At 40.0% G+C, this 57,671-nt stretch carries 51 protein-coding genes and 2 pseudogenes (1 of these 53 running past the window's edge); 29 read left to right on the top strand and 24 right to left on the bottom strand.

The genetic code is table 11. The features are described from left to right. Positions 1-129, bottom strand: the 5' end (the start) of a protein-coding gene (locus U3A58_RS16790; protein ID WP_323825360.1) for a TolB-like translocation protein. 750 nt of this gene lie to the left of the window's left edge; 129 of the gene's 879 nt are visible here — the first part of the coding sequence; its start codon is at positions 127-129; its stop codon lies off the left edge, out of view. Between the two features lie 245 nt (positions 130-374). Here U3A58_RS16790 and U3A58_RS16785 point away from each other — a divergent pair, with 245 nt between their 5' ends. Both U3A58_RS16785 and U3A58_RS16780 read left to right on the top strand, forming a co-directional pair. Then, positions 375-680 carry a DUF2752 domain-containing protein gene (locus tag U3A58_RS16785; protein ID WP_323825358.1) on the top strand — a complete coding sequence of 102 codons (306 nt, stop codon included), beginning with the start codon at positions 375-377 and terminating at the stop codon, positions 678-680. Then, positions 673-1,053 (top strand): TM2 domain-containing protein, encoded by a 381-nt coding sequence (locus U3A58_RS16780; RefSeq protein ID WP_323825356.1) that lies wholly within the window; start codon positions 673-675, stop codon positions 1,051-1,053. The genes U3A58_RS16785 and U3A58_RS16780 overlap by 8 nt, the downstream gene beginning before the upstream one ends. A gap of 138 nt (positions 1,054-1,191) precedes the next feature. Here the strand turns inward: U3A58_RS16780 and U3A58_RS16775 are convergent, their stop codons facing one another. The 3 genes from U3A58_RS16775 to U3A58_RS16765 form a co-directional block, all read right to left on the bottom strand. Then, positions 1,192-2,037: an alpha/beta hydrolase gene (locus U3A58_RS16775; protein WP_323825354.1), complete on the bottom strand. Its 846-nt coding sequence runs from the start codon at positions 2,035-2,037 to the stop codon at positions 1,192-1,194. Between the two features lie 179 nt (positions 2,038-2,216). Next, positions 2,217-2,672: a GNAT family N-acetyltransferase gene (locus tag U3A58_RS16770; RefSeq protein ID WP_323825352.1), complete on the bottom strand. Its 456-nt coding sequence runs from the start codon at positions 2,670-2,672 to the stop codon at positions 2,217-2,219. A 128-nt stretch (positions 2,673-2,800) separates the two neighbouring features. Beyond that, positions 2,801-3,511, bottom strand: a complete 711-nt coding sequence (locus U3A58_RS16765) for a hypothetical protein (RefSeq protein ID WP_323825351.1) — start codon at positions 3,509-3,511, stop codon at positions 2,801-2,803. 48 nt (positions 3,512-3,559) lie between these two features. Between U3A58_RS16765 and U3A58_RS16760 the strand changes: the two genes are divergently transcribed. Together U3A58_RS16760 and U3A58_RS16755 are read left to right on the top strand one after the other, a co-directional pair. After that, the gene (locus U3A58_RS16760) at positions 3,560-4,087 is read left to right on the top strand and encodes a HEAT repeat domain-containing protein (protein ID WP_323825349.1); all 528 of its coding nucleotides are present in this window, start codon (positions 3,560-3,562) and stop codon (positions 4,085-4,087) included. A 53-nt stretch (positions 4,088-4,140) separates the two neighbouring features. Next, positions 4,141-4,782 carry a hypothetical protein gene (locus tag U3A58_RS16755; RefSeq protein WP_323825347.1) on the top strand — a complete coding sequence of 214 codons (642 nt, stop codon included), beginning with the start codon at positions 4,141-4,143 and terminating at the stop codon, positions 4,780-4,782. Here U3A58_RS16755 and hrpB read toward each other — a convergent pair. From hrpB to U3A58_RS16725, 6 genes are all read right to left on the bottom strand, one after another. Further along, positions 4,779-7,265, bottom strand: coding sequence for an ATP-dependent helicase HrpB (gene hrpB / locus U3A58_RS16750; RefSeq protein ID WP_323825345.1), 2,487 nt, complete (start codon positions 7,263-7,265; stop codon positions 4,779-4,781). The two genes, U3A58_RS16755 and hrpB, sit on opposite strands and share 4 nt — an antisense overlap. Positions 7,266-7,408: 143 nt before the next feature. Then, a complete protein-coding gene (locus U3A58_RS16745; protein ID WP_323825343.1) occupies positions 7,409-10,141 on the bottom strand; it encodes a DUF7133 domain-containing protein in 2,733 nt (910 codons plus the stop codon). A 141-nt stretch (positions 10,142-10,282) separates the two neighbouring features. Beyond that, positions 10,283-10,669 carry a response regulator gene (locus U3A58_RS16740; protein WP_323825341.1) on the bottom strand — a complete coding sequence of 129 codons (387 nt, stop codon included), beginning with the start codon at positions 10,667-10,669 and terminating at the stop codon, positions 10,283-10,285. Beyond that, on the bottom strand, positions 10,662-11,675 hold the full coding sequence (locus U3A58_RS16735) for a response regulator (protein ID WP_323825339.1): 1,014 nt from the start codon (positions 11,673-11,675) through the stop codon (positions 10,662-10,664). Before U3A58_RS16735 ends, U3A58_RS16740 begins: the two co-directional genes overlap by 8 nt. Before the next feature lie 10 nt (positions 11,676-11,685). Continuing rightward, entirely contained in the window at positions 11,686-12,111 is a 426-nt protein-coding gene (locus U3A58_RS16730) for a response regulator (RefSeq protein WP_323825337.1), read from the bottom strand. Between the two features lie 7 nt (positions 12,112-12,118). Then, positions 12,119-17,023 carry a PAS domain S-box protein gene (locus U3A58_RS16725; RefSeq protein WP_323825335.1) on the bottom strand — a complete coding sequence of 1,635 codons (4,905 nt, stop codon included), beginning with the start codon at positions 17,021-17,023 and terminating at the stop codon, positions 12,119-12,121. Between the two features lie 525 nt (positions 17,024-17,548). Here U3A58_RS16725 and U3A58_RS16720 point away from each other — a divergent pair. The 10 genes and pseudogenes from U3A58_RS16720 to U3A58_RS16675 all read left to right on the top strand — a co-directional run bounded on the left by U3A58_RS16720 (position 17,549) and on the right by U3A58_RS16675 (position 27,528). Beyond that, complete coding sequence (locus U3A58_RS16720) at positions 17,549-19,516, top strand: GAF domain-containing sensor histidine kinase (RefSeq protein ID WP_323825333.1); 1,968 nt, start codon at positions 17,549-17,551, stop codon at positions 19,514-19,516. Further along, a complete protein-coding gene (locus U3A58_RS16715) occupies positions 19,506-19,922 on the top strand; it encodes a response regulator (protein ID WP_323825331.1) in 417 nt (138 codons plus the stop codon). Before U3A58_RS16720 ends, U3A58_RS16715 begins: the two co-directional genes overlap by 11 nt. Positions 19,923-20,119: 197 nt before the next feature. Next, the gene (locus U3A58_RS16710; protein ID WP_323825329.1) at positions 20,120-21,217 is read left to right on the top strand and encodes a nickel-binding protein; all 1,098 of its coding nucleotides are present in this window, start codon (positions 20,120-20,122) and stop codon (positions 21,215-21,217) included. A gap of 276 nt (positions 21,218-21,493) precedes the next feature. After that, positions 21,494-21,895, top strand: a complete 402-nt coding sequence (locus U3A58_RS16705) for a group I truncated hemoglobin (protein ID WP_323825327.1) — start codon at positions 21,494-21,496, stop codon at positions 21,893-21,895. A 25-nt stretch (positions 21,896-21,920) separates the two neighbouring features. Beyond that, positions 21,921-23,312, top strand: coding sequence for an FAD-binding oxidoreductase (locus U3A58_RS16700; protein WP_323825325.1), 1,392 nt, complete (start codon positions 21,921-21,923; stop codon positions 23,310-23,312). A gap of 115 nt (positions 23,313-23,427) precedes the next feature. Next, positions 23,428-23,814, top strand: a complete 387-nt coding sequence (locus U3A58_RS16695; protein WP_323825322.1) for a cupin domain-containing protein — start codon at positions 23,428-23,430, stop codon at positions 23,812-23,814. A gap of 437 nt (positions 23,815-24,251) precedes the next feature. Then, positions 24,252-25,169, top strand: a pseudogene (locus U3A58_RS16690) (alpha/beta hydrolase). 48 nt (positions 25,170-25,217) lie between these two features. Further along, positions 25,218-26,237 (top strand): zinc-binding alcohol dehydrogenase family protein, encoded by a 1,020-nt coding sequence (locus tag U3A58_RS16685; protein WP_323825320.1) that lies wholly within the window; start codon positions 25,218-25,220, stop codon positions 26,235-26,237. A 542-nt stretch (positions 26,238-26,779) separates the two neighbouring features. Continuing rightward, complete coding sequence (locus U3A58_RS16680; protein ID WP_323825318.1) at positions 26,780-27,016, top strand: hypothetical protein; 237 nt, start codon at positions 26,780-26,782, stop codon at positions 27,014-27,016. A gap of 164 nt (positions 27,017-27,180) precedes the next feature. Further along, positions 27,181-27,528, top strand: a complete 348-nt coding sequence (locus U3A58_RS16675) for a hypothetical protein (RefSeq protein WP_323825316.1) — start codon at positions 27,181-27,183, stop codon at positions 27,526-27,528. A gap of 468 nt (positions 27,529-27,996) precedes the next feature. Here U3A58_RS16675 and U3A58_RS16670 read toward each other — a convergent pair. The 12 genes and pseudogenes from U3A58_RS16670 to U3A58_RS16615 form a co-directional block, all read right to left on the bottom strand. Continuing rightward, positions 27,997-29,184: pseudogene (locus U3A58_RS16670) on the bottom strand (cation:proton antiporter). A 1,760-nt stretch (positions 29,185-30,944) separates the two neighbouring features. After that, a complete protein-coding gene (locus U3A58_RS16665) occupies positions 30,945-31,088 on the bottom strand; it encodes a transposase domain-containing protein (protein ID WP_323825406.1) in 144 nt (47 codons plus the stop codon). Continuing rightward, the gene (locus tag U3A58_RS16660) at positions 31,057-31,407 is read right to left on the bottom strand and encodes a hypothetical protein (RefSeq protein ID WP_323825412.1); all 351 of its coding nucleotides are present in this window, start codon (positions 31,405-31,407) and stop codon (positions 31,057-31,059) included. The genes U3A58_RS16665 and U3A58_RS16660 overlap by 32 nt, the downstream gene beginning before the upstream one ends. 114 nt (positions 31,408-31,521) lie before the next feature. After that, positions 31,522-32,103: an IS66 family transposase gene (locus tag U3A58_RS16655; RefSeq protein ID WP_323825314.1), complete on the bottom strand. Its 582-nt coding sequence runs from the start codon at positions 32,101-32,103 to the stop codon at positions 31,522-31,524. A gap of 41 nt (positions 32,104-32,144) precedes the next feature. Then, positions 32,145-33,527: a tRNA uridine-5-carboxymethylaminomethyl(34) synthesis GTPase MnmE gene (gene mnmE, locus U3A58_RS16650; protein WP_323825312.1), complete on the bottom strand. Its 1,383-nt coding sequence runs from the start codon at positions 33,525-33,527 to the stop codon at positions 32,145-32,147. Further along, entirely contained in the window at positions 33,524-33,976 is a 453-nt protein-coding gene (locus U3A58_RS16645; protein ID WP_323825310.1) for a thioredoxin family protein, read from the bottom strand. The genes mnmE and U3A58_RS16645 overlap by 4 nt, the downstream gene beginning before the upstream one ends. 89 nt (positions 33,977-34,065) lie before the next feature. Continuing rightward, entirely contained in the window at positions 34,066-34,962 is an 897-nt protein-coding gene (locus U3A58_RS16640) for a metal ABC transporter permease (protein ID WP_323825308.1), read from the bottom strand. Further along, positions 34,952-36,244, bottom strand: a complete 1,293-nt coding sequence (locus U3A58_RS16635; protein WP_323825306.1) for a metal ABC transporter permease — start codon at positions 36,242-36,244, stop codon at positions 34,952-34,954. The genes U3A58_RS16640 and U3A58_RS16635 overlap by 11 nt, the downstream gene beginning before the upstream one ends. Position 36,245: 1 nt before the next feature. Next, entirely contained in the window at positions 36,246-37,034 is a 789-nt protein-coding gene (locus U3A58_RS16630; protein ID WP_323825304.1) for a metal ABC transporter ATP-binding protein, read from the bottom strand. Then, positions 37,031-37,945 (bottom strand): metal ABC transporter solute-binding protein, Zn/Mn family, encoded by a 915-nt coding sequence (locus U3A58_RS16625; protein WP_323825302.1) that lies wholly within the window; start codon positions 37,943-37,945, stop codon positions 37,031-37,033. Before U3A58_RS16625 ends, U3A58_RS16630 begins: the two co-directional genes overlap by 4 nt. Next, positions 37,942-38,607: a metal-dependent transcriptional regulator gene (locus U3A58_RS16620; protein ID WP_323825404.1), complete on the bottom strand. Its 666-nt coding sequence runs from the start codon at positions 38,605-38,607 to the stop codon at positions 37,942-37,944. Before U3A58_RS16620 ends, U3A58_RS16625 begins: the two co-directional genes overlap by 4 nt. A 311-nt stretch (positions 38,608-38,918) precedes the next feature. Further along, a complete protein-coding gene (locus U3A58_RS16615; RefSeq protein ID WP_323825300.1) occupies positions 38,919-40,040 on the bottom strand; it encodes a glycosyltransferase family protein in 1,122 nt (373 codons plus the stop codon). A gap of 21 nt (positions 40,041-40,061) precedes the next feature. On the opposite strand from U3A58_RS16615, the gene U3A58_RS16610 reads away from it, so the two are divergent. Both U3A58_RS16610 and U3A58_RS16605 read left to right on the top strand, forming a co-directional pair. Further along, positions 40,062-40,877 (top strand): 2,3,4,5-tetrahydropyridine-2,6-dicarboxylate N-succinyltransferase, encoded by an 816-nt coding sequence (locus U3A58_RS16610; protein ID WP_323825298.1) that lies wholly within the window; start codon positions 40,062-40,064, stop codon positions 40,875-40,877. Positions 40,878-40,887: 10 nt separating this feature from the next. Then, positions 40,888-41,490, top strand: coding sequence for a tetratricopeptide repeat protein (locus U3A58_RS16605; RefSeq protein ID WP_323825296.1), 603 nt, complete (start codon positions 40,888-40,890; stop codon positions 41,488-41,490). A 188-nt stretch (positions 41,491-41,678) separates the two neighbouring features. On the opposite strand, the gene U3A58_RS16600 is transcribed toward U3A58_RS16605, so the two are convergent. Continuing rightward, a complete protein-coding gene (locus tag U3A58_RS16600; protein WP_323825294.1) occupies positions 41,679-42,272 on the bottom strand; it encodes a tetratricopeptide repeat protein in 594 nt (197 codons plus the stop codon). Between the two features lie 327 nt (positions 42,273-42,599). On the opposite strand from U3A58_RS16600, the gene U3A58_RS16595 reads away from it, so the two are divergent. The 5 genes from U3A58_RS16595 to U3A58_RS16575 all read left to right on the top strand — a co-directional run bounded on the left by U3A58_RS16595 (position 42,600) and on the right by U3A58_RS16575 (position 48,129). Next, a complete protein-coding gene (locus U3A58_RS16595; RefSeq protein WP_323825292.1) occupies positions 42,600-43,007 on the top strand; it encodes a DUF4332 domain-containing protein in 408 nt (135 codons plus the stop codon). Positions 43,008-43,107: 100 nt separating this feature from the next. After that, positions 43,108-44,646: a helicase HerA-like domain-containing protein gene (locus U3A58_RS16590; RefSeq protein WP_323825290.1), complete on the top strand. Its 1,539-nt coding sequence runs from the start codon at positions 43,108-43,110 to the stop codon at positions 44,644-44,646. Positions 44,647-44,683: 37 nt separating this feature from the next. Beyond that, positions 44,684-45,889 (top strand): BaiN/RdsA family NAD(P)/FAD-dependent oxidoreductase, encoded by a 1,206-nt coding sequence (locus U3A58_RS16585; protein ID WP_323825288.1) that lies wholly within the window; start codon positions 44,684-44,686, stop codon positions 45,887-45,889. Between the two features lie 5 nt (positions 45,890-45,894). Beyond that, positions 45,895-46,245: a hypothetical protein gene (locus tag U3A58_RS16580; protein WP_323825286.1), complete on the top strand. Its 351-nt coding sequence runs from the start codon at positions 45,895-45,897 to the stop codon at positions 46,243-46,245. A gap of 366 nt (positions 46,246-46,611) precedes the next feature. Further along, positions 46,612-48,129: an FMN-binding glutamate synthase family protein gene (locus U3A58_RS16575; protein WP_323825284.1), complete on the top strand. Its 1,518-nt coding sequence runs from the start codon at positions 46,612-46,614 to the stop codon at positions 48,127-48,129. A gap of 123 nt (positions 48,130-48,252) precedes the next feature. Here the strand turns inward: U3A58_RS16575 and lhgO are convergent, their stop codons facing one another. Beyond that, entirely contained in the window at positions 48,253-49,461 is a 1,209-nt protein-coding gene (gene lhgO / locus U3A58_RS16570; protein WP_323825282.1) for an L-2-hydroxyglutarate oxidase, read from the bottom strand. A 119-nt stretch (positions 49,462-49,580) separates the two neighbouring features. On the opposite strand from lhgO, the gene U3A58_RS16565 reads away from it, so the two are divergent. The 8 genes from U3A58_RS16565 (at position 49,581) to rplT (ending at position 57,526) form a co-directional block, all read left to right on the top strand. Continuing rightward, positions 49,581-52,103 carry a DUF5686 and carboxypeptidase-like regulatory domain-containing protein gene (locus tag U3A58_RS16565; RefSeq protein ID WP_323825280.1) on the top strand — a complete coding sequence of 841 codons (2,523 nt, stop codon included), beginning with the start codon at positions 49,581-49,583 and terminating at the stop codon, positions 52,101-52,103. A 145-nt stretch (positions 52,104-52,248) separates the two neighbouring features. Next, entirely contained in the window at positions 52,249-53,463 is a 1,215-nt protein-coding gene (locus U3A58_RS16560) for a 6-bladed beta-propeller (protein WP_323825278.1), read from the top strand. Between the two features lie 34 nt (positions 53,464-53,497). Next, positions 53,498-53,788, top strand: a complete 291-nt coding sequence (locus U3A58_RS16555; RefSeq protein WP_323825276.1) for a hypothetical protein — start codon at positions 53,498-53,500, stop codon at positions 53,786-53,788. 27 nt (positions 53,789-53,815) lie between these two features. Then, on the top strand, positions 53,816-54,064 hold the full coding sequence (locus tag U3A58_RS16550) for a hypothetical protein (protein ID WP_323825274.1): 249 nt from the start codon (positions 53,816-53,818) through the stop codon (positions 54,062-54,064). A gap of 197 nt (positions 54,065-54,261) precedes the next feature. Beyond that, positions 54,262-56,208 (top strand): threonine--tRNA ligase, encoded by a 1,947-nt coding sequence (thrS, locus tag U3A58_RS16545; RefSeq protein ID WP_323825272.1) that lies wholly within the window; start codon positions 54,262-54,264, stop codon positions 56,206-56,208. 87 nt (positions 56,209-56,295) lie between these two features. Next, entirely contained in the window at positions 56,296-56,850 is a 555-nt protein-coding gene (gene infC, locus U3A58_RS16540) for a translation initiation factor IF-3 (protein ID WP_323825270.1), read from the top strand. A 25-nt stretch (positions 56,851-56,875) separates the two neighbouring features. Continuing rightward, positions 56,876-57,070 (top strand): 50S ribosomal protein L35, encoded by a 195-nt coding sequence (gene rpmI, locus U3A58_RS16535; RefSeq protein WP_087941465.1) that lies wholly within the window; start codon positions 56,876-56,878, stop codon positions 57,068-57,070. A gap of 111 nt (positions 57,071-57,181) precedes the next feature. Beyond that, positions 57,182-57,526, top strand: coding sequence for a 50S ribosomal protein L20 (rplT, locus tag U3A58_RS16530; protein WP_091691840.1), 345 nt, complete (start codon positions 57,182-57,184; stop codon positions 57,524-57,526). The last annotated feature ends 145 nt before the right edge of the window (positions 57,527-57,671 follow it).

Below are 57,671 nucleotides of genomic sequence, written 5' to 3'. Positions count from 1 at the left end.
GGTATGCAATTTCAGATTACCAGCCTTGCCACTTGTATTTATTACCCAAAGGTCTGTTTGAGCTTGCGCCTGAAGTGATAAAGTACCAGCTAAGAATAAAATGTAGCAAGTAGGGAGGCAGTATTTCATTTTTTACTTAAAATTGAAATGCCAAAATACAAAATGAAGATGAAATACAAGGACTCAATTGGGACGGAAAGAATTTTTAATGAACTGGTGTTTTTAGCTTGGGTTATTAGTTAAAGTAGAAATATTCTGTTCATTTCCGTACACATTGTTGTTCGATTACTTGGCAGAAGAATAGCAATACCTTCGAAATTCACCGTTTTAGGCTATGTTTGGGGTATGGCATCTTTTTCGTATTCAAACAGAACATGAAGGTAATAAACCAATGGATATCAAACCTGCCGGTAGAGCTGATCTTTTGGATCGGAAGCTTAGCTGCAGTTCTCCTCTTGGATCCTCATGGGGGGAGTCATTTAAGTCTCTGCCCATTGAGTCAACTGGGATTTGAATGGTGTCCGGGCTGTGGCCTTGGAAGATCAATGAGTCTTCTCGCAAGAGGGGAATTTCAAGCTTCCTGGGACATGCATCCGCTGGCTTTGCTGGCGTATGGGGTAATTAGCTCTCGAATCTGGCAACTTATTAAAAACTTAAAAACAACACACAATTATGGCTAATGTATTAAGACATCTTCCCGAACTGGAAGGAATGGAACTGGGTTATATCCAGGGTTTGATGAAAAACATGGATGAAGATCAGGCATCTCTTTTTGCACAGGTTTATCGTGCCAGAAGAAAAGATGCTCAGATGATATTGATATTGACCTTGCTGGGTTTCTTTGGTTTTGCTGGACTACATCGATTTATTCTGGGACAAATAGGCTTGGGAATTCTATATATTTTGACCCTTGGACTTTGCTTTATTGGTACCATAGTCGATTTGGTAAATTACAAAAGCTTGGCCTACGAGTACAATATCAAAGTAGCGCATGAAACTATGAATATGCTGAATGCGAACTACCCTGGAGATGTGACGAACACAAGTACCTGAGTATAATATTCACTAATGAGAGAGCCGGAAGAAATTCCGGCTTTTTTGTTTGGCTACCTAGTCGGATAATACAATTTTACTTTTGTGTCATTGCTTGCAACATGCACCTCATAAAGGATGAGATTTTGGTATAAAACCCTATTCAATCTTCACTTCGGGTTCTTTTTGCAAATATCCCAAGGATAGGAGGAAATCATCTGTTGCTTCTACAGTCTTTTTATAATTTTCAATTTGGGAGTAATTGAAAAAACCGTGGGTTTGGTCTTCGTAAAGTATCAAATCACATCTACTTCCCACTTTTTCCATGACCATCTGAAAGTATTGAGCTGTCACGATAGGAACAAGTGCATCTTTGGTACCCAATAAAAAAAGGGTAGGAGGTGCTCCAGCTTTGATGTTGTGTAGTGGAGAAAAGTCTTTGAATCGATCACTAATTCTTTCGAATCCATAACCCCCAGGACCATTATCTATAACAGGATTAAAAAGCACTAAAGCATTGGGGGCGGAACTGATGTTCAAATCATCCGTGCTTTCGTTAAATTTATCAATCAACCCTGTGGAAGCAGCTAAATGTGCGCCTGCAGAACCACCTGCTGCTATGATTTTATCTGGATCAATATTAAATTCATCTGCATTATTCCTTATATATCTCATGGCTGATTTAGCATCTTTCAGAGACTCAAATGGACTGGTTTGATGGTGATTTCGAGTTCGATAATCAACCAAATAACAAACCAATCCTCTTCTGGCAAAGTAATTTGCCTGATGCTCAAATTGCGCTCTGCTTCCAGAAACCCAACCTCCTCCAAAAAAGAAAACCAATGCAGGAGATTTTTCTGCAGGATTGATTTGCTCTGGATAATACACCTCCATATAAAGTTGGGTAGTATCCACTGTTTTGTACAGGATTAGCTCTTGAGCAAAAGAAAAAGAAGTGGGTACTAAAAAAATTGAAAAGTAAATTAGGCTGTAAATAGGTTTCATTATTATGAGATTTCAATATGTTCTTTCATATATGGTTTTACGGGAGCAATACTGTATCTAGGAGGTTCCGTTCTTGTTGCGTATTGGCTTTACTACCTTCTTTAAATAGATGGATGGCTTTTGGGTTTCAATTTTCAATGCCTTCACGTGTATTAAACCTCGCTCATAAGGAGTACCACTCAGTTCCAAATCTCAGCTGTCATTTCCACATGCTCTATACCGTCTTCCAAGTAATTCGCCCCAGCTACTTCAAATCCTAGGGATCTATAAAAGGAAAGGAGGTAAGATTGGGCGCCAATGCGAATTTTGCATGAACCAAACTCACCAGCTATAAACGAAAGGGAATCTTGCATCAGTTTTCTCCCTGCACCAGTTCCTCTGGCACTTTTGCCGCTCGCTACACGACCAATCGAAACTTCAGCAAATGAGATCCCAGCAGGCAATATTCTAGCGTATGCTACCAGTAGATCATCCTCCTTGATGATCACATGAAAAGCTAACGGGTCTTTATTGTCAGCATCTTGATAAATGCAATTCTGCTCTACCACAAAGACCTCATTGCGAAATCTAAGGATAGCATAAAGCTCTTCTATGCTGAGTTCTGCGAAAGGCTTGATTATCGTTACCCGGTCCATTGATTAACTTCTTAATTGAACTGTCCAATTTATAACATGATTTTCTGACATTAAAACAGTCGCCTAGAAATAGTGATTTTTAAGCTTGATCATTGAATTTGAACATTGAACATTTCTTTTTAGCATTCTCACCAGTTTTCCTCCTCATTTTCCCCAGGTAATTGTGAGCCGTCTAGTTGGTCAAAAAATGCTTGTCCCTTTTCAGACAGTGTCAAATGAATCACATTCAATTTTTCGTGAATGGATTGTAGTGTTTCAAAATCGGGCTGCTGCACATGGAAAGGAATACTGAGCAGGTTTTCCGATTTTTTGGGAAAAGGTGGTGGAGTTCCGCTACCGAAAAAGTAAGGCCAGAGGGTTTTGCTACAGCTGATACCCCAGGTAGAGATAGGATAATCAGCATTATATTGCTGCAATCTCTCATTGATTTCTTCAAAGAAGCGGTCACTTTCACCCAATCTTAACCGTGATCCCGCACGGGATTTTCCTTTAGTTTTGAGGTATTTGATCTGGCTTTTCCCCTGTTTTTGCCTCACCATATAGGCACGAAAAACTTTATGATCTAGCATTACGCCATTGTGAAAGTATCCCGTGACAGCTATGCCTGCACGGATCATCACTAAGGCAAGATGGAAATCATCTTTCGTGGTCAGAACTCCCGAAGCAGTTGGGGTGGTATTCCAGGGAAGGTTTACTCGGGCAAGCCAGGATTCATCATCTGAGATTACCCACTGCTGCTTTGCCATATCAAAGGCACCTTCTACTCCCATCTTTTCGCTGACCTCCAGAATTAGCTGGTACTTTTCGGGACTAATTAACTTAGGGTTGCCAGAAATCATAATGGGGGAGGCTTTTCGATTATCTTTGCACAAATAAACCTAAAAATCATGGACGAAGAAATCCAAAGCTTGATCAAGCGAATGAGCGATCCAAACGAAAAGGAAGCGTATTATTTTGCAGATAAACTGGGGAAAATTCTGGATGAAAGCGGAAGAGACACAGTCATAGAGTTGGTGAAAGGGGATAATTGGGAGATTTCCTACCTAGCTTGTAGAGCACTTTCCAAATCTTCTTTCAATGAAGAATCCCTCGATGCGACTTTTGAAGCGATTAGTGACAAGAAGAATCGAGCTCACCAAGGTGCGTTTGTTCAGATCTTAGAAGATTTTGATTTAAGTCTGCGCTTTGTAGATATTTTTAGGGTATTTCTATTCGGTAATTTCAAAGCTCAAACCCTAGCAAAAATGTACTTGGATGAGGTGGAATTTGACATGACGCCTCGTACCCTTCGGAAAGCCGAGAAGCACTGGAATCACTACCTTCACAACCCAGAGGATGAAGAAAGTTTACAATTGAAAAAACTGGAAGTAGAGCCCATCTTGCTGGAAATCAGAGAATTATTTTCTGAAGAATAAGCAACAATCGCCTGATTTTTGTGTTTGTATCATAGAGCATAAATGAGATTGTTATGAGAAAATTGGACGTTGTTTGCCTGCACGATGAGTTTTTTACGGATCATGGATTTGTATTTAACCAATCTCAATTGTTTTTTGAAAGGGAATTTGCACATGGAAAGCAAGTTGTGTTCGTACATTATGTAGAAGGATCGAAGGGAAATTACCTGGCATATCACGTGGCTATTCGCATCAATGCTGTTGAGGAATTGATACAAAAATACCTTCCAGCACCAGTTAGTTATGCGGAGCAATCGATCACGCTTACCCAAACACCGCATAATTTGGGGAATATATACCCACAAAGAATGATCATATCGGATGAAAATGAGTTGTCTGAAGTAATTCATTCAGCCGAAGACTTCTTTTTAAAGTCTGGTTTTCACTGGTTGGATCAGATGATTGATCCTGTCAGCCTTGAGCAGGAATTCCTTCATCAAAAGGAGAATTTTTTTGAACCTTTTAATTTAGTGGAATCGGCTTTTCGATCTACTGCATTAAGTAGGCTCTATAATGCTAAAGATTATCCCGTCCTCCGTCAATTCTTCTTAGAAAAAATCAACAGCCAAGAAATGACGCCTTATAGCATAGCATCATTTCTAAAATTCTTGAATTACTTGGATAATCTGGATAACCCTGTGTCTGCAGCGGCTTAAGACCGTCTCTTCACACCTCGAACGGCAGCGGCTGAGATAGGATCTTCCGGCCATTCATGCTTGGGATAGCGTCTTTTCAGTTCTTTCTTCACTTCGAAATAACCATTCTTCCAAAAGCTTTTCAGATCCTGAGTCAGCTGCACTGGCTTGTATCCTGGAGAAAGCATCTCAATTAAGACGTTTATTTTTCCATTGTTGACCGTAGGAGTTTCCAACAACCCAAACAATTCCTGAAGTCTCACCGCAAGTAGCGGGATATCCTCTTTTCTATATTCCAATTTGATCTTACTTCCTGAAGGGACTTCTATGCATTGTGGAGCAAGCCGTTCCAATGTATTTTGCTGCTCAAAAGCAAGGGATTGCATGAGTATTTGACTGATGTTTAACTTTCTGAAATCATCATTTTTCTGGATTCCTTCACAGTACGGTGCTATCCAAGTTTCTGGTTTTTCACAAAGTGACGCGATAGACCAATCAGGCCAATTCTGTTTTGGATCCCACTGTTTTAAGGATTGCACTCGCAAAATTAATTGTTCCACTTCTTCATTGAAATCCAATAAATACTCGCCATCCTCACGGATGGCTTCCATTATCGCCTCTGTTACATCACCAGATTGATATTTTGCCAAAGGCCGGGTGCCAAGGATAATAGATCCTATCCTAATCTCAGAATGAGCCTGAAGTCCGCCTTTTTTTCTATCCCATTTCAATACTTCTTTGGTCTTCAGCATGGGAGCCAAATCTTTTGGGTTGATGGGAGCAGCCATCCAGATTTTCCCCATTCCTTCCCGAGCATCCACGTGGGCCACGGCAAGCCATGATTCATGTGCCAGCTCATCCTTGTGACCAATCTGAGCAATTTTACCATTGGCCAACTGGAACTGGGCATTATTGCCTGGTCTGGCTGCTGCTATCCGCTCAGGATATGCATAGGCGAGTAGCAAACCTGTCTGCCATGGATCAACCGGGCCATTATCAGGCTGTATAGAAAACATCCTACGATAGGATGCAGCCATCTTTTCTATTTTCTTGATTCTAGGGATGCTCACATTATGTTTGCGAAATCTCCGTAGGGCTTCGATTCTCAAATTCAAATCTACACCCGCATCAGGCCCCAATGGATCACGTTCATCCAAAATAGCCGCTATATCGGTAGCCAAACCCAGTTGGTCGATTGCCTCTGCATTGATCAGCATGTGGCCAATACGCGGATGGGTAGGCAACTTATGAACTTCCTTACCGTGTGGTGTCAGTTCTCCATCCACTATAGCTTCTATGGATTCCAATGTCTTTTCTGCCAATGCCAAGGTGCCTGCGGGGGGAGGCGTAAGCCAAGTCATAGCGCGAATGTCCTGCTTGCCCCAGGCTTTCATGTCCAGCACTAAACCTGTCAGGTCGGCTTCCATCAATTCAGGCGTACGGTAATCATTGAGTTGATTTTGAATGGCTTTAGTCCAAAGTCTATAGCTATGACCCGCGGTCAATCGACCTGCTCTACCACTTCGCTGCTCTGCCGAATCCTTGCTGATTCTATGCAACACCAGTCTGGAAAGTCCGGACCTGGGATCAAACTTGGATGATTTGGCAAAGCCTGAATCAACCACCACCGTTACCCCCTCGATGGTTAGGGAAGTTTCTGCAATATCTGTGGCAAGTACAATCTTTCTTTTCCCCGAAGGATGGGGCATGATGGCCCTATTCTGATCTCCGGATGATAATTGCCCATAAAGAGGCAGCACCAGATCATCCGGTAATGCCTTTCTCAAAATCTCCAGGGCTTTTCGAATCTCTCCTTGCCCAGGTAGGAAAACCAAAAAATCACCGATATGAACTTTAGTCAATGGAATAATCTGCCTAGCTGCATCTTCCCCAATCGCATATTCATCTACCTCTTTCATGTAATTCACTTCCACGGGATACTGCCGACCCTTGCTCTCGATCACGGTGGACGTAAGCATTCCTGAAAGCATCTTGGCATCTATCGTTGCGGACATCAGCAAGATCCGCAGCTCAGGCCTTAGGACTTGCTGCACCTCACGACAGAGAGCCAGCGCCACTTCAGAATGAAGATTTCGCTCGTGAAACTCATCAAAAATTACCAGTCCCACATCTTCCAGTGCATTGTCCGAATGAAGCATGCGGGTTAAAATCCCCTCCGTGATTACCTCTAGTCTAGTATTAGCAGAAATAGCTGATTCAAAACGAATCCTATAACCAATAAGATCCCCCAACTTGGTATCCGTCATGGATGCCATACGCTGGGCGATGGTCTTGGTGGCTAATCGCCGGGGTTCCAGCATAATAATCTTCTTTCCAGCCAGCCAAGGCTCATTCAGTAAAGTCAGCGGTAGCAAGGTGCTTTTTCCCGCACCGGGAGGAGCCTGGACAATCAAAGAATTAGCTTTGGAAAGCTGGGATTGTACTTGTGGAATAATCTCCGCTACAGGGAGGTCAAAGGAAAGTGGATCGAAATCTTGAAGCATGGGCGGCAAAAATAGGATTTCTTGGGTAGAAAGGGAATTGTAGGCGTTAGTAGTGTGTGGTAAATTGTGAGAAACAATGACATCTTTAAAAGAAAGTTTGCCCTATCAAGGTTTTAACCTATTAAGAATTATAGTAAATCAACTCACCTCGCAAATAGTGTCAGTTGCTTCATAGCCCATGCCTCATCGCCATTTTCAGTTACTTCTATTTTCAGAAATCTTGCATTTTCGCCGGACTTCCACTGGATAGTATTCATCCCTGCTTCTCTGGATCCATCGGCTACTTTAATCCAGTTTTTGCCATCAGAAGAAATTGAAACGCTGTATTTTCTTGGAAACTCTTTTTCGCCAGCGTTAAACTGAAGCTCCGTTAAGTTTCTTTCTTTGGGAAGCTCGATCTGGAACCACATGCCGGATTTCTGGGGACCATCTGTTTGCCAACCCTTGAAACTGAAAGCATAAGAAGGATCTTTGGTGGAGCCAACTCCCTGCAATGCTGTGCTGCTGGCTGTGATTTTCCAATTATCCTGTAGAGTAAGTGCCTTTGGGATTTCTTCTATAAGCTCATCAAACTGGTAAGTTCCATCCCTTCCTTCTGTTTCTTTTCTTAGTTGAGCTACAAATTCCGGACTCACAAAGCTTCCAGAATTGCCGAAATCATTTCGTATGTAGGATACCACAGAAGCGATATACTCGTCATCGTTGCTTTCCATGGCAATCATTACACCTTCATATTCCTTACCTTCGAGCGCACCTGTGAGCCCATGGAGAAGGGTTTTAACAGCATACTCCGGATGGCTCATCAATCTAGGAGATCCTGAGAAAGCTGGAGCAATCAACTCTCCTCCGCCTGTAGGTGTTCCGAGTCCCTTTACACCATGGCAGGTAGAGCAGTAGCTATCAAAAATGCTTTTACCCTTAGTGAATAATGCCAATTCCTGTGGTGCATATTGCGTAGCTGCTAATTCTTTCTCTTTTGCCATTCGCTCCAAAAGCTGGGTTCCAACAATTTGAATCCCTTCGGATTGATTCTCTTTTAGGATAGTATTGATCAACGCTTCTACTTGGTCAATATTCAATACATAGGCACTAAGTAATGCTTGCAGTGCAACATCTGTGGATGAGTCTTTGATCATTTCCCTGTAATCCGCTGCCAAACTCTTCTCCCCATATTTATAGAGACTTTCACTTGCTCTGAGTGCCTGAATGCGAATCTGAGGACTGGAATCTTTCATCAGCTTTTTGACCATAGAAAGTTCAAGGGAATTTAATCCCTCAAGAGTCCATAATGCATGAATGCGGGTCAGTTCGTTTTCAGAAGTGTTTAACAAATTTTCCAAATCTTTCACCACTGATTTATCCTGATTGAGGATGATTAGCTGCTGGGCCTGATCTCTCCACCAGCCATTTGGATTGCTAAGATGGCGAACTAGTTCGGCAGAAGTCTCTTCGTACATTCTTGGCTTCTCCTTGTTTCTTTCCATTCCCTCATAAGTCAATCTCCAGATTCGGCCATTGCCAGCGATGTCATCCATTTGGTACTGTTGGATTTTGGTACGCAAGTAGCTTCCATCCTGGGTCCAGTTGCCCTGTTGTATGATTCCACGATACATATCTACGATATACATAGTGCCATCGGGAGCCGTAGCGATATCCACTGGTCTGAAAAGTGGATCTGCAGATTGGATAAACTCGGATTGAGCCTCTCTGTAGGGATTTTGGAGGTAAGAAAGACCTTCTGACTTTTCTACCTTAACTTGACGGACAATGCGTCCTACTGGCTCACCATAGAAGTATTGATTTTGAATTTCCTTAGGAAGTCGATCTCCACGAAATACATCATTTCCTGCAGATCCAGTCACATTACTAAGCGAACCATCAGGTTTGGTTTCACGCATTCCAGGTTGGAAATCCGCTAATTTAATCAAGCTAAATGGTTCTCTAAAACCATCTTTGTACTGCCCTTTTACCCCAAAATTGCCATAGACAAGTGGGAATTGAAAGTTTTGAGGCACTCCGCCAGCTCCGTCCTGAAACCAAGTCTGTCCATAATTATCTTGAGTTACTCCCCATTGACCGTATGGATTTCCAGCGGATTCTTGGATTACTCCGTCAGGAGTCCAGCGGATTCTTCGGGAGTTATAGGTGCTATACATCCAGTTGTCCATGGTCCAAGTCAGGAAGCTGGTCTGATGCTCTACGTTGCCTGATCTTCCCAGCCCTGAGGCGAAGAGCTCTTTTTTGTCAGCCTTCCCATCACCGTCTGTATCGGTGTATTTATAGACATTGTCCTCATTTGACTCCATGGATAAAATGGTGTTTTTCCCAAAAGGAACTACATATCGAGGAAATACAAGGCTGTCTAAGAAAATGACACTTGTTTCGTAAACGCCATCATTGTCCTGGTCTTCCCATCTGGAAATTCTTGAAGTAGGCATCAGCTCTCCATTGGCGTCGATGTCCTGCATGTAGGTTCTTAGTTCCAGTACATACATGCGCCCATTTCCGTCAAACTGAATAGCTGCAGGTTCCCTGATCTGAGGTTCGGAAAGGATAGGCTCTAGTTTATAGCCCGGCTGAAGGATAAAGGTTTTCAGTTCCTCATTGGCAGAGAGAGGTATTACTGGCGGTTGAGGACTTAGATCTATGCCCTTCCAAACTGGAGATTCCATATCTGCATCTTCAGGTATACTGATGGCAGGGTAGGGAGCTTCCATTCGTTTTGGATCCATGGAGTCAGCCGGAGAAACATCAAAAGGGGATTTTTCTGGCGTGCAACCGGAAAAAAAAGCCAGTGATACGCCACAGGAAAGTATTAACTTATTAGAAATTCGCATTAGAGAAATAAGAATAGGTTGATCAAAGTTTGCCTTCATTTTCACAAGGATTGACAAAATATGTGATTATTGGGGAAATGGCTGTACCGAAAAAATAAATATGGGTTTTTTTCTACTGCAACTTTTGATTGGCGTAGGATTTTTGCGAAACTCTAGCGCAAATGAGTCTCGATTATTATCTCATTTAAATGGTTGGTTCAGTATCTCTTCGTAATCCTTATTTTTAATGGGCTTGGAAATAAATTTAGCCACATTAGTATAGGTGCTGGCTTTGAGTAAATCTTCTTCATCCGTGGAGGATGATACTATGTAAATTTTAATTTTAGCACAAAACGATACCTGGGCCAACTCATCAAGAAATTCCCAGCCATTCATGACAGGCATATTAATATCTAATAAAACAATAAATGAATCTAAGGCATTAAATTCCTTCGTCAGAAACTCAAGAGCTACCTTTCCATTTAAATGAGTAGAAATAGTAATATCTGTTTCAAATTTCCTAATCAATTTAGATGCAATTAATTGGGAAATAGGATCGTCATCGACTAATAAAATATTTTTATTCATTTTTTGAATTTATGGTTTTAGATTCCTTTACCATTTTACATATAATTTCATCCAATTCATTTGCAGATAATTTAAGCTGCTCGAATAAAAATTTCACGTCTTTATTAGGGACTGAATCAATTTCCAGCAGATTTACCAAACCCATCAGCCGTGCTAATGGAGCTCGGGTTTCATGTGATTGTGTCCAAGCTATTTTTCTTAACTTATCATTTTGACTTTCAATCACGTTCATGTGATGTAGTTTTTCTGTTATATCATTGGCAAGCACTAGCGTGGCTTTACTAGAGTTATATTCAAAGAATCTGCTGTAAATTTCTACTTGTATTTTTTCGCCGGATTTAAGCAAATGAACAAATATTCCACTAAAGAATGTGTTTTTGATAATACTTCTTTCGGCTAAACTCTGATTCAGAAATATATTTTCGCTTGTTGGACGAATATCTTTAATTGTCATCTTGAGAAATTCATCTCTGGAATAACCATATTTTTCAATAGTAGCTTCATTTACATCCAAAAATAGCAGCGATTCATTATCAAATAGCCACATGGGTTGTGGAGTGAAATCAAACAAATTTTGATAGGTATTTTTGGAATTTTCAAGACCTATAATGAAGTTTTCTCTTTCTATCGCATAAACAACTGTTTTATAAAGTATCTCAGGGTTAATTTCATCCTTCAATAAAAAGTCAGAAACTCCCTTAGCGAGTAAAGCTCTTGCTAGGTTTAAATCTGTATATCCGGTAAGAACAATTATTGGTGTGTTTTTGAAAGTTTTTTGCACGTTATCTACTAATTTTTCTCTTTGCAGATCTTGAAGAATTAAGTCCAATAAAATTACAGAGAATTTTACATTCTCATGTAATAGTTTTTTACCATCAGAGAAGCTTTTACAATGCGTTATTTTTATGGCAGTAAACTTTTCTAAAAGGAAATCTTCTACTAGCAAATAATCTCCCGGATTATCTTCTATAACGAGCACTTGTATTAATTGACCAGTATCACTCATTGAATTTAATTTATTTAGCTAAAGTGGTAAGTTGGATCCAGAATTCCTCAATTTTCAAGACCGCCTTCAAAAAGTCTTCCAGCTCAATAGGTTTTACTATATAGCTATTAGCATGATTTTGATAGGCCATATTTATATCTTTTTCATTTGATGAGGTCGTTAACACTATCACAGGTATTTTTTTTAGTTTTGTGTCAGTTTTGACTTCCTTTAATACATCTAGTCCTGTGATAATGGGGATATTGATGTCCAATAATATTAGATCCGGTTTCTCTGCCTTTTCATATTTTCCTCTATTATAAAGGTAATCCAGCGCATCTTGTCCGTTCTTAACTACACTAATTTTGGTTTTTATTTTGCCTTCCTCAAATGCTTCTAAAGTCAAAACAATATCACCTTCATTGTCTTCCACTAATAGTATATGTACTTTCTTCATTTTTCTTTCATTTAGGGATAGTAAAATAGAATTTTGATCCTTCATTAATTTTGGATTCAATCCAAATGTTTCCACCTAAAAACTCAATTTGTTTCTTTACAATGGATAAGCCAATACCTGTACCTGCAAATTGATCTCTGTCGTGTAATCTTTGGAAGATAACGAAAATCTTATTAAAGTACTTATTGTCTATGCCGATACCGTTGTCTTGAATACATATCTCCCAGAATTCATTTCTGTCTTTACATGAAATCTGGACAATAGGCTGTACATTATTCTTAGAATATTTGATCGCATTATCTAACAAATTGTGTAATACTTGTACCAAAGGAGTAGTGTAGGTTTCAATGATCGGTAGTGTATCAGTAACTAATACAGCTTTTTTTTCAGCTATTACTTTTCGTCGTAGAATTTTATATTCTTCTAAACACTGATTCAGATCAATGGACTGCAGTGCCTCCTGAATTTTTCCGGCTCTTGAATATTCCAGGAGATCAAGGATGATTTGCTTCATTCTTTTAGCACCATCTATGGCAAACTCAATATATTGATGCGCTTTATCATCCATCTGATCGCCATATTTCCTTTTCAACTGATCCATAAAGCTACTCACCATTCTCAGTGGCTCTTGTAAATCATGGGAGGCGATATAGGTGAATTGTTCTAATTCTTCATAAGCGCTTTCTAGTTCTGTAAGTTTCGTTTGCAGAATATGATTTAAATCTAATAGCTCTTTCTCATGGTCGATAATGTAAGTTATATCTGTTATCGCACCAATCATCCGTATGGCCTTACCAGTAGAATCTCTTATAATAACGCCTTTATCAAGAACCCTTTTTATAATCCCTGAAGGATGATTTATTCTATATTGAAATTCCCATTTAGTAACTTCTGGATTTAACAATGCATTATTAACGCTTTCTTTTAATTTGGGTAAATCGTGCTTGTGGAAATTTTTTTCGTAGAATTTCAAATGATTCTGTGTGTAATCTATCTCATACCCGAATAAATCTATGAATTTATTCCCTCTGTAGAATTTATCATTTACTATATCCCAATCCCAAATGGCATCTGCAGTGGCTTCGGTAGCTTTTTCAAATCGCTCATTTGCCTCTTGGATTTTCAAATCAAACTCTTTTTTGTTAGTGATATCCTTAAAAAATACAGATAAGCCATCTGAAGAAGGGTAGGCAGTCACCTCAACCCATTGTTGTGAAGTTTCATAAAACTCCTCAAAACTTACAGTTTCCTGAGTTTCCATGGCATAGTGGTACTTTGAGTAGAATTTGGTGTCAAGCATATCCGAATACTCCTCCCAGAGAGATCTGCCAACAATATCCTCCCTTTTTTTACCGAAAATCACTTCTGCAATGCGGTTCCAGTAAGTTACAATCCATTTTTTATCCACAGCAAAAAAAGCATCCCCGATACTTTCAAGGATTTTATTTTTGTCTTCTAGTAATTTTATTTGATTTAATTCAGCAATTTTTCGTAAATGGATGTCTTGAAAGCTCCCAAATATCTGAACTACCTTATTGTTTCTGATTTTAGCATTTCCAATAATTCTGACCCATCTGTCATTTCCTTTGGCGGTGAGTAAGTTTAATTCCAGATCAAAAACTTCCCCTGTTTGAACGAGCTGAGTCATAGCTTCTTTAAGAATGGATCGGCTAGGTTCTTTATGTAAATTCAGCCCAAATCCTAATGGAGGGTCAAATGCTTGATCAATTTCAAGAATGTCTTTAAGAAGGGGAGACCAATACATCTTTGGATCTTTATTTCCCTGCAGACTCAACTCCCAGCTGGCTACTCTGGCCATCTTTGAGGCCGTGGCAAGAAGCTCTTCCGCTTCTTTTAGATTGGTAATATCCAATATAATAGAATCCCAAATGGTACTTCCATCGGCTTGCTTTCTAGGTGTGCCTGAGCCTTCCAGCCACTTGATTTTGCCATTAGGTGATTTGCTTCTAAAATGCACATGCCAAGCTGTCATGGAAGTCATAGACTCATTTATACTTGCTCGAACCTTATCTAAATCCCCAGCTTCACTGATTTGATCCCATATCAGTGCATTATTCTTCATTCCTGCCTCCACGTCTATTTCCCAAAGTTTCTCAGAGCCTTTGGACAAGTGCAGTAGTTGGTCAGTTCCGTCAGGAAATAGTTGAAACTGGACAATAGCACCTGGAAGATTGTTGGCTATGGATTTTAATCTTATTTCCGTGGTTTTCTTTTGATTTATATCTTGGAAGCTGCCATAAATTCGCACAGGTTCCCCATTCATCATTTCTGCCCTTCCCATTGCTCTTACCCATACCTCCTTGTTTTTGGTCGTTACGATAATGGCTTCGAAATCAAACGATGAACCGGATTTTATGCATTTCCCTAGCTCTGATTTGACTAAGTCATGGTAATCGCTGCGATAAAAATCAATTGCATTTTGGAGATTGACTTGCAAATTCATGTCAGCTTCATGTATTTCATATACCATATCAGACCAGTACAAGGTCTGATGTATCATGTCTATTTCCCAGCTCCCAATACGGGATAGTTGATTGACATTCTTGAGAAGACTAGCAATCTTGATTTCCTCTGATATATCCTTTCCTACATAAAACACAAGTCCGTCCTCAATGGAAGGAGAGATGTTCCAACTGATTGTTTTTATCTCTCCAGTTTTAGTGATGTATCTATTTCTTAAATTATAAATAGGAGCCCCCGATGGTAGCTTGCTCAATTCTTCTTGGGTTCCTTCCACATCATCTGGATGTATAAACTCAGAAAAAGGCTTAGATGTGAGCTCCTTATCTGAATATCCAAGCAATTTAGAGGTATAAGGATTTACAGTTTTAAAAAATCCATCGAAGCCAGCGATGGCTATTACATCTGGAGCAAACTCAAATATCTTCGAAAGCTCAATTTCTGTTTTCTTTCTTGCGATCTCAGAGCCTATAAATAGACCGAGTTCCCTCAGAATTTTTACAATCCACTCTATATTTTTGGTAGTTGATTGGGTTCCAAATTGAAGAACTCCTATGAATTTGTCATGATAATTCAATGGAAACCCTACAATCGTTTTGATTCCTGCCTTATCGGCTCCAGTAGATCTAGTGAGAAGCTGGTGATTTTCCCCTTTATTTTCCCAGATGATTGACTTATTATTCTCCCAAATTGATCCTGGTAAACCATGGCCTTTTTCGAAGACTCTATCTTGTTTTGAATTCCTGTAAAATATAGTTGCTGCCTCATCTTTTTGATGAAACGCTTTCAGTTCAAGAAATCTTTCCTGTATATCGGTAAGCCAGATTTCACAAAAACTAAACTGTCCGAGAACAGCAACTTCTTGACAAAGTTTAGTTAAAGCGCTGTGTAAATCAAACTCCTCATTAAAAAGGGCACTCGTTTTAGCAGTTAAATCTTTGGCTATTTCGAGATTTTTCTTTTCCGTGACATCCCGCTCTATAGCAAACCAATGCGTGTAGCAGCCGCGCTCATTGGCAACAGGAATTACGGTGAAATTTATCCAGAATTCCTCTCCGTTTTTTTTATAATTTACCGCTGTTATTTCATAGGGTTCCCAATTCCTTAGTGCTTTACCTAGCTTTTCCAACGCCGCGTAATCAGACTTGGGACCCTGAAGGATTCTGGGTGTTTTACCTATTACTTCCTCCCGAGTATATCCGGTAAGTTTGGTGAACGCATCATTGACATACACTATCCTAGGCCCCGGCTTATCTTGTGGTTCTGCTTCTGTTATTAAAATTATGTCGTTTGCGTTCGTAACGACAGTTTCCAGCAATTTTAAATGTTGGGTTTCATTCCTGGCGGCAGTAATGTCTCTGGAGTTTGCCACAATTCCTCTAATAGAAGGGTTGTTTAGCATATTTGTCAACACCGTCTCTACCCATCGCCATTCACCGGCCTTGTTCTGAAATCGAAAAGGCTCTATTACCACCCGGCTTTCGGAGAAAATTTTGTTTAAACCATCCAGTGCCTTTTCAGTATCTTCAGGATGAATAAAGTCAAAGGCATTTTTTCCAATAAACTCATCGGGGCTCATGCCTAGAATACCCATAGATGTGGGACTAACATAGGTGTACACTCCTTCCTGGTTCAAAATCGCAATTAAGTCTGAGCCTTCTTGTACTAAGGACCTGAATCGATTCTCACTCTCCAGCAGCAATTCTTCCTTTTTGATTTTCTCGCTTGCATCTCTAGCTACACAATAGAACGTTTTTGCTTCAGGGTCATACCGGACCGACCATAGGTTAAATGCGACGCCTCCATCTTTTCGTATGTATCTATTTTCAAAAGTGGTAAAGGTTTTTCCCGAAAGTATTTCACTGGTAACTACAATTGTTTTGTCCTTGTCTTCGTCAAGTACAAAATCAATGAAAGGCTTTCCTACCAACTCATGTTTTTCATAACCCCAAAGCTCCTTGCAAGCTGCACTGACCTTTATAAAATTACCATCCTGTGAAATAGAACAAATGACATCCAGTGAGGCATCCAAAAGTTTTTCTGCTTCGTTACTTAATCTAATGGTAGAAGTAATATCTCTGGAATGACAGGCTACCTCGATTACCCGCCCTTCACTGTTTTTTATAGGATTAAACCTAATAATACTAAATTCTTCGGTTTTGCTTTCAGGGTTATAGAAACTTTCCTGGATTTCAAAAATTTCTCCAAATAATGCACGAGCATAGAATTTCTTCCATTTTATTTTATATTCTTCGCCAAATTCTTCCACAATTACCGGATCGCCTTCTTGGAGCTCTTTACCTGTGAAAGACTTAATCACATTTTTGTACGACGCATTGGCAAAAGTAATGCTGAGAGTTGAATCTATAATCCAGTATAAATCAAGGCTTTGCTCAATAAAGCTGGTTAAATAATCTTTTCCTTTCTTCATAAATGCCTAACTATTATACCTGCTTCAATGTTCTATTAGGATCAAAGTAGCTAAATAATTAATGTGAAAAAAGGAAGATAGCGGGAGTATGTTTTTTTATAAAAATCAAAAAAAGGATTGATAGTTAAATGTGCAAAATCCTAAAGCCAAAATAGGATTCCGCTATACCCAGCAAATAATTTTTGTTTTGAAGTACGGAAGAGATAAGAGGGATTCCTGAATCATTTCTGCTTAGAAGTTAAGGAAAGGTAGTTTATAAGTCATGGTGCTGCTTGTATATTCATAAAAGGTATCCTGACTAGATTCTCCATTCCCTCATCCCATTTTCATGAGTAAGATTTAAGCAGTATCTTTTAGTTTTGGTTTTATTAACTATATACTATAGTACAACTAGAGCATTGATAATTATTCGACTGCAGTTTTTTGGTAGAAAAAAAGGTATTAATTTAACAATACTAATAATAAATATAATTCTTTCGTTAAAGAGCGTTTTTAAAGACATGAAATACATTTATACTGAGTCCTATGTTTCCGACGATCAAAGAGTACCATATACTTGATACTGAGCCTTGCTATCAATTTGACAAACTAACTAACATTGCTGTAAAAATTTGTAATGCAGATGGAGCGTTTATTTCATTCTTTGATGAGGACAGACAGTGGTTTAAGTCCAGGTTGGGCTTTGACGATACAGAAACTAGGGTTTCAAATTCCATTTGCCAATATCTGATCAAGGAAAATCTATCCTACCTGCATATTCCTGATTTAAGCTTGGATGAAACCTTTAAGGAGCACTCAGCTTTCCTCGATTCGGGGGCAAGATTTTATGCGGGATTTCCCATCATTGCACCTGATCATTCCATTTTGGGCAGTTTTTGTGTATTTGGGTATCAACCGCAAAAACTAGATGAAGTACAGTTGGAATTCCTCAAAACCATGGCTGAACAGACAATGGTTTTACTTGATATGCATAAGACTAACACTGCACTAGCTATGGAAGCTGCACAACTTGAAAAAAGAAGAATTGTAACTGACACAGCTGCTATCATCGGGAAATTGGGAGGATTGTATTTGGATAGGAGTGGAAAGGATATTTTTTGGACTCCTTCAAATAATGTCTTGTTTAATCTATCGATAGATTATTCCATGACATTTGAGGAATTTGAATCGGGCAGGTTTCAAATTGCCCAATCAGTTTTACCATTATTTGAGAGAATCAGGGATTTTTGCAATTCTCAGACCGCTTCCTATGCTAAGCTTTCATTTGAATACGAGGCTAATGCTAAAGTGATTGAGGTTCAAGTTGAGCTGATTGACAGGGAGTTACATGTGGTATTTCATGATATTACAGTGGAAAAAGGGTTGGCAGAGCACCTTCGAATGAGTGAAATGGAAGCTGTTCAAACTTCAAATAATTATAAATCGTTAGTTTACAATTCCACCTTCTACATCTGTAAAGCAGGAGTGGATGGCATTCGAACCTTTTGCAACGATTTTTATGCCACTGAATTGGGTGTTAACCCACTACAAACTTCAGGGGAAGGGATGGAATTTTTTCACGCCGTCACTCCAGCCTATTTAGACTATGCCAAGGAAGCATTCTTCAAAGTAGCCTCCGGTAGTGAGCCCAAGCGAAGAGTATTAGTCAAAGAAACAAACGCTAATCAACTAGAGGTAACTAATCTTTGGGATTTCATAGGGCTTAAAAATCCACAAAATGAACTGACGGAGGTGTTATGCTTGGGCTATGATGTTTCCGAATTGGAAAAGAATAGAGCAGAAGTACAAATGCTTGCCGACTATACAGCCTTCCAGAATAAGAAAATCTTAGAATATAACTCAATTGTTTCTCATGACATCCGGTCTCATGTAGCCAACGCCGTAGGCTTAATCAGTTTGATGGATTTAATCACTGATCAGGATGAGCATCAGAACTATTTTAGACTTTTGAAGAAAGAAATTAAAAAAGCCGACCGGACTATTATAGCTCTGGATAGATTTACTTCGCTGACCTCAGTTTTTGAAAGTGGGAAGGAACCGGTATCCTTATATAGTTTGATTAAGGAGGTTTTGGAACTATTAAGAAAAACCAAACCACATGCCCGCTTCACTACGGTTAATAAAATACCGATTGACTTAGTTATGTTTTCGGTCAGAGAATACCTTGAAAACGTGTTTTTAAATGTATTTGCAAATTCTCTTAAAATGGTTTCTCCAGAAAGAGAATTGCAGATTGAAATTGATGCTGAGCAGATTACAAATTCAATCCTACAGATAAAAATCAAGGATAATGGTATAGGGATTGATATGAGGCAGTATGGAGAGGAGTTGTTTAAAATTCAACGACCTCTCAAGGACTCGCAATACGGAAATGGGATAGGACTTTATCTTGTCAAAAAGCAAATTGAGACTTTGGGCGGCCGGGTTAAAATAATGAGTGAAAATGCCATAGGAACTACTATTGTTTTAGAGTTTTTAAATTATGAAGAGTAAACTATTAATTATAGACGATGATCAGGTCTCCTTATTGATTGCCAAGAAATATTTGATTGTTTCGGGCTTCGAGGAGTTTGTACATGAAATATTAATTTTCAATAAGGCAATAGACGTCCTGAAGGCATTATATGTAGCTGAAGATAATTTGGAGTTGTGCCAAATGTGGATTTTATTGGATATCAACATGCCGAAAATCAGCGGATGGGATTTTTTGAATAGAATAGAAAGTATGAAACTTGAGAATGATGTAAAAGTGATCATGCTTACTTCGTCCATCAACGAGGAAGACAAGATTAGAGCGGCATCATTCAATTCTGTATATGGCTATATATCAAAGCCCTTGGATATACAAAAGTGCAATGAGATCAAACAAATCATTCTAAAATCAGCGAATGGCCTGTAATTTCTAATCGTATTTCACGCTTACTTGATTAACTTTAAACAGTAAGTGGAGGAATCCATGCCGATTTTCATTTACCTAGCGGATATACTTTACCGTGCTTGCCAAATTCAACAATAATGCAAAGTAATTCCAGAATAGTTAACTTATGACTGGGATGAGTAATAGGTTAATTTACCTCTTCAAGAAATAATTCAACAATGCCTATATACATGGATCGTCACGATGTTTCTGAAGCTGTTACGGCGGAGATCGTGGCTCAAATTCACCAAGAGGATTTAAAAATCCAGCATAAATATGGCTGTCGGGGTTTGACCTATTGGTTTGACGATGTCAGAAAAACGGCCTTTTGTCTGATAGAAGCTCCGAATAAGGACGCCATCATTGACATGCATAAAAAGGCTCATGGAGAGGTGCCTCATCAAGTCATTGAAGTAGATACAACTATCGTCGAATCATTTTTAGGCAGAATAGAAGATCCGGAAAAATCACAAAATACGGACTTAAATATTATCAACGATCCGGCTTTCAGAACTATAATGGTGGTGAATATAGAACATCATTCCTTTCCCAACCATAATCCTTTCTCAAGCATCACAAAAGTACAGCAGGTTTATTTTCAGATGATTGCCATTTTAAAATCATTTGAGGGCACCATCGTCAAGCAAAGTGGGGAGGGCTTTTTACTATCATTCCGTACCGTAACCAATGCAGTGCTATGTGCTCTAAAGATTCAGGAAAAATTTAATAGTTTCAGGATCAAGAATCACCTTAATTTCGCAGAATTGAATATCGGTTTACATGCCGGAGTGCCGGTAACTGAAAAAAAATCGATTTTTGAAGATACCATCAAATCAGCCGAACGCATGAGTTATATATCACTGGCTGAGATTGTGGTTTCCACAGAAGTACAACAGCTGTACGAAAGTGAGAATTTAAGTACAGTGTTGAATCAAAATCTTGTGCACATGCTTTCTTCTGGGGAGATTAAATTCATAAATAGCTTTATGGAGTTCACTGAAAGCGAGTGGCAAAATACCGGGTTAAAAGTGGATGATTTCGAAAAACACATTGGAATCAGCAAATCCAAACTTTACAGGGAAATCACCCGGTTGACAGGGAAATCACCGAATGTTTTTTTACTTCATTACAGACTTCGAAAATCGCTGAATCCCTTGCAACGGCATCAAGGAAATGTAGCTGATGTAGCCTACAGTTCAGGATTTAACAGTCCTTCGTATTATGCTAAATGTTTTCGGAAAAAATACGGGATCATGCCTTCCGAATTAGTCCGGTAATAATTCTTAGCTTTTTACATTTAAAATTAGCCCTGCTGTGCGTATCTAGTTAGGCTGATAGGAATACACTTAGCCTGCGTAAATCAAGGCTATACTGCCAGTAGCACTTCTGCGGAAGCCTCAGGCCATTCTCCCAGAGTTAATGCCAGATCCTGCTTTGAATCGATTGTGCTTGCAGAAGACCCAAATTTGCTATTGCATGTACTTTACTAGCAGTAGATTTAGTGTTATAGAGAAACACTTCTAATCAGGTTTATACTAACTACAATTAGCTATATGATGAACACCCAAAAAACGTCCCTGACAACAAAAACACTTTTCGCAAGATTAGGCGGAACATTAGGAATTACAGCCATTGTTGACGACGTAATTGCAGCGCACATGGTTAATCCAACTATAAATGCACGTTTCAGGCCTTACCTTGATCAGCCTGAGCGATTGGCAAAAATCAGGCAACACACCATTGATTTTTTTAGTGCCGGCAGCGGTGGTGCGGTGGAGTACAACGGCCGAGATATGCCCACTACGCATCATGGAATGAATATAAGTGCCGAGGAATATATGAATGTTGTGGACGATATTATGGGGGTTTTGGACCAACATACTATTGATGAAATATCTAAAAAGGATGTGCTCGCCATTCTCTGGTCACTTAAAGAGACAATAATGAATAAATAGTGGAACACTTAGATAATTAGATCTTATGTCAAATACTACAATCACACTTCAAAAGGAAAATCTGGAGGCATTAGCAGGAGCAATCAGAGGAGATTTGATTTTTCCCGAAAGCCCGTCTTATGAAAATGAGCGAAAAGTCTATAACGGGATGATAGCTAAAAAGCCCGGGCTGATCATAAAATGTAGTGATGTGGCAGATATCATTGCTGCAGTTAACTTTGGTAGAGAAGCTAATCTGCTAACTGCCGTTCGTGGAGGTGGTCATAATGCAGGAGGCTTGGGTATTTGTGATGAAGGATTAGTTATTGATTTATCCAGGATTAAAAATGTCCGGGTAAACACAGCTGACAGTACAGTACGCGTGGCTGGCGGTAATATATGGGGGGAAGTGGATCATGCTACCCATCCCTTTGGCCTGGCTGTCCCATCAGGGATAATCTCTACAACAGGCGTTGGCGGTTTGACATTGGGCGGAGGTATAGGTCATCTGTCCCGAAAGTATGGATTGACCATTGATAATCTTCTTGAAGCTGATATGGTTTTGGCAGATGGGAGCTTTGTAACAGTCAATAAAACCCAGCATACCGATCTTTTTTGGGCAATCCGAGGGGGTGGAGGGAATTTTGGTATTGTAACTTCCTTTAAATTCCAAGCCCACCCGGTCAAGACAGTTTACGCAGGCCCTACACTTTGGCCAATTGAAAAAACAGAAGAAATAATGGAATGGTATCATGGGTTTATTCATGACGCACCTGATGAGCTCAATGGATTTATCACGACTTTAAACATCCCTGGCCCTCCATTCCCGCCCGAGTTACATCACAAAAAATTCATCGGTATTGTATGGTGTTATTCTGGAAATAGTAAAAATGGCCCGGAAATATTCAATTCGGTAATGGATATGAACCCTATATTTGAACATGTAGGAGAAATGCCCTATCCCTCTGTGCAAACCTTATTTGACGGACTATTCCCTCCCGGACTACAATGGTACTGGAAAGCTGATTTTTACACAAATATACCACAGGAAGCAGCTGCTGTCCATAAAAAATTTGGATCAGAAATACCTACACCTCTGTCACAAATGCACATGTACCCACTCAGCGGTGCAGCAAGCCGGATAGGTAAACATGATACGCCATGGGCCTACCGAGACGCTAAATATGCAGGTGTAATTGTGGGAGTTGATCCGGACCCCGCAAATGCAGAAAAGATTACTAGTTGGAGTAAAGCATATTGGGATGCGCTTCATCCTTACGCTGCAGGAGGCACTTATTTAAACTTTATTATGGATGAAGGGCAGGAACGAATTAAGGCTAGTTACCAGGATAATTACGAAAGGCTAGCAAAAATTAAAAACAAATACGACCCAGATAATTTTTTCAGGGTTAATCAAAATATACTACCAGCTGAATAGGCTCAGCTTTTTGACTTATAGTCAATAGCAACAATAATTAACTACTTATTGCTTGAAATGGATGCAGCAATACCGTTTATTAAATATCATCCATAACCTACATAAAAGAACACAAATGAAAATTGCAAAAGAGAATATCGAAGTTAAAATGCAAATTCCCGGTGCTATAATCCGTCAGAAAACAGATTTTGGCGATGCAAGCGGGTTAGGTAAAATTAGTGGAGAGTATTTCAGTCTTTCTGAAGGAGTAGATACTACCCCGCTGTTCATCGGACTTGAGGGCAACCAATGCCAATGTCCGCACTGGGGGTATGTTTTAAAAGGTAAAATCACAACGACCGATGCCAAAGGCATTCAAGAAACTGTAAATGCGAACGATCTGTTTTTCTGGCCTGCCGGGCATAATGTAAAGGTCAATGCCGATGCGGAGATCATCATGTTCAGCCCACAACACGAGCACAGTCAGGTAATCAATCACATGATTGAGAAAACCAAAGGTTAAACCTTCAGAAAATCACATGGCACTCTTAGTTTTAGTTGAATATTTTAAGTGTATAGACACTTTAATATTACTTTTGACTATTGAGGTAAAACTAGAATAGGATTTAGCTGTGGTATATATTCCAGCTATCCTGATGATCTATTTTCAGATACAGAATGTGTAAGTGTTTATTTTACAATTAGTTAACTGATTTTTGGTACAAGTACCAATTAATAACTTCTTCTATATAACTATTACGGTTTTAAATTCTCTTTTTAGAAGAGTGGTTTTTCGACTCAATTTCAGGTTTCAATCAGTATAGTCCGCTGGGGACACCAGCTGAGACAAATATTAGATCGGCAAGCTATCCTCAGATATTCCCTGATCACCGGGCGGCATTTAAAGTAAATGCCCCAGAGGCAAACAAGTTGCAACTGGATTTGGGAAAGAAATACGATATGGTGAAAAATGGGGAAGGAATATGGGAAGTGACCACGGATTCCCTTAGTGAGGGATTTCATTATTATTCTTTGATCATTGATGGTCTGGCGGTTGCTGATCCGGCAAGTGAAACTTTCTATGGAATGGGCAGAATGGCCAGCGGAATTGAAGTCCCATTCAAAGGAGATGGTTATTATGAGCTTAAAGACGTTCCACATGGTGAGGTGGGAAGAGTCCGGTACTTTTCTAGTGCATTGAGAGCATGGAGACAGTTTTTCATTTACACACCTCCAGGATACGATTCAACTATTTCGGAGAAATATCCTACTCTGTATATTTATCATGGTGGCGGGGAAGACGAGACAGGTTGGGCAAGGCAAGGGAAAACTGACTTGATCTTGGATAACCTGATTGCAGAAGGAAAAGCTAAGCCCATGCTTGTGGTGATGGCTGATGGAAATATGCCTGCAAGTGCTTTTACAGAAAATGGTTTAAAGCAATTTGAAAGAGAGTTGAAAGAAAGTCTCATTCCTTACATCTAAAAAAACTACAGGGCTAAATCCGACCCCCAGAGCAGGGCATTGGCAGGACTATCCATGAGAGGGATACAGACTTTATATGCAGGAGTAAACAATACTGATCTTTTCGCTTATCTCGGGGTATTCAGTTCTGGATGGATAGCCTCAAGACTAACTGAAATAACTGATGCCCAATATGCATTTATGAAAAACAATGCAGATAAAAACAATGCAGATCTTGCTGAGTTTTGGATTGCTATGGGAGGTAAAGAAGATATTGCCTATGAAAACTGTCAGGTAATGATGCAAAAATTTGATGAAATGAATATAGACTACACCTATTCAGAATATCCCGGAGGGCATACCTGGCCTGTTTGGAGAAATAATTTATACAACTTTTCCCAAAAATTGTTTTAGACTGTTGATAAGTCTAATTATATAACAAACAACTCACAAGGAACACCAATGAAAACAGTAATACTAAAGGAGCCGGGAAGCTGGGAAGTAAGTGAAACGAGCGTAGACAGATCTTTAGAGGATGACCAAGTACTTCTGAAGGTCCATAGAATAGGTATTTGTGGTACTGATATGCATGCCTTTAGAGGTAAACAACCATTTTTTTCCTATCCCAGAATACTAGGTCATGAGCTAGGACTGGAAGTTGTTGAAAAAGGCAGACTGGTATCTCGTGTGAAAATTGGAGATAAATGTGCGCTAGAACCCTACTTTAATTTCAAAGAAGATCAGGCTGTGAAATTGGGTAAAACAAACTGCGGAGAATTTATTTCAGTATTCGGAGTACATCAGGATGGTGGCATGCAGGAGTTTATCAAAGTGCCTGCCAGGTACCTTCATAAATCATCAAAACTCTCCTATGACCAATTGGCTTTAATTGAGCCTTTAGGAATTGGATGTCATGCGGTAAGCAGAGCCAATATAACTTCTGAAGATAAAGTTTTGGTAATAGGAGCAGGACCCATTGGTTTGGCTACCATGCAATTCGCCACTATCAAGCTGGCTAAAGTAGCTGCTTTGGATATCAATGAAGACCGTTTGCGGTTCTGTATGCAGAATTTGGATCTTGAAGGAACTGTGAATGCAAATTCTACTGATGTTATCGGGCAATTGAGAAACCTATTCGATGGTGACCTCCCTACTGTGGTAATGGATGCAACAGGTAATGAGCATTCCATGAAAAATACCTTGAACTATGTCGCCTTCGGAGGAAGAATAGTTTTCATCGGCCTTTACCAAGGTGATTTTACGTTTTTTGATCCACTGTTTCACAGAAAGGAAATCACACTGCTTGCCAGCAGAAATGCATTGGGAGCTGATTTCGAAGAGATTATATCTCTTATGGAAGAAGGCAAGGTGGCAACCGACCATTGGATTACCCATCGCGTACGCTTTGATGATTTACCTAAGCGATTTGAATCACTTCTTAACCCTGAATCTGGCGTGATTAAGGCTATGGTGGAGCTATAGACTTCCACTAAATAACGTTGTCAATTTCCGTTTTATTTGCTGTTGTCTTGGTTCTTTTGAAGAGGCGAAAGCGCCCTAACTGGTTAGCCCCCTTCCTTAGAAAATCAGATGAGGTGGCAGGAGATGGAATATTATGCCTTTGTCCATTTCTCTGTAAATACCTTTTTTACTAATCAATTCATGTGTTTATAATTTGTTTTTTTTAAGGTAGCATGGAATCTCACATGGTAGATAATCATCCCAGTGTGTGACGCTTGAGTCACGCTCGATTTCATCTCATTATACCATTTTGTATATTTTAGTTAATTCTTACTACCCTATGATTTTAAATTTTATTCAGCTTATCTCAGGGTTAGAATGTATCAATCTGTGTAAATAGTGACACATATACGGATGGGGTAATCCAAATAAAAATTTTAGTATAACTTATTTTCTTTCATTTGGCTCAATAGGGATGCATTTAATCCTTTTCTTATGGATTGAGTATTGAGGTATGGATTTTGGTTTTAAAAGTATATTATAATCACTAAACTAATCATACTATGGACACCAAAAGAAAAGAAGGCAACGTTGCCAAAACTATTGAATCCCAAACAGCAAAAATTCCATCTGATGTATTTCTATGGTCTGCGCTCTCCGCAATGGGAGTATCTCTTGGGCTAAAAATTTTCAAACAAAATAAAATGGCTTTGTTCGTCGGCCAATGGGCTTCCCCATTTTTGCTATTAGGAATCTATAACAAGATAGTTAAAGTAGAAGGGTCTGATAAAGACAGTTGATAGGATAAGTCTCGTGGGTATGCTTTTTCTAAAAAGGAATCCCAATGAGGTTACTATTTTGTTGTATGTAAATCCAAAATTTCACTCTGGATAATGACAGTTCTATATACAATAGGGGTCAATATCCAGAGCTGAAATTCCAACTGATTGATGAAATATATTTTATGCATTATCATTTAGCAGAAGTAAAGAAAATGGAATCTGATGAAGTAAAATTGAATTTGTGGAAGTTCAGTTCATGGATAAAAAGTGCTGATCCAGTAGGGCAGGGGTTTCCTTCCGAGGAAATAAGTCCCAAACCAAATGAACCTGAGATCCTTTCAGATCCTAATTCGCCCAAAGAAGAGGAATATCTGCCGGGTGAGGAGGAGAATCCGTTGGAAGATCCCAAGAGGGAAATCGATGATCCATATCAACCTGACCGCGAGCAGGATTTTCCACCGAAAAGGGAAGAAGAAATACCACAAGAAGAACCTAGAAAATTCAGGGCGGAAAATATTCCGACCTTTTAATGACTTGTATTTAGTAGCACATAACTGCAATGATATTTATTGAGAGAAATACTAATTCAACATGGAATATTCAACCTTTATCCTTTCTATTTAAACACTCAAATTGAAGGCTAAAGCATAGTTGGCGTGATCTCTTATAATAGAGCTGATAACGTTCTCAATCTGATGAAATTTCAATTTAGAACTCCCCATAAACTTGATGTGCAATGTCTCCACTGGCTTTTCTTCAAGCTTTTCCCGGTACAGACTTATTTTAAAAACTGGATCAGGATTTTTTAAATGGAGGTTAAGTTCATGCTCACCAATGAAAAAGAAGTTGGGTTGGGGCAGAGTTTTCATAGCAAGTTGCTAGTGATTCGACTTACCCTAATTTAAAAAGAATATGGTGACAATTCAGTTGATTATCAGGGAAATATAGAATGATGTCTAAAGGAAAATTTCTATGTGAAGAAGGAATTTGGTTCATTCTTATTTGGCGATATTAGTTTTCTTATTCAAAAATCTTATTGCTGGCGCGGCTGTAAGGCCATAAATCAGTATTGACAGGGCTATGGAGAATGTGACAATTGACCATAGTTCATCTTCAGATTCAAAAGCTATTTCATTTAGAGCAAAAGAAAGGTAAAACAGGGAGCCCATCCCGCGAATCCCAAAAAAGCTGATTATAAACTTTTCCCTGCGATGAAGATTGGTTCCAAGCAAACTAAGATAGGCAAATAGGGGGCGGATAAGCAGTAAAAACGCCAAAGAGAAGAGCACCATTTTCCAGGTTAGAGAGTCCAGAATCCCCTGGACGATTGCCCCACCTAACAACAACAAAAGTACGGCAACAAACATTTTTTCAATCTGTTCTGAAAAAAAGTGCATTGATTTGTGATACTTATGCTCCTTTTCATAATGTCTAAGGGTGATTGCACACACGAAAACCGCAATAAAACCATATCCGTGTAGTAGTTCAGTAAGACCATATGCCAGCAAAGTCAAAGAAATAGCCAGAAATCCATCTAGGCTGTCCAACATTTTATATCTCTTCGAGAAATCAAATAAAATGTAGCCTATTGCTTTGCCCAAAATGTATCCCAGTACAATTCCCCCTATGATCTGATAGAGAAAATGGTAGGAAAACCAGTATAATATTGACGTATTTCCGCCAATGTTCATACTTGCGACTGTGATTGCGAGCCAGGTAAATGGAAAAGCCATGCCATCGTTAATCCCTGCTTCTGAGGTTAGTATAAATTAAGAGAAGGGATTGTTCTGGTCATTTGGCGGTCCCACCTGCACATCTGATGCTAACACAGGATCCGTCGGAGCCAAGGATGCACCTAGCAAAATTGCCGCTGCCAAATTTAAATCCAACATATAATATCCGAGTGCCACAGCCGCAGCTATGCATAATAGCATGGCAATGAAAACCAACCTCAAGGGAGATGTCCATTTCCAGATGGAGAAAGGAAGATCAATTTTAATTCCCGATCCCATCAATGAGATAATCACAATGAATTCAGTGAGATGAAGGATTGATGTGCCATTGTCTTTGGGAAGGGGACTTGGTAAATTTTCTGAAAAAAAAGTATAAAGCAAAAATCCCCCTATCAGGTAAAAAATAGCATAGGATATCCCTACTTTTTTAGAAAAAAGCGCTACCCAGGGCATAGCAAAAGTAGCTACCCCTATTACCACTAGTATAAACATAAATTTTTCCATTGCTCATTTACTAGATTGACTTCTGTCAAACATCAGGAGGCTCTACTGCCTATCCGAGCGAGTCATCGTGATTTTTTTTAAACAGATAGTTTTAGGGAGTTTTCAGTTAGGGTGTCGCAATACAGTTCTATCAAAATGGCAAATAACTAAAGTCCTTGATTTCAATTGGGGTTAGGGTCAAATGACTTCATTATTAGTAATAATTCAAGCAAGGCACATTTCTATTCGTCTCCTTCTTTCCAAAAGTGTTCATTTTGATGAGCTCCTTTGCCTTTTACTATACTATCCAACTTCTGTAACCTTATTGTTTTAATTACTTTCCAGACTTGATACTAACTGATAAGTATAGGAAAACTGCTTCACGGATATAAAACCTTTGCTGCTTCTAAAAATACCGATTCTGTAATTTACTATTGGATGATCAACTTGTAAAATACCAATTATTTACGATGGGAAAGTTCTGGATGGAAATGAGGAATGATTTACGCATTGTGCTCTAAGGAGTGGGAAAATAGAAATTTACCTGAGTTGGTGGGTTTTTCTTTCAAGAGCTGTTTGTTCCAAATAAGTGATTAACTCTTCTATTTTTCCGGAAAGGGATCTGGAATATACTTTTTTCCATTTACCGGATTGCAATTCAAGGTTCACAGAATTTAATTTACCCCACCAAATCATATTGATTTGTTGTACATTCCAGCTCTTCAGATCGGATTTCAGATTTATCACATCTTTTTTTAAAGGATGCCATATCGTTAACATATTTCCATTTATATGAATATTATTGCTGCTTTTAGAATTCGCTAGTAACACCGCTATAAGGATAAAAATGATAAAAACTGAAAACAAAAATATGAAAAGGAAATTCATTGGTGGTAACTTTGGTGGTTGGAACTACATAGAAATCCAATAATAATGCCATGGGCAGATTGAATTACTTATTCACGGAAAGACCTTTATAGAATTAAATAGTGTTTTTTTTCAGCCCAATCAAAAAACTTTGGAGTTAGGTCTATTTGCTAATTATCAATCCACTGAATTGTCCCTTATTTTAAAAATGAGATTTTTTTGGATAAAACAAGGAGCCCCATCGCTCTAAATATTTACTGGCCTATAATGTACACCTCGTAACCACAACCACAAACAGAGCAAATTTTTATATTATCTTTTTGTAATGAAACAAATCTTTTGGCTTCTGATGCTGAATTAAAAGGGCCTAAATATTCCCGATCATATCTTGATGGTATATCTGGACAATCTCTGTCATGTACTATAGATTGCTTGTCTAAACTTGGTGGCGAACATAAATAAAAGAATTTCATAACTGTATTATTGTTTTATAAAATAGATTTTCAATTTTCAAAACAATTTATACTCCAAAGAAAATAAATAGCTTTAACACCTAAATCAAGGCCTTAATACATTTAAACTTAATTTTTTCGGAAACTTTTTAATCAATTTGAGGAAAGAAAGTCGCATTGGCTTTTAAAGTAGCCATATTCGGAATACATGTGACCTAGGGGACCCAACGGATATAAATTGATATTTGGGTAGGAGAATCTGCAGGGTCGGTTATAGATGCCTACTCATCTTTAAAAGGTATTTCCCAAGAAAGTTAAAGCTCTGATTCTTAAGTCTAAACTTGCAGAGGTTTATTACTTCTAAAACAAAAGTATCCATCCGAGGAACCCATATGTTTTGGGTTAGGAATTTCAGAGAATCGGGTTAAGTCTGTGCTGCTTCCAGTTTGAGGGAAGAAGTTGGTGCAGATCTTTTTGCTTATGACTCTGTCTTCTTTCAAAAACATCCTTCAGCCATTCAAACTCATTGATTTTGTTCTTTTTGCAGCTGGCCATAAAGGAGTACATCCAAGTGGTGCAGGAAAGTAAAACTGGGATGGTTTTTGGAGCTTTTATTGTTCTCAAAATACCGCATCAGGGAATCATACCGATCATTTTTTATGGTCGTTCTTGATGGGAAAAGCTCTCTGAGCTCCTGCTCATTTATGGACAGTAATTCACCTGCTTGGTAGTCTGATGACAAAAGCCATGAAATATACTGGTTGATTATATTGCGGGATATACCCAGGGTCACGGCAATCTTTCTGTTGCTTAGACCGTCTCTGTGTAAACTGAAAATCTGTTTTATATCCATCGGATCAAGTACGTTGGCCATGTCGTTTTCTCTTTAAAACGACATGGTGATTGGTTACTTGACCTTTCAAAGTGGCACAAATCGGGCCGAAACAGTCCAACTCATCTGGCACAAAACGAACCGAAAACGACTCGTCTATAATGGCACAGTTTGAACCGAAAAAGGTGGCGCAATTAAACCGAAAAGGGTGGCACAAATCAAACCGTTATATCCACCGGCAGCCATTTCTGCTGCCTGATGTGATCCTGCAAACAAAAATGCCTTTCTCCCAACGGCAAGGGGGCATACCGCATTTTCTATCAGGTTGTTGTCTATCTCCATCTGGACATGGAGTTCGTACGCACTCAGTCCAGCCCATCTGGGCAATGTATAGTCAATGGCTTTTCCCATCGGACTCTGGGGTCTGTATCGGTATTGGTTCTCCTTGAGCCATTTCTCCAGCCTGTCCAGAACAGGACGTGCGTGTTTCTTTCTTTCCTCTGTCCGTTTCTCCCAGCCCAGTTCCTGTTCCCTCATCTCCTGTTCCAGCGCATACAGCAGCTGCATTTCATCCAGGATATTATTGGCCTGCTTCTCAACATCCCTGACCGCATCCATGAAATAACGGCGGGCATGGGCCATACAGTAAGTGAGCAGGATATTGGCATGGTTCGCATACAGTGATTCATAGACGATATAGCCATCGGTCTGGAGAATCCCCTTAAACCCGGCAAGCATTTCTTCGGGGCCGGCTGTTCTTCATCCTTCAATTTGCTTAATTACTTTCCGATACAGAAATTCCTAAAGATATTCTCCAGCAGATCGTCTGTGGTGATCTCTCCAGTTATTTCTCCTAGAAAATGAAGGGAGCGGCGGATGTCCATCGCCACAAAATCATTGGTCACTTCATTGTCCAGTCCACTCAGTATATCGAGTAAAGACTCACGGGTTTTTACCAGGGAATCGTAATGTCTCACATTGGTCACAATCGTATTTCCTGTTCTGAATTTGTCCAGATTGACAAGTTCTAGGATACGGACTTTCAGCCCTTCTAGATTCTCTTTATTGCCAGCTGATATAAAAATTGTGTCTGCATGCTTTGCTTTTAACTCACTAATCAACTGAGGGTTACCTTTGTCTACCTTATTCGCAACTTTTAGGAAAGGCACGCCTTGATTTTCAAGTTTATTGATGTCTCGATTGATCTCTACTAAATCTGTATCGCCCAAATCAAAGAGATACAAAATCAAAGAAGCTGTCTTCATTTTCTCCTGCGTTCTACTCACGCCAATTGCTTCAATGGTGTCTGTGGTTTCCCGTAATCCGGCTGTGTCTATAAAGCGGAAGATCACGCCTCCGATATTGATTTCATCTTCGATAAAATCGCGGGTGGTTCCGGCAATCTCAGATACGATTGCTTTTTCTTCATTGAGTAGGGCATTGAGTAGGGTGGACTTTCCTGCATTTGGCTTACCTGCGATTACCGTGGGCACGCCATTTTTGATCACATTTCCTAGATCAAAACTCAAGATCAATTCCTCTACCACTCTAAGCAAGCGCTCTACAAGTGTCCTCAATTCTTCCCGGCTGGCAAATTCCACATCCTCTTCACCGAAGTCCAATTCCAGTTCTATCATTGAAGCAAAATGAATTAATTTACTTCTAAGTACTTGTATTTCAGAGCTAAACCCACCTCTCATCTGACTGAGTGCTGCCTGATGGGACGTCTCGGAGTCTGCATGAATCAGATCTGCCACGGCCTCTGCCTGCGCCAGATCAAACTGTCCATTGAGGAAGGCTCGCTGTGTGAATTCACCTGGTTTTGCTGGGCGTGCTCCCTGGCGGATGAAAAGTTTGAGAACTTGGTTGATTATATAAGAAGAGCCATGTGTGGAGATTTCCACGACGTTTTCCTTGGTAAATGACCTAGGTGCTATAAATAGTGAAACCAGCACTTCATCAATGATTTTTTCCCCGTCTCGGATTGTCCCAAAGTGAATCGTGTGAGAATCCTGTTTTTCAAGATTTTTACCGAAGAAAACTTCATTGGTGAGGCTGATAGCCTGTTTTCCAGAAAGGCGAATCACTGCGATAGCGCCGACTCCCTGTGCTGTCGCCAATGCTATAATTGTGTCATTTTGATCGGAAAGAGAAAAACTCATTTTGCACCGATTCCATTATCAACTATCTGAGCTAAACCATCCAGAAATTCTGCAGGTTGCCTATATCCCGGTAGTTGGGTGATATTCTTTAATGTAGGGTCAATGATCACAAAGTTGGGGTAGGACTGCACACGCATAGCTGCGGCCATTTTTGCTTCGGTATAATCTTTTCCTTTGAAGTCAAATTTGCGTTTATCGTCTTCAGCGTTCATTTTAACAGCATAGAACTTCTCGTTTATGTATTTGATTACATCAGGATCAGTGAAAGTTTCCTTATCCATTTTCTTGCACCAGCCGCACCAATCCGTATAAACATCCACCAAAAGCATTTTGGGATTTGCTTCTGCAGCAGCTACCGCCTCTTCAAATTTCAGCCACGCTATTTTATCCTGCGCTTGCGCAAATTGAGTGGATAATAGAATTAAGCCTATTATTAGTATTTTTTTCATTTGTTTTTAACGGTCAGATGAAATCTCGCATTACGAATAATCATCCCTCTGGGTGATGCTTGCAACGATCGATTTCATGCTTCTAATTTTCAACTCTCCAACGGCTTGACTGATGTGGAAGTTCCGAAAGTGAAATTTGGATTGACGCTTTTGAATAAAGCACTACCTAAGAATACGAATCCTCCTACGGCAACCATCATTCCAGCAATAGAGCTATCCACCAAATATGCCATGTAATATCCAGCTATCGCAATAAAAATACCTAATGCACAGGTAAGTTTGATTAAGGAAGTTAGTTTTTTGGTCCAGAGAAAAGCAGTGGCGGGCGGGACGACCAGTAATGCCACTACCAAAATAGCACCTACTGCTTCGAAGCTGCTGACTGTCGTGTAAGAGACCATACTCATCAAAGCCAAGTTGATTGCTCCGGCAGGAAGACCTATTACTAAGCCAAAGTTTTCGTCGAAACTTGTAAGTTTTAACTCCTTGTATAATAGGAAGATAAACGTGATCACCAAAACTAAATTCAATACCGCAAGATAGGTGATTCTTGGCCCCATACTAAAGCCTGCATCAGTAATCCAAAGATCGATGGGTAGGTATGCAATCTCCCCATACAGCACACATTCCTGATCTAAATCTACTTTGTAGGCCAGCATATTTATCAGAATGATGCCGATAGCAAATAGCAGCGTAAATGTGATGCCTATAGATGCGTCTAGCTGAACCTTTGCCTTATTTTTCAGCCAATCAATAACTAGGGTAGCCAAAATCCCTAAAATACCCGCACCTATGATGACTTCCAATCCCCGCTGACTGCCCGATACAAAGAATCCTATGACTATCCCGGGTAGGACTGCATGCGATATGGCATCTCCAGTCATGGACATTTTGCGCAGCATCATAAATACGCCCAGCAGTCCACATGAAATGGAGATCAGGGAAGCAGTTAGAATAATCAGGAAGGCGTTTTGGTCAAAGCTCATCGTTGTCGCGGGGGATAGTCTCGTGGTGAGGATCGAGTTTAGGATAATTTAGCCTGTTCTCTAGCAACGCTTCGAGTTCAGGGGTAAGGATGTGTTCCAGTTTTTCGGCAGAATCATGTACGTGATCTGGAGCAATGTTCATGTATTCATTGAGGTAAAGTTCCCAGAGTCTGTGGAGTCTGACAATGCGTCTTGCCTCCGATTTCCCTTGAGAAGTAAAGTCTATAAAACCTTGATTATTAGTAAGTAAATTGGTTTTAATTAATTCATCAATCGTATCCTTAGTTTCGCTCTTTCTGTATGGAAAAGACTGATAGATTTCTTCTATCGGGAACGTGTTTTTACCGCTTTCCAATCCATGGAAAATCAATTTTAGTAGGTGGTCTTGATGCGTTTTTTTCAAATAAAACCTTCTTGCTATATAGCGTGAAAGCACTCCCTTCTTTGGTGCAAAAAGAAAGGAAATCAAAGCAAGAAGCGAAAGGCATACTACTACCCAAGGCCCTGTGGGCATCTGAGGAATCACAAAGGACACATAGGTGCCTATGATTCCTGATACAGCTGAAAAGGCACCTGCAATCAATAGAAGCTTCCCTAGTTTGTCTGTCCAGAATCTCGCTGCAGCTCCAGGAGTAATCAGCAAAGCTGCCATCAACACAACCCCTATAGCTTGGATGCCTATCACTACAGCCAAAATCATCAGTACATTAAAAACCAATCTAATCGCGCCCATAGGATAGCCAATTGACTTTCCAAAGTCAGTATTGAATACGAGCATTGAAAATTCCTTGCGAAAGGAAGTCAGCGTAATGATGATCAAAACAGCAAGACCTCCATAGATGTAAAGATCTTCCTCAAGAATAGCGATGGCATTTCCAAAAATGAACTGGTTTAGACCGGCCATTTCCGGATTACCGGATTTTTGAATGACTGTCAGAAGTACTACGCCAAAGCCAAAGAAAATGGACAGGATAGAAGCTATGATGGCATCATCACTTAATCGGGTTTTGCTTTTCAGCCAGGAAGTGAGAAAAGTAGCCAAAGCACCTGATAGAAAGGCTCCGGTGACGATATAAATAGGATTCTTTTCACCAGCAAGCATAAAACCTAGACAAATGCCTGGAAGGACTGCGTGTGAGATGGCATCCCCAAGCAAAGCTTTTTTGTCAAGAAAACTGTACGTTCCCACATAAGCGGAACCTATGCCTAAGAGCGTAATGCCGATCACCACAAAGGCAATGGAAGCATCCTGAAATGTGAAGAAATAGACGAAGTCACTCATATCAGCTCTTTAATGGATTAAAGTCCTTTTGTCTAATGATATCAGTCACCTTGGTAAGAAGATTAAGCTTTCCTCCGTAGGTTTTCCGAAGAAGTTCTTCGGTCACTACATCGGTTTTCGGTCCGGATGCTACTAAATGGAGGTTGAGCATAATGATCCAGTCAAAGTAATTCATGGCAGAATGTATGTCATGATGCACCACTATCACCGTCTTACCAGCGGCTGTCATTTCTTGTAAAAGCTGGAAGATTGCAGTTTCCGTAGCCATGTCCACTCCTGCAAATGGCTCGTCCATCAAATACAAATCAGCCTCCTGAGCAAGAGCTCTTGCGATGAATACCCGCTGCTGCTGACCTCCGGAAAGCTCGGATATTTGTCGATCTATGAAGGATTGCATGCCTACTTTATCCAAACAATCCATGGCAATTTTCTTCTCCTTTTTGCCAGGCCTTCGGAAAAGCCCAAGCTTGCCATAAGTTCCCATCATCACTACATCGAGTACTGATGCCGGGAAATTCCAATCCACAGATTCTCGCTGCGGGACGTAACTGATTCGGCTTCTTACATCGTTTAACTCTCGGTCAAAAAGCTTGACATAACCTCCGGTAATGGGTACTAATCCCATGATTGCCTTGATCAGCGTTGACTTTCCAGCGCCATTTGGGCCCAGTATTCCTATCAACTTTCCGGCAGGTAAGCTCAAATCCACATTCCAGAGAACTGGACTTTGATCGTAACTGACTGTGAGGTCGTGTATTTCTAAAATAGGGGAATCTACGTTTATGATCATTGTGTTAGGCTTTCAAAAATTACTTGAACATTGGTTTTTACCATTCCTATATAGGTACCGGCAAGAGAGTCTGCTGCGCCTAGACTATCGGTATATAGTGGCCCGGCTAATATGATTTCATGGTTCTGATTGGCGCAGCCAGCGACTACAGCTTCTATCGCTTTGGGAGAAATAGTCTGCTCAGCAAAGACTGCGTGAATATTTCGCTCTATGATGAAACTCACCAATCCTGTCAAATCCCTCAGGCCTGGCTCACTCAGTGTGGACAAACCCTGAAGACCTAAAACTTCCAGATTATATGCTCTCCCAAAATAAGAAAATGCATCATGGGCAGTGATTAAAGCCTGATTAGCTTTTCGCAGCTCAGCCACCTTGGTAAGATTATCTTCGTGCAAAGCTGCGAGTTTGCTAAGATATGAATCTGTGTTTTTATGTATAGCTGATTTCCAAGCTGGCTGCCATTTAATGATTTCCTCTGAGGCATGTGCCAATGCCATTGACCAAAGCGATACGTCAAACCAGATGTGGGGATCTACAGAGTGCGCTTCAGGTCCGGTTCTTAGGAGTAAGTCAGGAGGAATGTTTTCTGAGACATTAATTAGATTTTGACTGAATGCCAGTTTCTCAAAAATCTCCGTCATTTTTCCTTCCAGGAAAAGTCCGTGGTAAATGACCAGGTCTGCATTTTGGAGGAGGTCAAGATCACGGACAGATGCTTTATATAAATGCGGATCTACACCTGCTGGCATAAGGGAAACTACTTCCGCATTTTCCCCAACGAGGTTCCTAAGCCCATCTGCCAAGATGCTGGTAGTGGCTACGATTCTTGGCTTCTTTCTTTCTTTTGGATTGTCAAATTTACAGGCAAAAGAGAGTAGAAGCAGGGGTACTATCACTAGGATTTTTTTCATGACTGAATTGCCAAAATATTAGCCGCGACATCCTTGGACATAAAGAGGGTTTTCTTCTGATCTACGAGAATTTCCATCGATCCATCAAACTCCACTTTGTCCAACACTTTGATTCTTGCTCCTATGTAAGCACCTACTTTATCGAGGTATTTGAGGAAGGCCGCAGAGCTGTCCTTCACTGCTACGATCTGCCCCGATTGATCTATGTCCATTTCGATAAGTGCAAGCCTGGGTCTAGCTCTTACATCCCCATATTCATCTGGAATCGGATCGCCGTGCGGATCAAATTTCGGGTAGTTCAAATACGCATCCAGGCGCTGGATAAGCAGGGGGGATTGTATATGCTCTAGCTCCTCCGCGACCTCGTGTACTTCGTCCCAGGCGAACTGCAATTTGTCCACCAAAAACACTTCCCAAAGTCTATGTTTTCGGATGGTCTGCAGGGCTCTTTTTTTGCCTTCTTCGGTGATATTGACACCATAGTATTTGCGGTATTCGATTACCTCTTTATCGCCCAGTTTTCTAAGCATATCAGATACAGATGCAGGCTTGGTTTTCATCTCTGCAGCTACATCATTGGTGGACACACTTTTGGTTCCCCCGTCCGATAGGTGATAGATGGCTTTGAGATAATTCTCCTCAGCTGTAGTTAAAGTCATGATGTTTCAAATTGTACTGATACAAATATAAAAGTTAATTTAGATATAGCTAAAAATATATTCAATAGTGACTAAATCGACTGTGGATAACCCGTTTTCAAATGTGTTTAGAGTTTTAGTCTTGACTAAATATAAAATTAGCCTTTGGGTAAAACAAATATAAAGTATTGATTTTTAGTTATTTAAAAAGAGGTAAATATTGATTTGGCTTATTATAATGTGAGATTATGCCAGTTTCCATTTCATAGAAATTGGTGTTAAAAATAGGATGTAGGTGGATAAGTGTGGATAGTAATCCACATCCAGCTTAGGAGTTAAAGAGAAGAGATTGCTCTGATGAACTGTTCGTACTGAGATTTCCACAGGACGGAAGTATCAGGATTATTGGAAAAGTATTCTTGGTTTAGCGCAGTCTTAAATTGAAGGGAAGCATTTTGCAAATCGAAAAAGTCTATAGGAAATCCTCCGGAAAATGGAGCTAAAAAATCTAGCCATTTAGGATTACCACCAATCAAAACAGGTACTCCCAGCGCTGCAGATTCGAAGAGCTTAGTAGGCATTTTATCCTTGATGGCTTCCCTATTTTGGTAGGGTAAAATTGCAAAGTCTATCCCTGAGTATTCAGCTATAATTTCTTCATGAGACACTGGGAAATCCGATGATTTCAACTGAATTTGAGGTATAGTATCACAGGCTTTTTGAAGCTCAATTCCATAGCTAGGTAGGGTACAATGCCCAATAATTTTAAGCGAAGATCCGGGAAATTCTTGTACGATTTCCTTAAACCAGCAGACTGCTTCGAGTGTGCCAAAGGCGGGAGTAAGTGTCCCCGAAATCAAAAAATTATAGCCGCCTTTTTGTGGAATTATGAATGATGAAATTGGCTTTATTTCTCCAGCAAATTTATTCTCCAAAATCAAAAATGGCGCTTTATCCGGCATTTCTTTAGCGTAGTTTTTCTCGGCAAGCAGGAATAAATCGATTCCCGGTACTCTTTCCATTCGCCTTATTATCCATCCGAATTTTGCTTTTTTAAAGGCACTTAACTTAGGATTAAGATCTAGGTTTTTGACATAGTTTTCCTGTACATCATATACCAATTTGTATCCCAATATCCTCTTGAAAAATGACGCAATTGGAAGGTATTCATAGGTGCAAACAATGAGAATTTTGGGTGAGACTTTTAAAAGTATTTTAGCAAATTTTAGCTGTGAGAATAATCTTGCCCAAGTTGAGTGAATCTCTGTAAGAGATGTGAAATAGTTTTCATCTTCGCAATTTTCTGTGGGGAATTGTGAAAATCCCATAAAATTTAGGTGATATATCCCTGTTTTTCGCAGGGAAAGACCAAGCTTTCCCCAAGCTCTTGTATCTTTGGCGGGCTTAAGGCTTGATGCGATTAAGACTGGAATTAGGGAAGCTGATTTTTCACTCATTAAACGAAACTAACCAAAATAATGGAACTGAAAACAATCATTGAAAAGGCCTGGGACAACCGGGAATTATTAAAAGAAGAAACAACACAACAAGCAATTAGAGCTGTAATAGCCGATCTGGATGCAGGTGTAATTCGTGTAGCCGAGCCTACCGAAGAAGGCAAATGGAAGGTAAATGACTGGGTGAAAAAGGCAGTTATTCTCTATTTCCCAATACAGAAAATGGAAACAATCGAGGTGGGTCCTTTTGAATTCCATGATAAAATGGCTCTTAAAACTAACTACGCAGAAAAAGGTGTCCGTGTAGTTCCTCACGCTGTCGCTCGATATGGAGCCTATCTAGCCTCTGGAGTGGTGATGATGCCAAGCTATGTTAATATAGGTGCCTACGTGGACGGTGGCACGATGGTTGACACTTGGGCTACTGTCGGATCCTGTGCGCAGATCGGCAAAAATGTTCATTTGAGTGGTGGAGTAGGCATTGGAGGTGTTTTGGAGCCTATTCAGGCAGCACCGGTTATTATTGAAGACGGTGCTTTTATTGGTTCTAGAGCCATCATCGTAGAGGGTGTGAGAATCGGTAAGCAAGCCGTAATTGGGGCTGGCGTTACTTTGACTGCTAGCTCAAAAATCATAGATGTCACTGGGCCTGAGCCTATAGAATACAAGGGTTATGTGCCTGAGCGTTCTGTAGTCATTCCGGGTTCTATCGCCAAAACTTTCCCCGCAGGTACTTTCCAAGTCCCTTGTGCTTTGATAATCGGTCAAAGAAAAGCCTCTACAGACCTCAAAACATCACTTAATGATGCGCTCCGAGATAATAGTGTAGCAGTTTAAATCAACAATAATGAAAACGAGTAAGCGAGCGATAATAGCTCTTTTTATTTCTGTTTCCCTGTGGTCTTGTTCGGAAAAGAAGACGAGTACTGGAGATGCATATTTCAACCAAGGAGAATATGATAAAGCAGCTAATGAGTATTCTGAAGATTTGAAATTCAAGCCAAATGATGTTAGAATGCTTTATAATAGAGGCCGGGCATATGAGGAACAGGGTAATTTCGAGGAAGCAAAGAATGACTTTGAAAAGGCACTGGAAGTAGAGCCGAATAACTTTCAGGTGTTACTTAGCCTTGCGAATGTGCATTACAATCAAAAGAACTACACCAATGCCTTGCTATATTCTGATCAAGCAGCTGAAATCCCAGGTGCTCCTGCCATGGCTTCTTTTATGAAAGGGCGCGCTTTGCACCAGCTGGGCAAAACCGATGAAGCTTTGAAAGCTTACGGAAATGCCATTGCAGTTGATAAGGAATTTGGACAAGCATACTTTAATAGAGGCTTGTTAAAAATTGCCTTGAAAAGGGTGAAAGGGGCGTGTGAGGATTTTCAACTCGCATCGGCTCTGGATTATCCCGGAGCAAAAGAAGCCTATTCTAACTACTGTCATTAATATAAAACCGGCTTCGGCCGGTTTTTTTATGACGTTTTTTTAAACTGAAAACACTGAGGTTACTGCAGAATTCACTCAGCAGTGTTATCCTGCTTTTCCACTAGCTGGATATATTTCCCATTTAAGTTGCCTAAAACTGCGACTGATCACCGTGACTGAAAACTAATAATCAACAAGCCCCTTAGTGTTTAATGCTCATGTGGTCCTTCCTCGTGATCACAGATATTCTCTGAGCTTAACTTCCCGCTACCGTTGCAGGTTCTGCATGAGCTTACTTCTTTTAAACTTCCTTCACAAACTGGACAGGTCAGTCTTCCTTTACCGGCACATCTCTCACATTCGAAGTATTCGACTATTTTGAAAATATTCATCTTTGTGATCATCCCAGATCCACTGCATCGACTACATCCCACTACACCTTTGGCTTTGCAATACTGGCAATCTTGCTCAATCTGTCTCTTTCCTTCGCAGGTAAAACAAGTCTTATATCGATAGCCACGGCGGTCGCAAAGCTGGCATTCTTGAATTTCTTTTAGTGGAGTTTCCAATCGATGCTGGAGTTCCTGAGCTCCTGCATAATGACCGCCTGTAAATCCAGTTAACTCAAGATATTTATTCAGGAAATTGGCTGAATTGTCATATTGCCTGAGTTGGAAAAGAGTTTCAGCGAATAGATAGGGCATTTCCTCAGGTAGAGGCTGACCTGAATCGATGAGATTTCTGAAAATGGAATTGGCAGTTTCATAGTCATTTCTCTCAATTGCTGCCTTTGCGCCTTTCATCCAATGATCGGTTTGCCCCAGGTTTGGACCTAGTTGAGCCAGCGAAACCTGGCTATATGCTAGCGTAAAAAGTATGCAGAATAAGATAGAGTGGAGGTGAAGTCTAAAGCTCACGGATATAATGTTTGTCTAGAGAAGCAATAAAGGTAGAAGTTTCTTTAACGTAAAGTTAATGTTTCCAAAAGTTCAAATTTGTCACGCAAAGAGTGAAAAGGATCTTAGAAGTTAAAAATTGTCTTTATTTTAGGAATAAATTCTAGTCAAAGCTCATTCATTCTTTGTGCCATTAACATGAATTTTTAGTCACTTTACTTTAAACTTAGAAAGATGGGTAAATCAATCACACTGATCGAGAGCATCGGTCCTGCTATGAAAGAGAAACTAGTGGCAGCTGGCATATCCTCCGTAGAAAGTCTATTGGAAAAAGGAGCATCTAAAGCCGGAAGAAAGGCTATCGCCGAAGCATCAGGATTGGATGAAAGTAAAATTCTGGTGTGGGTAAATATGGCCGACCTATTTAGAATTAACGGAGTTGCAAGCCAATTCGCAGAACTTCTCAAAGCTGCTGGTGTTGATACATTAAAGGAATTAAGAACCAGAAATGCTGAGAATCTTTACACCGCTTTAGTAAAAACCCATGAAGAAAAAGGATTGACAAGAGCTATTCCTGCAGCATCTAAAGTAGCAGACTTTATCGAGCAGGCTAAGGCACTTGAGCCAATGGTAACTCATTGATAAAATTCATATACCTTTTTATTGAAAAACCTTTTGCAGATGGCATCAAGGTTATTTTTGTAGTTTGGTTTCAAAATTAGTTTGACTTTGAGTAAGACACATGAGTAAGACCGGAGAATTTATCAACCACTTGGCCGAAGGTCAAAACTATAAAAAAGACTCTATTGTCCTGGGTACAGGCGTATTGGATGGAGTGCCCATCACAGGTGCACAAATCAAAATTGCACTGACAACAATGAATAGGCATGGTCTAATCGCCGGAGCCACCGGAACTGGAAAAACGAAAACTCTGCAAGTGATCGCAGAGCAGTTGGCATTGAAAGGTGTGCCTTCTGTTTTGATGGATCTGAAAGGAGATCTTTCAGGATTAGCCCAGCCAGGGACGGCCAATGACTTCATCAAAAACAGGTCACAGGCAATAGGAGTTGAATATGAACCCATGGGTTTACCGATCGAACTGATGTCAATTTCTGATGAAAAAGGCGTTAGGTTAAAGGCTACAGTGTCCGAATTTGGCCCTGTTCTAATTGCTCAGATACTCGAGCTTAATGACACACAGCAAGGTGTTATCTCACTTGTTTTTCGCTATTGTGATGTACATCTTATGCCATTGGTTGACCTGAAAGACCTAAAGCGTGTCCTTCAATTCATTACCAATGAAGGGAAGGCAGCTATACAAAAGGAATATGGTCAGGTTTCGTCTGCTTCAGTCAACACGATAATGCGAAAGATAATAGAGTTGGAACAGCAAGGTGCAGAACGATTTTTCGGGGAGAAATCCTTTGAAGTAGAGGACTTTTTAAGAACCAAAGACGGCAAAGGAATAATCTCAGTGATTAGACTGACTGATATTCAAAGTCGCCCCAAGCTGTTCTCTACCTTCATGCTCAGTCTGCTTTCGGAGATTTATGAAACTTTCCCTGAGCAAGGGGATGCCGATCAGCCTAAGCTCTGTTTATTCATCGATGAAGCTCATTTAGTCTTTTCAAATGCCTCCAAAGACCTTCTAGAGAAGATCGAAGCGATAGTCAAACTGATCCGATCCAAAGGTGTTGGTGTGTATTTCTGCACTCAAGCACCCACTGATGTTCCAGATAATATATTGGGGCAATTAGGTTTGAAGGTGCAGCATGCCCTGAGAGCATTTACTGCCAAGGATCGTAAGGCCATCACCAAAACAGCAGAAAACTACCCCGATTCACCTTATTATGAGACCTCAGAAGTATTGACATCTATGGGTATAGGCGAAGCACTGATCACTGCCTTGAATGAGAGAGGAATTCCTACACCTCTTGCCCACACCTTAATCAGAGCTCCGATTACACGGATGGATATATTGAATTCGGATGAAATAGATGCTGTGGTCAAAGATTCAGCCTTGATTTATAAATACAATCAGGATATAGATAGTGAAAGTGCTTTTGAACTGTTGGAGAAGAAAATGGTTGAACTGGAGGAGATTCAAAAGAAGGCTGAATTGCCGGGCCCAAAAGCCCAAACCCGGACCACTAGAAATACTGCTCAGGATGAATCACTTTTCGAAGAATTGAGTAAAAACACGATGGTAAGGCAATTAGGAAGGACGATATTCAGAGAATTGACTAGAGGTATTTTAGGTTCATTCTCTAGGAAAAGGTAATTGTAATAAATAGTTGAATTTCAATAGATTATAAATTTTGAATATAGGAATAATAGGAGGGGGAGCTGCAGGTTTTTTTGCTGCGATACATGCAAGTGGAGCTGGAAGACATATTACCATTTTCGAAAAATCACCCAAGCTTTTGTCTAAAGTAAAAGTATCAGGAGGAGGAAGGTGTAACGTCACACATAGACCCATGGAAATCTCGAAATTGGTGAAAAACTATCCCAGAGGTGAGAAGTTTCTAAAGAAGGTTTTTGCCAAATTCAAATCAGAAGATACTATCCATTGGTTTGAAAGTAGAGGAGTAGCATTGAAGACCGAAGCTGACGGAAGGATGTTTCCTGTTTCAGATTTATCCCAATCCATCATTGATGCTTTGCTTAATGAGGCTCAAAAACTCGCTATTTCTATACGAACATCATGTGGTGTAAATTCAATTACTCCTCTTGCAAGCCAGTTTAAACTTGATACTAGTGCAGGTGTTTTCATTGTTGACAAACTAATAATCGCCAGTGGGGGGCATCCAAAATTGGATAATTATAACTTTCTCAAGAATATAGATCACAGTATTTTAGACCCTATACCTTCGCTTTTTACTTTCAATACTCCCAAGGAATCGATTCGTGAACTTATGGGACTAGCTGTGGCAGATGGAATAGTCAAAATCGAAGGAACCAAAATGCTGTATCGAGGCCCGGTGCTAGTAACACATTGGGGACTGAGTGGGCCGGCAGTTTTGAAGCTGTCCGCCTTCGGAGCACAATGGCTTAAAGACAAGAATTACGAAGCTACTGTCTTGATCAATTGGAATGGGGCATTGGGAGAGGATGGGTATAATTCTCGTATCAAGAGCTACCAAATGGCCCATCCCAAACGCAAAGTAGAAAGTAATTCACTGTTTGAGATACCTGTAAGACTTTGGGAGCATTTCTGTGAGCGTTCCGACGTAGAAACCGGACAATTATACGGGACTCTTTCGAAAAAGCAAATCAATAAGTTGGTACAGAATCTTTTTTGCTATACTTTGAAAGTTGATGGCAAAACTACCTTTAAAGAAGAATTTGTAACTGCCGGAGGAATTGCCTTGAATGAAGTTAATCCGGAAACCATGGAAAGCAAGTATTACCCTAACCTTTACTTTGCCGGGGAAGTCCTGAACATAGATGGAATTACAGGTGGCTTTAATTTTCAAGCTGCATGGTCCACAGGCTTTCTTGCAGGCACATCCGCATTCAACTAACCAATATGGAACAAATTTATCCTGAGCTTGATCAGCTAATCTGCGACATGGCAGATGGCGATAAAGAATTTCAGACAGAATTGACTTTAGCGATTTACAAAGGACTCATGGAACTGAAAGAAGTGTATACCACAGGTTCATTCGAGAAAAATGAAGCTAAAATTCAGCAAATCCGTCACAAATTGAAACCTACACTCTACATGTTTGAATTATCTCATATTACAGAGGAACTGCAAATAGGCAAGGAGATCATTGAAAGCGATGGCTTCGATGGAGCGTCTTTTTCTCTTCATTATCAAAATTTGCAAAAAAAATTGGACGTCGCCATCAAACGTGTCTATGATCTGTCCCGATAAAAAAAGGAGCTGGCACGCGCCGCTCCACTTTTGAATTCGTTACCCTATGTAGAATTAATATCGCAAAATTAGCCAGTCAATACGGTTTGAATTTTAAGAGAACATGAATTTCATGTAAAGCTTCCTGCTTTAGTTGTCAATGCCCTAAATGATCCACTCCTAGGGTCTGAATGTTATTCCGTGCAGCTTTCCGAAAGGACGGATTTACTGTTGCAGGAAATGCCTAAACGCGGAGGCCATACTGCAATTATGGTTCGTGGCCAAGAGTTCACTTAGCCTGAGTTTAGAATGCAAGAATTCCCAATGGGTCAGCCTTAGGGCTTAGTCTTTTGCTATATTTGAGCTTAATCTTCTAAAAAGTTTGATATGAGAAAACTGTTTTTCGGTAGCTTGGTCGCACTAGCATTGCTTACCTTTTTTTTAATGTGGTATTTCCAATTTGTACAGTTCAAATTCGGCTATTTTATACTCGGAATTCTTGTGGTTCTCTTTGCAGTAGGAGTTTATGATGTCAGTCAGAAGTCTCACGCCATTCTTCGCAACTTCCCTATAGTTGGGCATTTTAGGTATTTGTTGGAGAAAATCGGTCCTGAAATCCAACAATACTTTATAGAAACAAATACAGATGGAAAGCCTTTTAGTAGAAACCTTCGTTCCTTAGTTTATAGGCGAGCAAAGAATGTAAACGACACGCATCCATTTGGTACCCAGCGGGACATCAATGGGGAAGATTATTTGGCGCTCAGACATTCCATATATGCTGTGCATACAAACGACGAAGATGCCAGAGTAACCATCGGGAATGAGGATTGCAAGCAGCCATATTCTTCTTCTATTTTTAATATTTCGGCAATGAGCTTTGGTTCTCTCAGCTCTAACGCCATCAAAGCTCTGAATCTTGGAGCCAAAAAAGGTGGATTTTCTCATAATACCGGGGAAGGTGGAATATCTCCTCATCATCGACAAGGTGGAGATCTGGTATGGCAAATTGGTACTGGCTATTTTGGTTGCCGCGATGAGCATGGTAAGTTTAGTGAGGAAAAATTTGCAGAGAAAGCTACTTGGCCGGAAGTCAAAATGATTGAAATAAAGATTTCTCAAGGAGCTAAGCCAGGCCATGGAGGGGTACTTCCAGGTGTGAAAAACACAGAAGAAATAGCCGGAATACGAGGTGTAATCAAGGGGACAACGATACTTTCACCACCTTCTCATAGTTCATTTACCAATGCGATCGAATTGATTCAGTTTGTCGCTAGGCTCAAAGAATTATCGGGAGGTAAACCTGTCGGATTTAAGCTCTGTGTGGGTAGAACGGAGGAATTTACAGCTATTTGTAAAGAAATGGTGGCCAAGAATGTCTATCCTGATTTTATTACAGTGGATGGAGCAGAGGGCGGCACTGGTGCTGCACCTTTAGAATTCTCGGACAGTGTGGGATTGCCACTTGAGCCAGCTCTGATATTTGTCAGGATGACCTTGGAGAAGTTTCAGATTCGTGAGAAAATCAAAATTATAGCCTCGGGCAAAGCGGTCAGTGCTTTTGCAATCTTGAAAAACATTGCTTTTGGAGCAGATTTATGCAATTCTGGCCGGGGATTTATGTTCAGCTTGGGATGTATTCAGGCACTTCGCTGTAATACCAATGAGTGCCCAACAGGAGTTGCTACGCAAAAAGCAAACTTGGTTGGAGGCTTAGTGATTACGGATAAATCAGAGCGTGTCTATAATTTCCACAAAAACACCGTACATGCAGTACAAGAGCTTCTTGGAGCTTCGGGCCATAGGCATACCTCTGAGCTAAGTGCCAGTGATCTGGTGAAAGGTGACGAAATGATCAAACTGGCTAATCGCTATCTGCCTGATTCGGTAAACACACAGGTGTAATTTTGATATTCACTAGTTTACTTAGACTTCGCTCAGTGTGACTCTGCTCTATTGTAATCTGACGATTATAGTTTAGTTGGGATCGGGTTAGGCTAAGTGAAGTCTAAGCCTAATGGTAAGGATTTAAGCCAAATCAAACCTTTTCAATGCCAAATCTGCAACAGTTCCACCTATAGCTAGTGAACTGGTTGCGGCTGGGGAAGGGGCGTTTAGCACATGAATGGCTTGTGCAGATTCTCTGATTGAAAAATCATCTAGCAGCCCGCCCGTACGATCACAAGCCTGTGCTCGTACGCCAGCTCCCCCCTCGGTCAGGTCAGATTCCTGGATTTCAGGTATTAATTCTTGAAGAGCTCTGGTAAATGCGGCTTTAGAAAAAGATCTGTACATCTCTCCAAACCCAGTTTGCCAGTATTTCGCAGCTACTTTTTGGAAACCGGGCCAAGCCAAGGACTCCACAAGCTCTTTTAGATTGATTTGGGATTTTTTATATCCCTCCCTGCGGAAAGCCAATACTGCATTTGGTCCAGCTTCCACACCACCTTTCATCATTCGTGTGAAGTGAACACCCAGGAAAGGGAAATTAGGATCCGGAACAGGATAAATCAGGTTCTTCACTAGAAATTCCCTGTCCTTCTTCAGCTTAAAATATTCTCCACGAAAAGGGATGATTTGTACATCCATAGGATCATTTTCACTCATCTGTGCTACCTTATCAGAATAAAGTCCGGCACAGTTTATCACTAATTTACTTTGTATAGTTTTGTTAGAAGTTTCAATATAATTGACTCCTTCTTGTTGCTTAATATTTAGCACTTTATGGGTTAAAAAAATCTCGCCTCCATGTTGGACTATCTTTCTGCCATAGGCCAGTGCTACTTTGAAATAATCCACAATCCCTGTCTGAGGAACATGGAGCGCGGCTACTCCCACACAGTGTGGTTCGTATTCTTTCAGCTCTTCCAAGGAGATGTATTTCGTTCCTTCCAATCCGTTCTGAATACCTCGTTCGTACAGGTTATTCAGCAATGGTTTTTGTTCTTCTCGGGTGGCAACTACCACTTTTCCTGTGATCTCAAACGGAATTTTTTCTTCCTCGCAAAACTGAATCAATTCATGATATCCGCCTATACAATTGGTAGCTTTTAGTGAGCCAGGCTTATAATAAAGTCCCGAGTGGATCACTCCGCTATTATTGCCTGTCTGGTGCTTGGCAAGCTGATTTTCCTTCTCCAAAATGGCGATTTTGAGGTCAGGTCGCACGTTTTGAATTTTAAGTGCAGTTGCCAACCCCACAATCCCACCACCAATTATTGCAATATCGTATATCATGTTCCTCAGTTTATAGGCTCAAATATACTAGTGGATTTTTCAAATTTCCATTTCCTTACCGTCTGTGATCTGCTAAACTTCTATAATTTTTAACCGCTAGGTAGCAATTTGAACAGTTAATGAATTTATTTTGCAGGAATTCTATTCAGTGCAGTAAATACTTCATGATCCGCTATTACTTTTTCCTTTTCGTACTTCTGATTAGCACTCCGTCCTTTGGCCAATTTGTGGTGAAAGGGAAAGTAACGGATTCAGCTACCGGTGACCCTATTCCATTTGCTTCGGTTTTATTGAAAGGCACTACAATTGGAGTTTCTACAGATTTTGAGGGGAATTATAGCATAGCGACAAAAACCCTTACAGATAGTATTTCTGTGAGCTATCTCGGATATATCAGTGGAGTAAAAGCACTCCAACAAGTAGCTGAGCAAACCGTCAATTTTCAGCTCAAACCTTCTGACTTTGAGATGGAGGCTTTTGTTTTTGAAGCGGGGGAAAACCCGGCTTTTGAGGTAATCCGAGAAGCAGTCGATAGAAAAAAATACTTTGATAAACGAGAGTTAACAGCTTATCAAACAAAGAACTATACAAAGATTGAAATTGACATTGATCATGTCTCAGAGGATTTTACTAAGAGAAAAAGTGTCCAAAGAGTCACCGCTGTTTTAGATTCTATCAAGCAACTCACTAATGATGAAGGTGAGAAAATATTACCGGTTTTCTTCTCAGAGACCCTTTCCAGATTCTACTTTAGAAATAATCCAGAGCTCAAAAAAGAAGTAGTGGAGAAATCAAAAGTGACAGGTGTAGGCATCACTGATGGTTCAACTACCTCGCAAATTACAGGTTCTGCTTTTCAAGAATATAATTTCTATAAGAACTGGCTAAATATCGTAGGAAAGGAATTTGTATCGCCTATCGCCGATGGGTGGAAACAGTTTTACGATTATGATTTAATTGATTCTGTTTTGGTGGGAAAGGATTCCTGTTACTTACTGAAAGTATATCCGCTGAGAGTACAAGACCTGGCTTTCTCAGGTACCATTTGGATCAATAAGGAAACGTATGCTTTGAAGCAGGTTGATTTGACGATTCCAAAAGAAGCAAATCTGAATTTTATAGAGCGGATTAAAATCCAGCAGGAGTTGGTGCCTACCACGGCAGGCCCCTTGATTCCTTCCAAAACTCGGGTTCAGATTAAGATCGGGCAAATCACGCCAAAAACCGCGGGGCTTCTGGCAAAATTCTATACTTCAGCAGATAGTGTTAAAGTTGGCGATCCAGAACCCACATCGTTTTTCAATCAATCGGTGACCTTAATGCCTGACTTTGATGAAGCGAGTGAGGATTTTTGGAAAGATAATAGGCAGGACATTTTGACACCTGAGGAAATAGCGGTGCTACAAATGGTGGATACCCTGAAGCGAATCCCTATCGTTCGCTTCTACTCTGAGGGACTGAAGTTTTTTGGAACGGGTTATTTACCCTTGGGAAAAGTGGATATTGGGCCATGGCCAGGGTTTTTTAATTACAACGATATAGAAGGCGTAAGGCTCGGAATGGGCTTTCGTACCAATCTGAAATTCAGTAATAAATGGGCTTTCTATGGCTATGCCGGCTATGGGTTTAAAGATACCGAACTTAAATATTCTGCTAAAGTCACTCGGATTTTCGACAAAATACACTGGACTTCCCTCTCCTTATCCACACAAAAGGAAATTGATCAAGTCGGTTTGGAGATTTCCAGTTTGCAGGGAAATAGTATTTTTCTTGCAGCCAGCAGATTCGGCACGCTGCGAAGACCGTACTTCAGCAATAAGCATCAAGTGAATTTTCAACGTGAGTTTTTTAAAGGATTTCTTATCTATTCAGATTTGAGCTTCATGGAATTCGAACCCTTGTTTAATTTTTACTACTTAGAAAAAGGGACCGGAGAATATAAATCTACTTTTGAAACCACCGAAGCTAAGCTTGGCTTGCGATACGGTCGTGATGAAACCATCTTGATCAATGACAATGAGCGAACATCCTTGGGGCCTTTGAAATGGCCAATTTTCGAATTGAGTTATGCTAAAGGAATGAATTGGCTTGGTGGAGATATAAGCTATTCCAAGTTGAATTTCTATGTGTATCAACGATTGAATATGGGCATGTTCGGTGTTTCCCGGTATGAGTTTGATGCGGGAAAAGTCTTTGGTGAGGTTCCCTATCCGGTGTTGAAAAATCATCTGGGGAATGAAACCCTGTTCTACACTTCTGCTGCTTTCAACACGATGAATTTCAATGAATTTGCCTCAGATCAGTACGCAAGTTTGAGATATAGACATTATTTTGAAGGCTTTTTACTCAATAAAATTCCTTTGCTCAAAAAGCTAAAGTGGCGTGCTGTGGCAAATGCAAACATTCTCTATGGATCTGTCAGCAATAAAAATATCGCAAATGCACCGATTGTGGATTCGATGGGAAATCCTTTGGAAACTTTTGGAAGACTAGATCCAACCAAGCCCTATATCGAATTGGGGTATGGCGTAGAAAATATCTTCAAATTCTTTAGAATAGACTTCTTCCATAGAATGACTTATTTGGATAATACTGATGTCAGGCCATTTGCAGTAAAAATCTCCGGACAAATTATTCTTTAGTTAGTGGGTTCTATTTACTATTTTGGGTAGATGAAATCGAGCATGAAGCAGGCGTCACACAGTGGGATGATTATCTACCATGCGAGATTCCATCCCGTTTCCTTCGTCAAGGGACAGGTTATGACCTTTAAAAAATAATAATCTTATGAAAAATGTCTGCTTATTTTTAATTCCCCTTCTATTCGGCTTTTTTACTTCCTGTTCCTCAGATAAGGATAACAGTTCAGCACAACCGAAGGAGGGTTTAGAAATCATTAAAGTTGACCTCTCAGAAGCCAGAGAAGGAAAACTCTCTGAATTCTTTGAACCTGAGATTGAATATATCTGGTTGAAGGAAAACGCAAATGAAGGCTTGCTTAGAAGAGGTGTACTTCAGGTTTTTTTTCATGATGAGAAAATATATGTTGTCGATACCCAAGGCTGTAAATGCATTCAGATTTTTGATAAAACAGGAAAATACCTCAATGAGATCAATGGCTATGGTGAAGGACCAGGGCAATACCTACAGTTTTATACGGCTATTTTCAAGGAGAATGAACTAATGCTATTGGGTGTACCTAAGAAGTTGATGTGGTTTGACCTAGAGGGTGAATTTTTGAGAGAACAGCATGTAAATCAACAAATTGGTGCAGCAGCTTATTCTGATAATGAGAAACGCTATTATTTTTATACTAAGGCTTCAGAAAATGGAGATTTCTTTTTTGAATCTGTGAATGAAGCATTTCAAGATACGGTACGATCAATCCCTTTTGATGAGAATAGCTTTTACGGATACTATCGCGGAGCTTCCACTCTTCAAAAACAAGGAGAAAAAATCTTTTTTGGAATGCCATTGCAAGACACGATTTATGAAGCAAATGAATCTCATTTGACGGCTAGGTATGTTTGGGACTTTGGCAAGTATGGACAGGATGTGCAGGAAATGCAGAAATATGATGTAGAAGTGAATGGAATGGAATACATAAAATTCCAAAATTCTGAAGCTAAAATGTATTTTGAAGAGAGCTGGTTTATTTTAGAAAAGTTGCTCATTTCAAGCTTTAGGCATGAGGGAGCATCTTATGTTATGCTTTACGATATAGAAACTCAACAAACAAATTTGATTAAAAAGCTTTTAGTCAATGATTTGGATGAATTTTATACATATGCAAATATTCATCTTCAGTTTACTGATGGAAAAGTTGGGACTTCTGTTCCAGGTAAAACCCTGTTTAATTTACTTCAGAAAAAGAAAGAAGCCCTTGGGCAGGAGGGCTTCGAGGAATACGTAAAGGGCAAAGGTAAAAGCTTTGCACAAGCTGCTTTTGCCGCGAAAGATTCTGAAAATCCTGTGTTAATCGTCTATACCGTAAAGAAGTAAGAATTTATACTCAGAAAGAGCACTAAATTGTCTTATGATAGCATCTAAATTCAAATCAGCAATAATAGGAACTTTAGTTCTGGCTTTAGCGATCTCTTTCGATAGTTTCGCCCAAACCGAAACCGAAACATTTACCGCAAAAAATGCGGTTTATCTTGAGGTCGGAGGAAGTTCTGGAAGATATGCAGTCAACTACAGCAATCTATTTCATCAAAAAGGGAAGCTAAAATTGAATGCCAGTGCAGGTTTTTCTATGTGGCGTGATCAACTAAATGATTTCAAGACGAATTGGCTTCCCGTTATTCCTTTAGAGGTCACAGCCTAATATGGCTAGTCAAACCATCATCTGGAATTGGGTTTTGGGTTTTTATCATTCTTAGACAGAACTTTAGCTATTGATTCGGAAACATTTGAATTAAGCGATAAAGTGGTTTTTAGTGCTGGCATTCCTGTAAGAATTGGTTATAGATATCAAAAACCTGAAGGTGGATTCTTTTTTAGAGTTGGTTACACGCCATTTTTTATTGTTCCGGTAAGAGCAGGAAAAAGTTGGTCTATAGATCCTTATTGGGCAGGAGTAAGTTTTGGAGAGAGTTTTTAGGTTTAAGTATTTCTATTTGAATCAATCAGGAAAAGAATTATACATTTTGATTCCCCATATCTTTTTTAGCCGAGGGAGAAGAAATAAGAGTTCATTTCCATATTCCCTACCCATATATTTTTTGATTGCATCCGTCTTGTGCATATTTGCAACTTAAACTTTATGCCTGTTTGTAAGGGCAGAAAATAAAAAAACAAATGTCACAACTTATTAAAATCACCCTTCCTGATGGCACTGTGAAGGAGTACGAGAAAGGAACTACCGGACTACAGATTGCTGCAAGTATCAGCGAGGGTTTAGCCAGGAATGTTCTAGCCGCAAAAGTAAATGGAGAAGTTTGGGATGCTAACCGGGCTATCCATGAAGGTTCAACCATCCAATTATTAACATGGAATGACGGTGAAGGCAAAAACACGTTTTGGCATTCTTCAGCTCACTTGCTTGCAGAGGCTTTGGAAGCACTACATCCGGGTGTCAAATTCGGCATAGGACCACCTATCGAAACAGGGTTTTACTACGATGTAGATTTTGGTGATAAAACACTGGACGGATCGGAACTAGAGTCTATCGAGAAGAAAATGATTGAATTGGCCCGTGAGAAGAATGAATATATCCGTTCAGACATTTCTAAGAAAGACGCGATCAATTATTTCCAAGACAAAGGCGATGAGTATAAGTTGGATCTTTTGGAAGGACTTGAAGATGGTTCAATTACATTTTATCAGCAAGGAAACTTCGTAGATCTTTGCCGTGGTCCACATATTCCAAATACCGGTTTTGTAAAGGCTGTAAAGCTGACCAACATCGCAGGTGCTTATTGGAGAGGGGATGAGAAACGCAAAATGCTGACTCGTATCTATGGCGTGACTTTCCCCAAAGCCAAAGAACTCACAGATTACTTGACTTTGCTTGAAGAAGCTAAAAAGCGCGACCATAGAAAACTTGGTCGCGAGCTGGAGCTGTTTACTTTCTCCGAAAAAGTAGGAGCAGGGCTTCCGCTTTGGCTACCAAAAGGCACGTTATTAAGAGAGCGTTTGGTCAATTTCTTGAAGAAAGCGCAGGACAAAGCAGGGTATCAACAGGTAATCACTCCACATATTGGGCATAAAGCGTTGTATGAGACTTCTGGTCACTACGAGAAATATGGCAAGGATTCTTTTCAGCCAATCACTACTCCGCATGAAGGGGAAGAATTTTTGCTGAAACCGATGAACTGTCCACATCACTGCGAAATCTATAAGCATAAACCACATTCCTACAAAGAATTGCCAATTCGCTATGCGGAGTTTGGGACTGTTTATCGCTACGAGCAAAGCGGGGAATTGCACGGGTTGACCCGAGTAAGGGGATTTACCCAAGATGACGCACATATTTTCTGTCGCCCTGACCAGGTGAAAGAAGAGTTTATCAAGGTGATTGATTTGGTGCTTTGGGTATTCAAAGCATTGGGCTTTGATGATTACACTGCTCAGATTTCCTTACGGGATCCAGAAAATCCTACCAGGTATATTGGAGGAGATGAAGCTTGGAACAAAGCTGAATCAGCAATCATCGAGGCAGCTGCAGAAAAAGGGCTGGAAACGGTCACAGAATTAGGTGAGGCAGCTTTTTATGGTCCTAAGTTAGACTTTATGGTGAAGGATGCTTTGGGAAGGAAATGGCAGTTGGGAACTATCCAGGTAGATTATCAATTACCAGAACGATTCGAGTTGGAATACATAGGCTCGGACAATCAGAAGCATAGACCTGTGATGATCCATAGAGCGCCGTTTGGTTCTTTGGAGAGATTCGTTGCGGTGCTTATTGAGCACTGTGCAGGCAACTTCCCGCTATGGCTATCCCCAGAGCAAATAAATATTTTGCCTATTTCTGAGAAATATGTAGAATATGCTGAGGAAATAAAGTCAATCCTCGAAGACGCGGGAATAACAGGTTCTATTGACAACAGAGATGAAAAGATCGGAAGAAAAATCCGTGACTCTGAGGTTAAAAAAGTGCCTTTTATGCTGATAGTAGGGGAAAAGGAGCAGGAAGAGCGAAAGCTTTCTGTCCGTAAACATGGTGAAGGAGATCTAGGTAACTTCTCAGCGGAGGAGTTTATAAATTATTTTCAGGGCATTATTTCAGCATCATTAAGTAAGTAATAATACTGTATTATTTAATTCAGTTTTTCTTAATTAGAAATAATTCCGATATTTGCATCCAATTTCATAAAAACAATCAACGCAAACTTGAGAAACCAAAGACAACCCTATAGAGGTAGACAGGAAGAGCCTTATAAAGTAAACCACAAAATCAGAGCACGTGAAGTAAGACTGGTTGGAGATTTCGTCGAAGGCGGTAACGCATTGCTTCCGCTTGAAAAAGCCATCAAACTCGCTCAAGAAAACGACTTGGATCTTGTTGAGATCTCTCCGAATGTCGAACCTCCAGTTTGTAAAATCCTTGACTACGCAAAGTTTAAGTACGAGCAGAAAAAGAAGCAAAAGGAGATCAAATCCAATGCAGCGAAGATTGTTTTGAAGGAAATCAGGTTCGGTCCGAATACAGATGAGCATGATTATAACTTCAAACTGAAGCATGCAATTAGCTTCTTGAAAGAAGGGGCAAAAGTGAAAGCATACGTACATTTCGTAGGTCGTAGCATTGTCTTTAAAGAAAGAGGAGAGATGTTGCTACTGAGATTTGCTCAGGCACTCGCAGAATACGGTGCAGTAGAGCAGCTACCAAAAATGGAAGGAAAGAGAATGAATATCTTCATCGCTCCGAAGGCAGGAAAGAAATAAATTTCAACTAAATAAATACAGCAAAATGCCAAAAGTAAAAACCAAATCCAGTGCAAAGAAGAGGTTCGCTTTAACGGGAACCGGCAAAATCAAAAGGAAACACGCTTTCAAAAGCCACATTCTGACTAAAAAAGCTACCAAAAGAAAGAGAAACTTGACCAAAACTGGTCTAGTTCACGAATCTGACGAAGGTAGAGTAAGAGACATGTTGAGAATCTGATTCTCTGCAGTAGCTTAACAATCAATTAATTAAGGTTTATTAATTCACCAGACACATTGGTTTACAAGATTCCGTTAAATCGGGACACCATGCGTCAAAAAACAAAACACTATGCCTAGATCGGTAAACGCGGTAGCGTCCAGAGCAAGAAGAAAAAAAGTGCTAAAAGCCACAAGAGGTTACTTCGGAAGAGGTAGCAACGTATGGACAGTAGCCAAAAACAAGTATGAGAAAGGTCTTCAGTACGCATACAGAGACCGTAAAGCGAAGAAAAGAGAATTCAGAGCTTTGTGGATTCAGCGTATCAACGCAGGTGCTAGAATGCACGGCGTATCCTATTCTCAATTAATGGGATTATTGAAGAAAGGTGAAATCGAACTTAACCGTAAGGTTTTGGCTGATCTAGCCATGAATCACCCTGAAGCATTTAAAGCTGTAGTTGAAAGAGTAAAATAAGGTTGCACTGCCTTATTTTATTTGAAGAGGCTGTCTCAAAAGTAGATAGTTTAAAAGGCTAGTCGATTACTCGGCTAGCCTTTCTTGTTTTACTCAAAATATGTACTTTGAGGTGTGGAAAAACAAGACTTAAATGTAGTCTTTA

This window comes from Algoriphagus persicinus (assembly GCF_035156415.1).
Taxonomy (GTDB): Bacteria; Bacteroidota; Bacteroidia; order Cytophagales; family Cyclobacteriaceae; genus Algoriphagus; species Algoriphagus persicinus.
This window is presented reverse-complemented; position numbering and strand designations above follow the sequence as displayed.

Bases quoted from the DNA above. Each gene is read 5' to 3' on its own strand.
- U3A58_RS16595 (WP_323825292.1), top strand. From the start codon at position 42,600: ATGGGTAAATCAATCACACTGATCGAGAGCATCGGTCCTGCTATGAAA.
- U3A58_RS16745 (WP_323825343.1), bottom strand. From the start codon at position 10,141: ATGAAGGCAAACTTTGATCAACCTATTCTTATTTCTCTAATGCGAATT.
- U3A58_RS16730 (WP_323825337.1), bottom strand. From the start codon at position 12,111: ATGAAGAAAGTACATATACTATTAGTGGAAGACAATGAAGGTGATATT.
- thrS (WP_323825272.1), top strand. From the start codon at position 54,262: ATGTCACAACTTATTAAAATCACCCTTCCTGATGGCACTGTGAAGGAG.
- U3A58_RS16680 (WP_323825318.1), top strand. From the start codon at position 26,780: ATGGACACCAAAAGAAAAGAAGGCAACGTTGCCAAAACTATTGAATCC.
- U3A58_RS16705 (WP_323825327.1), top strand. From the start codon at position 21,494: ATGATGAACACCCAAAAAACGTCCCTGACAACAAAAACACTTTTCGCA.
- U3A58_RS16580 (WP_323825286.1), top strand. From the start codon at position 45,895: ATGGAACAAATTTATCCTGAGCTTGATCAGCTAATCTGCGACATGGCA.
- U3A58_RS16775 (WP_323825354.1), bottom strand. From the start codon at position 2,037: ATGAAACCTATTTACAGCCTAATTTACTTTTCAATTTTTTTAGTACCC.
- U3A58_RS16555 (WP_323825276.1), top strand. From the start codon at position 53,498: ATGATAGCATCTAAATTCAAATCAGCAATAATAGGAACTTTAGTTCTG.
- U3A58_RS16720 (WP_323825333.1), top strand. From the start codon at position 17,549: ATGTTTCCGACGATCAAAGAGTACCATATACTTGATACTGAGCCTTGC.
- rplT (WP_091691840.1), top strand. From the start codon at position 57,182: ATGCCTAGATCGGTAAACGCGGTAGCGTCCAGAGCAAGAAGAAAAAAA.
- U3A58_RS16660 (WP_323825412.1), bottom strand. From the start codon at position 31,407: ATGGCCAACGTACTTGATCCGATGGATATAAAACAGATTTTCAGTTTA.
- U3A58_RS16725 (WP_323825335.1), bottom strand. From the start codon at position 17,023: ATGAAGAAAGGAAAAGATTATTTAACCAGCTTTATTGAGCAAAGCCTT.
- U3A58_RS16655 (WP_323825314.1), bottom strand. From the start codon at position 32,103: ATGCTTGCCGGGTTTAAGGGGATTCTCCAGACCGATGGCTATATCGTC.
- U3A58_RS16665 (WP_323825406.1), bottom strand. From the start codon at position 31,088: ATGGCCAGCTGCAAAAAGAACAAAATCAATGAGTTTGAATGGCTGAAG.
- rpmI (WP_087941465.1), top strand. From the start codon at position 56,876: ATGCCAAAAGTAAAAACCAAATCCAGTGCAAAGAAGAGGTTCGCTTTA.
- U3A58_RS16695 (WP_323825322.1), top strand. From the start codon at position 23,428: ATGAAAATTGCAAAAGAGAATATCGAAGTTAAAATGCAAATTCCCGGT.
- U3A58_RS16675 (WP_323825316.1), top strand. From the start codon at position 27,181: ATGCATTATCATTTAGCAGAAGTAAAGAAAATGGAATCTGATGAAGTA.
- mnmE (WP_323825312.1), bottom strand. From the start codon at position 33,527: ATGAGTTTTTCTCTTTCCGATCAAAATGACACAATTATAGCATTGGCG.
- U3A58_RS16685 (WP_323825320.1), top strand. From the start codon at position 25,218: ATGAAAACAGTAATACTAAAGGAGCCGGGAAGCTGGGAAGTAAGTGAA.
- U3A58_RS16565 (WP_323825280.1), top strand. From the start codon at position 49,581: ATGAATTTATTTTGCAGGAATTCTATTCAGTGCAGTAAATACTTCATG.
- hrpB (WP_323825345.1), bottom strand. From the start codon at position 7,265: ATGCTTCAAGATTTCGATCCACTTTCCTTTGACCTCCCTGTAGCGGAG.
- U3A58_RS16715 (WP_323825331.1), top strand. From the start codon at position 19,506: ATGAAGAGTAAACTATTAATTATAGACGATGATCAGGTCTCCTTATTG.
- U3A58_RS16615 (WP_323825300.1), bottom strand. From the start codon at position 40,040: ATGAGTGAAAAATCAGCTTCCCTAATTCCAGTCTTAATCGCATCAAGC.
- U3A58_RS16770 (WP_323825352.1), bottom strand. From the start codon at position 2,672: ATGGACCGGGTAACGATAATCAAGCCTTTCGCAGAACTCAGCATAGAA.
- U3A58_RS16765 (WP_323825351.1), bottom strand. From the start codon at position 3,511: ATGATTTCTGGCAACCCTAAGTTAATTAGTCCCGAAAAGTACCAGCTA.
- U3A58_RS16625 (WP_323825302.1), bottom strand. From the start codon at position 37,945: ATGAAAAAAATCCTAGTGATAGTACCCCTGCTTCTACTCTCTTTTGCC.
- U3A58_RS16780 (WP_323825356.1), top strand. From the start codon at position 673: ATGGCTAATGTATTAAGACATCTTCCCGAACTGGAAGGAATGGAACTG.
- U3A58_RS16635 (WP_323825306.1), bottom strand. From the start codon at position 36,244: ATGAGTGACTTCGTCTATTTCTTCACATTTCAGGATGCTTCCATTGCC.
- U3A58_RS16600 (WP_323825294.1), bottom strand. From the start codon at position 42,272: ATGAAAGGCGCAAAGGCAGCAATTGAGAGAAATGACTATGAAACTGCC.
- U3A58_RS16610 (WP_323825298.1), top strand. From the start codon at position 40,062: ATGGAACTGAAAACAATCATTGAAAAGGCCTGGGACAACCGGGAATTA.
- lhgO (WP_323825282.1), bottom strand. From the start codon at position 49,461: ATGATATACGATATTGCAATAATTGGTGGTGGGATTGTGGGGTTGGCA.
- U3A58_RS16640 (WP_323825308.1), bottom strand. From the start codon at position 34,962: ATGAGCTTTGACCAAAACGCCTTCCTGATTATTCTAACTGCTTCCCTG.
- U3A58_RS16785 (WP_323825358.1), top strand. From the start codon at position 375: ATGAAGGTAATAAACCAATGGATATCAAACCTGCCGGTAGAGCTGATC.
- U3A58_RS16700 (WP_323825325.1), top strand. From the start codon at position 21,921: ATGTCAAATACTACAATCACACTTCAAAAGGAAAATCTGGAGGCATTA.
- U3A58_RS16590 (WP_323825290.1), top strand. From the start codon at position 43,108: ATGAGTAAGACCGGAGAATTTATCAACCACTTGGCCGAAGGTCAAAAC.
- U3A58_RS16645 (WP_323825310.1), bottom strand. From the start codon at position 33,976: ATGAAAAAAATACTAATAATAGGCTTAATTCTATTATCCACTCAATTT.
- U3A58_RS16560 (WP_323825278.1), top strand. From the start codon at position 52,249: ATGAAAAATGTCTGCTTATTTTTAATTCCCCTTCTATTCGGCTTTTTT.
- U3A58_RS16710 (WP_323825329.1), top strand. From the start codon at position 20,120: ATGCCTATATACATGGATCGTCACGATGTTTCTGAAGCTGTTACGGCG.
- U3A58_RS16630 (WP_323825304.1), bottom strand. From the start codon at position 37,034: ATGATCATAAACGTAGATTCCCCTATTTTAGAAATACACGACCTCACA.
- U3A58_RS16575 (WP_323825284.1), top strand. From the start codon at position 46,612: ATGAGAAAACTGTTTTTCGGTAGCTTGGTCGCACTAGCATTGCTTACC.
- U3A58_RS16605 (WP_323825296.1), top strand. From the start codon at position 40,888: ATGAAAACGAGTAAGCGAGCGATAATAGCTCTTTTTATTTCTGTTTCC.
- U3A58_RS16735 (WP_323825339.1), bottom strand. From the start codon at position 11,675: ATGAGTGATACTGGTCAATTAATACAAGTGCTCGTTATAGAAGATAAT.
- U3A58_RS16760 (WP_323825349.1), top strand. From the start codon at position 3,560: ATGGACGAAGAAATCCAAAGCTTGATCAAGCGAATGAGCGATCCAAAC.
- U3A58_RS16755 (WP_323825347.1), top strand. From the start codon at position 4,141: ATGAGAAAATTGGACGTTGTTTGCCTGCACGATGAGTTTTTTACGGAT.
- U3A58_RS16740 (WP_323825341.1), bottom strand. From the start codon at position 10,669: ATGAATAAAAATATTTTATTAGTCGATGACGATCCTATTTCCCAATTA.